Below are 57671 nucleotides of genomic sequence, written 5' to 3'. Positions count from 1 at the left end.
CTGCTCATGACCCTGTTCAGCGGCCTCCTCGTGGCAGCAGCACCTGCAGAGGCGGTGACACCTTTCTTCTCGACAAAGAAAATCGAGCCCGCGAAGCCGGTGAAGAAGAAGACCATGGGTCCCGCCTCGCATCTGCCGCTTGCTTTGCAGGCGACGCGCAAGAACCTGCTCGCCGGCAAGCGCGTCACCTACAAGCAGCTTCAGGCCCTTGCCGACGCCGGCGACGGGGTGGGCGCCTTCAAGCTAGCCGAACGCATCCAGAAGCAGGCCGATCCGACGCTCGCCACGGACGCGCTGCACTACTACGCGCTCGCCGCCTATGACGGTCGCGGCTATGCCGTGCGCCACATGCTGACCATTCTCGCCGACGACCGGCTGGTATTATCCCCGTCGCATCTGGCAAGCGCGGAGGCCGCTCTCCGCACCCAGGCGAAGAAGGGCAATGAGGTCGCGGCGGAGGGGCTGATCAAGCTCTACAGCCAGGGTCGGCCCTTCGGCGAAAAGCGCGCGGAACTGGAAGCGCTGCTCGCATCCGGCGCCGGCAAGAAAAACGGCGACATGGCCTTCCGGATGGCGGTGATGCTGCTCTCCCAACCGGGTCGAACGGCCGAACAGACCGAGCAGGCCGCACGCTATCTCGGCATTGCCCGCGACAAGGGCAGCGTCGGCATGAAGGCCGCAGCAGGCAATCTCTTGGCGCAATTGACGGAGCCGGCCACCGGCACGAACGCGGAGGTTCAACAATGACCAGAACACGCAAACACGCCTATCTCTTCGGCACGGCCTTTTCCGTGCTGAGCTTCGGCATGGCGATCGACGCCCTGGCCTCGGATAAGGACGACCCGGCGCAGGCGCAGTCCTCCTTCGGCTGCAGCGGTCTCGAGGATGTGTCCGAACTGCAGATGATCGAGGGCAAGGACGGCATGTTTTTCCGTATCCTCGCCGACCTGCGCCTGCAGCACGCCTTCACCGACCAGACCGTCGACAACCTGGCGGCCATGGCCAAGGCGCTGGAAAAGAACGGCACGACACTGATCTACGTGCCGCTTCCGACCAAGTCCCAGGTTCTGCCTGAGCTGGTCCCGGCGCGCGCCTCGCTTTATGGCTTCGATGCCAACATCGCTGCCGAGATCTATGACGACGTCGTGCGCCGTCTCGAGGCAAAGGGCGTGGCGGCGGTCGACATCGCGACGCCGATGCGCGGCAACAACCGCAACCAGTTCGGCGAATACGCCTTCTTCCAGGCCGACTTTCACTGGACCGCCCATGGCGCGGGGATCGCAGCCAAGGCGATCGCCGAGAAAATCAAGACCCTGCCTGCCTATGAAGACGTGAAGCCGGTCGGTTTTGCCATGCAGGAGGTCAAGCCAGAGCCGGAATATTCGAGCATGCGCGAACTGTTGCAGAAGCACTGCGTCACCCATGTGCCGACCGTGACAGCCCATGCCTATCAAGCCGTGCGCGAGGAAGCGGCGGCCGATGCAGGCTCGATGGACATTTTCGGCGGCGGTGAAGAGGCGACCATTGCGCTTATTGGCACCAGTTACTCGGACAAGCCGATCAGCAACTTTGCCGGCTATCTCGAACATTGGAGCGGCATTCCCGTCGACAACTATTCGATCTCGGGCGGCAACCAGTTCGGCTCGATCCTCTCTTACATCACCTCGCGGGAGTTCCAGGAGCAGCGCCCGCGCTTCATGATCTGGGAGAACCCGATCTACAACAACCTGGGACAATACGGGGGCGCTCCCTGGTCCGAAATCGTCGCAGCCTCGCTTGGTGACTGCGGAACCTCCGTCGACGTCAAGCCGGTCGACGAGAAGAGCGTGGCAGGGGACCTGTCGTCGCTGAAGCTCGGCCAAGACGATGTGCTGCTTGCCGATATCGGCAGCGATGTCAGCCGCAATGTCACTTTCACCTTCACCGGCGCGGACGGCACCGTCCGGACGCGCTCCATGGAACGCGGCGACCGCTTGCGCGCAACCGGTCGCTACTTCCTCTCGCTCGGCGGAATCCCGGCTGATGCCTTCGGCAAGGTTTCCGTCTCCTTCGACGCCCCGGTCGGCGAAACGACCGCCCTATCGGTCTGCAAGACCAAAACAGGAGAACAGTCATGAAGACACACAACACCCCGATCCTTGCCCTCGTCTCTGTTGCAGCGACTCTCGCCTTCGGGATGCAGGCGCATGCCGATGACGGCGGCCTCTACGCAAAACCGCTCGACCCCAACTCGGCTTTCGTCCGCGTCATCGCACCCGGCGCTTCCAGTGCAACGGTCAGCTCCAGTTCATTCAGCCAGTTGGCCGATGGTGTCTCGCCGTATGTTGCCGTGGCCCCAGGTGACATCGCCGTGACCGCGAGCGGTGGCCAGGGCAGCGTGAAGGCCGCCGCTGGCAAGTTCTACTCTGCCATCCTCACCGACGACGGTGTCGTCACCATCGAGGACGACATGACCAAGAACCCGTCCAAGGCGACGCTCAGCCTCTACAATCTGACCGAAAAGGCCGGCATCGATCTCTTCGTGCCACAGGCCGGCGCCGAAGCGGTGTCCGACGTGGACAGCGGCGCCTCCAAGTCGGTCGCCCTTCGGGCACCGCTGAATGTCGATCTCGTCGTGCGCGAAGGCGACAAGGAGATCGCCAAGCTCGACAAGGTCGAGTTCAAGCGGCTCGCCGGCGTCACCGTTGTCGTCACCGGCACCGGCGACAAGGTCGACGCCATCGCCGTGCCCAGCACCATTTCTCGCTAAGTCCCAAAGACAGCTTTCCGGAGGTTTATCATGACGATTGCAAGACTGGCGAAATCGCTGCTGATGGCAGGCGTGATGACGATAGCCGCCGGATCGCCTGGGAGAAGTGCGCCCATCGACGTCCGGTTCATGCCGCCGGACGTCGAACTGCCCAAAGCGCCGATCTGCAGCCCGCCCGTGCGCGACGAAGATATGATCGCGGACTGGACCGCCTGGGATCGCAAGAAACTGCCCAAGCGCGAGGTCTATACCATCTCGCGCGACATGAACCGGCTGCGTGACCTCGATGCCCGCCGCTATGAACCGATCATCAGCCGCATCCAGGAACTTATGCCAACGATCAAGGCGAACTACGGCGAAAAGGATGCCCTTTTCGACAAGGTCAAACTGATGCTGGCGATGGGCGCGAACGATCAGGTCGTGCAAGACGGCCTTGTCCAGAAACTCCTCGACATGGGTGGCCATCCGGCGGGTTCATTGAACACGCTCGCCGACTTCCTGATCGACGGCAAAGGCATTGCGGCCGACCGTAAGGCAGGTCTCAAACTCAAGGTCGAAGCCGCCTATGGCGGCAATTCCGACGCGATCCTCGACCTCGCACGGATGACGAAGGATGGCGAACAGATAGACGGCTGGCAGATCGAGCCGGAACTGGCCGTCAACATGGCCTTCGGCACCCTTGTCGGCGTGCTCGATGAAGGGATCTGCGATCGCATCGGCCGCGTGGCCCGCGAATATGATGGCGGTCAGGTGGTGGTTCAGAATCCGAACCTGAGCCTCGCCTGGTACCGTTTCGCCGCCGACCTCGGCGACACGACGGCTGCCTGGAAGGTGGCGGAATACAATCTGCTGAGCGAGAAAGTGGTCAAGGACAATGAGGTTCTCGTCAAATATCTGAAAAAGGCGGCGGACGGCGGCAACATGTCTGCGATCCTCGAAATGGGTCGCCTCTATGCCGAAGGTGCCCTTGTGCCGCAGGATCGGGAGAAGGCCTTTGCCTACTTCAAGACCGCCGAACAACAGGGCAACCAGGCGGGCCTGATCAAGCAGGCACAATTGCTCGAACAGACCAAGGATACGTCACCGCAGGATGCGGCAGCCTATGAGGAGATCCTGCACAAGCTGATCGAACGCAACGATCCGCCCGCCTGGGCCTTCACCAGGCTTGCCCGCGTGATCCAGACCCGCGACGGCCTGTGGAAGTCCGCACCGACCGTTCGCCCGCTTCTCGAGCAAGCCGTGAAGCGCGGCGACATCGAAGGTGGCATCGATCTGGCCGAACTTCTGCTGCGCACCGACCTGAAGCCGGAGACGATTGCCCGCTCGACGGACCTCCTGACCAATGCCACCCACATCAATGGTGACATCAACGCAATCGCCAAACTGCAGCGGGTCTATCTCTGCGTCGATCCGGCAGGGCCCGATTTTTCGACCGCCGACTACTGGTCGAACATCGAGGCGGGCGCCGGCAACAAGACGCTCGACCTTGCCCCCGACCAGATCGACCAGTTGCCGGCCCTCAAGGATCCGCTGGTCATCGCCGCCATCCAGACCCAGGCGCTGTACGGGCGTGCCAGCGCATTGGCGCTCTATCAGCGCTACCTGAAGGGGGCCGGCTATTCCGATCAGGTTCTGAAGTTCTGGGCAGAACGGGCCGAAGTACGCCGCGGCGCAACGGTCGAAGCCGCCTTGCTGGAATTCAAGCAGAACCTCGAAAAGGGCAACGTCAACGAGGCGAGACGCACGATCCAGCAGACCGGCGAAGGCATGACCGTCGATGCCGGGCTGAGCTTTGCACGCTTCCTGGTCAAGAACTACGCGAGTGACGGGGAAAGCATGGCCCTTGCGCGCGAGATTCTCTCGCCGCTGGCAGCAAGCGGGTCTGGCCGCGCGGTGAAACTGCTGGAGGAAATCAGCGGGCCGGCTCTCGATGCCCCCTCCTCGCCGCTCGACACCTATGCCGCCGTCATGCGCGACCGCGGCGACATGGCAGCCCAGCTGCTGCTGGCCGAGAACGCCAAGAGCGATGCCGACCGCAGGCTCTACTACGACCGCGCCGTCAGCACCCAGCGTTGCGACTACGATGACAGCATGGCGCTGGCAGAATTCGCCATGCGTCATCAACCCGACGACACCCAGCATTGGCTGGACATCGCCTCGCACATTGCCGGTGACGATGCCTGGCGCAAGGTGAAGATCGGCGACATGTACATGGCGCTGAACACACCGGAGATGCAGGACACAGCACTCAAGCTCTATGCCGAAGCCCGTGACGAAGGCGAGCCGGCCGCGTTCTATCGTCTGGTCAAGCACTATGCCGACAATACCGCGACCGCTTACGATCCGAACAAGGCGAGCGACATCTTCGTCGATCTCGTGGCCCGGTCCGAGCCGGAGACTGTGACCGACAAGCTGGTGATGTTGTCGAACATGAAGCCGGAAATTCGCCGCATCGTGTCACAGCGCATCGACATCAAGGACCTCTATCACAAGTCGGCCGAACTGGGCCAGCCGGTCGCCATGCGTGAACTCGCGAAGCTGCTGCGTGACGACCAGAAGGACAGCAAGGCCGTATTTGCGTCGTTCGACTGGCTGAAAAAAGCCGCGGAAGGCGGCGATGGTGAAGCGATGTTCCTGCTGTCTCAGGCTTACGCCTATGGCTCCGGAACCAAGCCGGCGCTGGACGCCGCACAACACTGGATGGCCAAGGCCGCAGAGGCTGGCTTCCCACAGGCAGCTTACGTGCTGAAGCTCAACAAGGCCGGAACGGAGGGTTGATCATTTGACGCATGGAAAAACACACAGGCTCACCCTGATCACGGCAACATCGCTCGTCGTCTTCGGCACCGCCCTCGGCGGCGGCGGCACCGCACAGGCGGCCGAGCAAACCTGCTTCCCGGCACCGAAACCCGTCATGAGTCTGGGTTTCGGCAGCCGTTACGAAGCAGCATCAAAGTCGCGCTCGGACATCGACGAAGACAGTGATGCAAAGGTGACGAAGGCGTTGAAACCCATCGACGAATTCATCCAGGATCTCGCCCAACAGGTCTCCAAGGCCGGCGCAGAGAAGGATGTCGCCACCCGCCGGCTTTATCAGCGCTGTGTCATCGACAACGTCTATGCCTGGGCGAAAGCCGATGCCTTGAACGACATGCGCACGCCCAATGCCAAGCTATCGGTCCCCTCGCGCGTCGGCGGCATCGCGATCGCCTATGCCGAGGCGCGAAACCAGGTCCCCGGGCTTGGCGACAAGCAGCGAACGATCGAGGCCTGGCTGCTGAAAAGGGCGCGCGAGACCGTCTATTTCTTCGACAACGAGGCGACGAAGGGCGCATCCCGCAACAACTTGCGCGCCTGGGCAAGCCTGGGGGTCGGCGAGGTGGGCATTCTCACCGAAGATCGGGCGCTCGTGGATTGGGCGATCATGAGCAACCGCACGATGATCGAGGGTGCGGCACCTGACGGCAGCCTGCCTTTGGAAATGAACCGCATGCGGTATGCCCTGCACTACCAGTTGCACGCCATGACGCCGCTGGTCGCTTCAGTGGCAAGGCTCTGCGACGCAGGTTACGGCAAAGGCGGCGCGGACTTTGGAAAGCTCGGCACCATGGCCCATTTTTCCGTCAATGCGGTAAAGGACCCCAAGATCGTCCAGAAGATCAACGGCAAGAGCCAGACCGTGAAGCCAGGATTGAAGCCAAACCTGTCATCGCTTGCATGGCTGGAGCCTTATCTGGCACTCAGCGATGATGGGGCCATGGAAAAGGAGTTCGTCTCGCTCAGGCCGCTCAACAATTCGAAGCTCGGAGGCAATCAGACGGCGCTGTATGACGGACGGCGGATCAGTTGCGCCATAACGGTGCAGAACTGAACGCGCCTCTTATTCCGACGACAGCCGGATACGGTGATTGATGAGAGGCGCTTCGGCGCGGACAGTTTCGGCTGCCGACTCTTCGGGTCGACAGTCGTCCTTCCACTCGGCAACTTCAAGCGACACCAGCGTGCGCACCGCGTCGGCCGAAAAGGCGCGTCCATGCGTTCCGGCAAGCGCATCCTTCAGGCGCCCGAGCAGCTCTTCGGTCTGGGTATTCGGGGATTGCGTGACCACGATATTCCTCCGACATCATCCTGCGCCAAAGATGGGAATTGCGAAAGCGCCATGGGAGGAGAATTGCGCCTGAAATCTTTAAAAAGTCGCAATTCTTCGTGAGCGCACCCCTCAGGTGTGCCCCGTTCTGTCAGCATGGCAAACAAAGTATGACGAACAGCACTCAGGCGAGCGCATCCCCGCGATAAGGGGAGAAGGCTGGCGGCAAGTCCGCCAGCCGCGTGTATCAGGCGGCCATGCCCCAGGACGACGGATCGTCTTCGCCGAACATGCGCTCAAGGCTGAGGAAGCAGATCATGCTCTTGTCGTGCGCAATGATGCCGTCAGAGAAGGCAGCACTCGGACCGGTCGCAGCCGGGAGCGGCTGCAGCGTGCTGCCGGCCACGGTCAGGATGTCGGAAACGCCATCGACCAGCAGGCCGACGGTCATGCCGTTCACTTCGGTCACGACAACGGCGCTGCGCTCGGTCGCCTGGGCAGCCGGCATTCCGAGCTTCACAGCCAGGTCGACGATCGGAATGACGGTGCCACGCAGGTTCATCACGCCGAGAACTTCATAAGGAGAGTGGGGAATGGGCGTGACCGGGGCCCAGCCGCGGATTTCGCGGATCGACGTGGTCTTTACGCAGAATTCCTGTTGGTGAAGGCGGAACGCGATGATCTCGAGGGCATCTGCGGCATTCGACGTCTGGTTCATCTGGGGTCCTCCCGCGGAAAGCTTCCGTCACTTTCCCTGTCAATCGATGGCTCCGGCAACGCGCTATGACCCGACCGAAGCTTGTGGTGCACAACTGGAATTACTCTACGCACCAGCACTTAATGAACTTCTAAATTTATGTACGAATTCCGCGTGTCGGTGAAAAATTCAACCGGTTAAATTGGGCGTGGCGCTTATTTCGGCCAGAATGCGATAATGTGCCATCTGGCCGGCGCCCCAGGTGGAAAACTCCGTCACAAAAGCCTCAGACACCGACTGCACCTTCCCTGCCCTAGTGATAAAAATCCCGCTTTCCGCCGCATCTGCAAGCACGTTGCCAACGTGCTGACGCGACACCTGGAAACGCTGGGCGAGTGCGTCGTAGCTAAGCGACAGCTGCCAGTCCCAGCCGTTGCGCTGAGCAAGGTGACAGCCCATGACGGCACAGAGGATCAGGTATCCGCTGTCGCGACCGGTGAAATCCACAACAGTGCCGAAGGGGCCGAAAAGCACATCCTGCTTCTGGTAGTGCATGACCGAATGGCCAACCAAGGACGCCAGCCTGTACGGATCGGCCTGAAGCTGCTCCGCCGGCGGCGGATTGGATGGCCTAAGCCGTTCCAGGGCCGCGAGAAAGGCGAGTGGAGATCGCGCCACCTCCAGAATCAGTGCGGGTGTGGCGCGCAACGCGATCATTCGGCCATCCGAGGCGCTCCGCTCTGCGACCACATAGCCGCCGGCCCGCAAGCCGGCAATCAGATCGCTTACCTGACGCGAACTGCCTGGCACCACCGCCTGGAGATCCGTCAGGCTCGGTTGCGGTCCCAGCCCCATGCGAAAGCGCACATCAAGACCGATCAGCATGTAACAGGTAAGGTAACGCATCTTCTGGGCGAAGATCTTGTTTGCCGGCCATCGAAACGCGCTGGGCTCCGCCATGCTGCGGCAATAGCTCAGCAAGGCCTCGTCAAAACCATCATGCTGCAGAAAAGCGATGGCATCCTGCCACACGTTCAGACGCAGATGCGGCTCGATGCGCGGATGGATCGGGCGGCTCCGCTTCCCTGCCGTGGCCTGTGCATCGTCCATGACACCACTCCCTGCAATCGACCCGCCTAACATGACGATTCGCAAGACGGCGTCGATTGCAAGTTCTTGCACTGGCACTGAAGTAGGCCATGCTGACGAAAGCGGAAGACGCTCCCCAGAGGCCTCAGGCCGCAGCTTCGCGCCGATAACCGGTGTCGATGACCACCGTGCCGCCGCAGACACGCGAAACACAAGCACACATCTTGGCCGCCCCGTGCCGCTCCTCGGCGGAAAAGAACACGTCGCGATGGTCGATTGCTGCGCTCGCCTCGACCACGCCGACGGCGCACAATCCACACTCGCCCCGTCGACAGTCGTAGATCATGTCCACGCCCGCCTCCATCAGGGCATCGAGCATGCTCTCGTCGGCGCGAACGCTGACGCGTCGTCCGGTGCCGGCGACCTCCACCTCGAAGGGCTGTTCGATGAAGCGACCGCTGTCGCCGAAGACTTCGAACCTCAGCCGACTCATCGGTCGCCCGCTGTCTTCCCATGCCGTGCGGGCGGCCTCCAACAGACCGTGGGGGCCGCAGATATAGACCTCGCCATCCGGCGGAAGCGCCGAGAACGCAGCCTTCAGATCCAGCATCTGGCCCTCGTCCTGCAGGAAGGCCTGCAGCTTGACGCCGGCAAGCCGTTCCAGCTCGTCGACGAACGGCATCTGCGCGCGACTGCGTGCGGCGTAGAGCAGATCCACAGACTGGCCTCTCGCGGCCAGCGCACGCGCCATGCCATAGATCGGCGTGATCCCGATACCCCCGGCAATCAGCAGATAGTGCGAGGCCCGCCACGACAGCTCGAACCGGTTTTCCGGCTCCGTCATTTCCGTTTCGTCGCCCGGCTGCAATTGCCAGACAAAGGCCGACCCGCCGCGGCTGTTGGGATGCAGCTTGACGGCGATCTTCAGCGTGCCCGGCGCGCTGGGGATGACCGTATAGGTCCGCAGCGCCGGTTCACCCCGGATGACGACCTTGATATTCGTGTGCGACCCCGGATCGAAGCCGCTCCTCAGTCCATCGACGGCAAAGGTCACCGCCCGCACATCCTCAGCCGGCGTTTCGAGGTCAGTGACCACGGCCCGACGCCATTCCAGTTTCGATCGCATAATTCCTCCTCCTATTCTCCCGAGCCGCCGTCTCCCGAACGGCGTTTCACCCCGACATCAGCGCAAGCGCCAGCACCTTTCCACGCAGGTCCGGTTGTTCCTCCAAAACAAAATCCAGGTTCTGCCGCGCCAGTCGCGCATGCTCGCGGGCGAGAGCCTCCGCCCGCGCCCCTTCCCGAAGCGTAATCGCCGACACGATCGCCTTGTGCTGCGCCTGGGCGACCAGCAGACTGCGATGGAACGTCGGCACATCCATCTCGGTGTTGACGAAGGCGTTCGGGCTGGCAAAGGGCAGACTCGTCATCCGCTCGATCTCGCGCCGCAGAACCTCGCTGCCGCAGAGATCGGCGAGCAACCCGTGAAACTCGGCGTTCAGCGCCTCGTAGCGCGCGAAATCCATCGCCTTTGGATCCGTCGTCACCACGCCATCCAGCGTTTCGACCACGGACATGATCGTTTTCAACTGCAAAGGCGCGACACCGCGTTCGGCGGCCAGCCGGGCCGCCATGCCTTCCAGCACGCCCCGCAATTCGATGGCATCGATCACGTCCTGACGGGTGAACGAGCGGACCGAATAACCGCCCGACGGGATGAGCGTGACCAGCCCCTCCTGTTCCAGCTTCTGCAGGGCAGCCCGAAGCGGTGTGCGAGACACGTTCAACCGTGCGGCCAGCGCCACTTCCGAAAGCCGTTCGCCCGGCTCGATCTCGCCTTTCAGCACCAGATCGCGAAGACCCGAAAGGGCCTTCAGCGTCTGTTGCTTCGGTGCTGCCTCGCTTGCTTGGGCCATGTTACTCCGCCGCTGCGACATGCAGGCGGGCTGCTGGCCCCTGCTCGGCATCGATCATCCGGTCGATCAGCTTGCGCGCCCACATCGAACCCGCGTCGATGTTGAGATTGTAGAACTGGTGATCCGGATTGGCCTCGATCGCCCGCTGCTGCGCCTCCAGCACTTCCTCGTCCTCACGGAACACGCCGGCGACACCTTCACGCAGTTCGTGGGTGCGTGTCTGGTTCTTCAGGTCGTAGTTGCGGGCAAAGGCCCAGAAATAGAGACAGGTCTTCTCCGTCGACGGCGTGATCGTGTTGAGCACATAACCGTTGACGCCCTTCGAGCGGTCGCCCTGCGGGGCACCGGATCCGGCTTCGGCCACGCCGACATCAATGGTGACCGTGCACGGCGCCTCGAAGCGGATAATCTGCCAGCGGTCGACACGTCCCGGCTTGCCATATTGCTTGCGCCAGAACGGCGGCGGATCGATGTCTTCCATCCAGCGGGTGATATAGGCGAAACGATCGGAATGGCTGGCTTCGAACGGCGCTTCGGCCACGGCGCGGTTGCCGATCGAAGAGCCATGCACGAAGGTCTCGTGCGTCAGATCCATCAGATTGTCGACCACGAGGCGGTAGTCGCACTTCACCTCGATCAGCTTGCCGTCTGCGGCCCAGTCCGGGTCCTGGTTCCAGTGCATGTCAGGGATCAGCGCCGGATCGGCGAGCGCAGGGTCACCCGGCCAGATCCAGACGAAGCGATGCTTTTCGGCGATCGGATAGGATTTGACGCAAGCCGACGGGTTGATGGTCTCCTGCGACGGCATGTAGACGCAGCGCCCCGTCTCGTCATATTCGAGCCCGTGATAGCCGCAGATCACGTTGTCGCCCTCGAGCCTCCCGAGCGAGAGGGGCACCAGCCGATGCCAACAGGCGTCGGCAAGCGCGACGGCGGTCCCATTTTCCTTGCGGTAAAGCACCACGGGCTTGTTGCAGATCGTGCGCGCCAGAAGCGAGCGCTTGAGCTCGACGTCATAAGCGGCCGCATACCAGGCATTCAACGGGAATGTGGGTTTGGACATATCTGGCTCCTCCTCAGATGCCCTTAGTGAGCCACGATGTATACAGAATGTCAAATACGCAGTACAAAAAGGCACTAAAATTTGTGAAATCGCCAAACTCACAGGGGTCATGTATACAGAAACCGCAGCGCACTGACCGCCCCCCTTGCACACCCAATGACAACACGACAGGCTGCCGCGCGCCATAGGGGCTTGAATATCCTATCGTTCCATTTATATTCGTATCTATGAAGATAGACGCTGAATCGATGAAATCTGGCGCCGACATGGCGAGTGAACTGCTGAAGTCGCTCTCCAACCGATATCGGCTGCTCATTCTTTGCCGGCTCTCGGACGGAGAGCATTCCGTCGGCCAACTTGCCGAATTTCTCGGCATACGGGACAGCACGGTCTCACAGCACCTGGCCTTGCTGCGTCGCGAGAAGATCATCACCGGCCGCCGGGACGGGCAGACGATCTGGTACCGCATCGAGAGCGCACCGGCCCGCGCCGTGATCAGCACCCTCTACGAAAGCTTCTGCAAGACCGAAACCTGCGCCGATTGACGTCGCCATCTCCGGCGGAGGATGATCGCCCGGATCCGGCTTCAATCGCATTGACTTCCGGCTGCTCTTTATCTACATAGTATCGTAGATACGAATTTAAGGAGACAACAATGTCAATCGATCGCGCCGTCCTCGCCTTTGCCGGCTTCATGGTCCTTGCATCCCTGCTTCTGACCCATTTCGTCCATGCAGGTTTTGTCTGGTTCACCGTCTTCATCGGCCTGAACCTGATCCAGTCCGCCTTTACCGGGTTTTGCCCGGCGGCAACGATCTTCCGCAAACTCGGCATCCGTCCGGGCGCCGCCTTCTGAGGTATTGTCGATGAACGTCCCCTCCCTCGCCCTGACCTTCGCCCTGTCCGCCGGCATATGCGCTGCGGCCGATGCGGCGGAGATCACGATCAAGCCCGTGACCATTCCGGAGATGAAGGCCGTCTACGGCCAGATCCAGCCCCGTATCAGCGTAGCAGCCCGCGCGCGGCTGAGCGGAACTGTCGCGGATTTGCGCGTGACGGAGGGCGACATCGTCAAGGCCGGGGACGTCATCGCCGAGATCAAGGACGATAAACTCGACTTCCAGATCAAGGCCATTGACGCCCAGCTGCTGGGCCTGCAGGCATCCTTGAAAGATGCCAGGGCAGAACTCGATCGTGCCGAGCGCCTCGTGCGAAGCGGTGCGACAAGCACGCAGCGCTTCGACCAGTTGCGCACGCAGACGGACGTGATCACCAACCAGATCGGAACCGCAGAAGCCCAACGGTCCGTGATCGTGCAGCAGTCGGCGGAAGGCGCCGTGATTGCCCCGTCCGACGGACGGGTGGTCTCGGTGCCTGCCACCAAGGATGCCGTGGCTATGGCCGGTGAAACCATCGCCGAGATCGCAAGCGGCGGTTTTTTCCTCAGGCTGGCCGTTCCTGAACGCCATGCGCAGGATCTGCGCCAGGGGTCGCCGATCCGCATCGATGCTGCTGGCACGCCCCTGACCGGCACCCTCGCCAAGATCTATCCCTTGATCGACGGCGGGAGGGTGACGGCGGATGTCGAAGTGGAAAACCTGGATACCCAGTTCGTCGGCGGCCGCGTCCTCGTCGAGTTGCCGGTCGGTCAACGACAGGCAATCCTGGTGCCCGCAGATGCGATCACGACCCATGCCGGCGTTGATTTCGTCACGGTCAAAGAGACTGACGGCACAGTGCAGCGTGCCGTTCTGGCCGGTGAACCGGTCGAGAGCGAAGGAAAGCCGGCAGTCGAAATCCTGTCCGGTCTGGTCGAAGGCGATATCTTGGTGACCCCATGACCGATCCCATCAAGCAGACTCCCGACGCTCCTGAAGCCGATGACGCCCCCATGACAGGCCTCGGCATCGCCGGCAATCTCACGCGCTTCTTCATTAAGTCACCGCTCACACCGCTTTTTCTCATCGCAGCGCTGGCCTTCGGTCTGGTTGCCCTGATGTCCCTGCCGCGTGAGGAAGAGCCGCAGATTTCCGTGCCCATGGTCGACATCGCCGTCCAGGCGCCCGGACTGAAGGCCGACGACGCGGAAAAGCTTGTGACCGAGCCTCTGGAAACCATCGTCAAAAGCATCAACGGCGTCGAGCACATCTATTCCCGTTCGATGGACAACCAGGTTGTCGTGACGGCCCGCTTCGTCGTCGGAACATCCCCGGATGCCGCCGTGCTCCGGGTGCACGACAAGGTCCGCGCCAACATGGATCGCATCCCGGTCGGCATCGCCGAACCGAAAGTGGTCGGCCGCGGCATCGACGACGTCGCCATCGCGACGTTGACCTTTCGGCCGAACGCGGATGCCGCAGATCGGGTCTCCGCGAACGATCTGACCCGGATTGCCCGCGAAGTGCGCAACGAAATCGCCAAGGTCGACAATGTCGGGCTGACCTATCTCGTCGGCGAGATCAGTGAAATTCTGCGCATCTCGCCACAACCGGAGCGCCTGGCGCTTTACGGGATCACGCTGCAACAGCTCGCGGCCAAGGTGAGCGGCGCCAATTCCGCCTCGCCCGCCGGGCAGGTCCGTGGAAACGGACAGCAGATCGACGTCATGGCAGGCGCCACGCTCTCCACCCCCGCCGAGATCGGCAACCTGCTTCTGACCGCGCGCGATGGCAGACCCGTCTACGTGCGCGATGTGGCAACCATTGCCTTTGCCACCGATACGAGCGACGCACTGGTCTCGAACCTCAGCAAGACCGGAGAGAAGATCGAACGTGTCCCGGCCGTCACCCTGGCCATCGCCAAGCGCGCCGGAGCCAATGCCGTCGTCGTCGCCGAAGCCGTGATGCAGCGCGTCGAAGCCCTGAAGGGCAACCTGATCCCCGAGGAAGTCGGCGTGGAGGTAACGCGCGACTATGGCGAGACCGCCAACGACAAGGCCAATGAGCTGCTTTACCACCTCGGCCTTGCCACCGTCTCGATCATTGCCCTGGTCTGGCTGGCGATCGGTCGCCGCGAGGCCTTTGTCGTTGCCATCGTCATCCCGGTCACCATCCTGCTGACGCTCTTTGCCTCCTGGCTGATGGGCTACACGCTCAACCGTGTGTCCTTGTTTGCACTGATCTTCTCGATCGGCATTCTCGTCGACGACGCCATCGTCGTCATCGAGAACATCGCGCGCCACTGGGGCATGGGTGACGGCCGCTCGCGTCGCCGCAGCGCCATCGAGGCCGTCGCCGAGGTCGGCAATCCCACCATCGTCGCAACCTTGACTGTGGTGGCAGCGCTCCTTCCGATGCTGTTCGTTTCCGGCCTGATGGGTCCCTACATGAGCCCTATTCCGGCCAATGCATCGGCCGCCATGGTCTTTTCCTTCTTCGTCGCAGTCATCGTCACGCCCTGGCTCATGCTGAAGGTCTCGGGGAATGCTCCAATCCATGGGCAGGGAGCCGATCACGAAAACGGTGGCCGATTGGGCCGGCTCTACGCGGGTGTGGCAAGGCCGATCCTCGCCAGCAAGACACACAGTTGGGTGTTTCTCGCTCTCGTGGGCCTGCTCACGCTCGGCTCGCTGTCGCTGTTCTACACCAAGCATGTGACGGTCAAACTCCTGCCTTTCGACAACAAGTCGGAACTGCAGGTCAGCATTGATCTGCCGGAAGGATCGACCATGGAGGCAACGGACGCCGTCGCGCAATCCGTCGCGCGTCTGGTGCTCGATTTGCCGGAGGTCACCTCCGTGCAAACCCATGCCGCAACGGCCGCCCCCTACAACTTCAATGGTCTGGTGCGGCAGTCCTATATGCGGTCTGCTTCCAATCAAGGCGACGTCGCCATCAACCTGACACCCAAGGACAATCGCGACCGCACCAGCCACGACATCGCACTCGACATCAGGGAGCGGATCAAGGGCATCGCCGTCCCCGAAGGCAGCAGCCTCAAAGTCGTTGAACCGCCCCCGGGACCGCCCGTCATGGCCACACTGCTGGCTGAAATTTATGGTCCGACACCTGCCATCCGCCGCGCGGTAGCAGCCAAGGTCGAAGACGCTTTCCGCTCGGTGCCCTTCATCGTCGACATCGACAACTCCTATGGTGTCGAAGCCCCGCGCAAGAGGCTGACGATTTCGACCGACGATGCGGAGTTCTACCATGTCGAGGAAAGCGACGTTTTCGATACGATCGCAATCCTCTCGAACGGCAAGACCATCGGCTACTCCCATCGCGGCGAGGGCCACCCGCCGATCCCGATCCGCCTGGAACGCCCACGCAGCGACAAGGTGATCGACGAACGCTTCTTCGCGACCCCGATGCCGGCCAATGTCCTGCCCGGCGGCAAGGGCGTGGTCGAACTCGGCGATGTCGTCCGCGTCACCGACGAGATGACCTCGCTTCCGATCTTCCGTCACAACGGCATGAATGCCGAAATGGTGACGGCGGAACTGGCCGGCAGCTTTGAGGCACCGCTCTATGGCATGCTCGCCGTCCAGCAGGCGATCGATGCCCAGGATTGGACCGGCCTGCCCAAACCCGTCATTGCCCTGCATGGCCAGCCACACAGCGAAGTTGCCCCGACCCTGCTCTGGGACGGCGAGTGGGAAGTGACCTGGGTCACCTTCCGCGACATGGGCGCCGCCTTCATGATCGCGCTTCTCGGGATCTACATCCTGGTCGTCGCCCAGTTCGGATCCTTCAAGATCCCGCTGGTGATCCTGACGCCGGTTCCGCTCACCTTCATCGGCATTCTCGGTGGGCACTGGCTGTTCGGTGCGCCCTTCTCGGCAACTTCGATGATCGGCTTCATCGCGCTTGCCGGCATCATCGTCCGCAACTCCATCCTGCTCGTCGACTTCATCCGCCATGCGGATCACGAAGGGCGAACGCTGACCGATGTGCTGATCGAGGCCGGGGCCGTGCGTTTCAAGCCGATCCTCTTGACCGCACTCGCTGCGATCATCGGAGCCGCCGTGATCCTGACCGATCCGATCTTTCAGGGGCTGGCCATCTCGCTGCTCTTCGGTCTGATCTCCTCGACCCTGCTCACGGTGCTGGTCATTCCCGCCATCTACCGAGTCTTGCGGACGTGATAGCGCACGGCGGCACCAGGGATTTTCCTGGTGCCGCCCACCTCCTGATCGGAGAAATTGCCGGATTGAGACATTTATGCATACAAAGAGGCCATGCGCCCTGATGTCTCTCTCACAACGCAAACCTATGGCTTCGTTCTCGTTGAGAACTTTGCCCTGATGTCCTTTGCATCCGCGACGGAACCGTTGCGAGCCGCAAACCTCATTGCCCAGACAGCCCTGTATGAAACAGTACCACTGTCGATGAATGGCAAGGCGGTGACTTCCTCGTCCGGTTTTGCCTTTCCCTGCCAGGACCTTGCCGCCATCGGGACCCGCTGCCACACGATCTTCGTGGTGGCAGGCGGCAATCCTGACGACTGGAGGGACACGGCCGTTCTTCATCCCATCCTCCGCCGGCTGGCACGCCAGGGTGTGCGCATCGGCGGCATTTCAAGCGGCGCTTATCTTCTGGCCGCAGCCGGACTGCTCGACGGACGCGACTTCACCATCCATTGGGAGCATGCCCCCGCCATGCGCGAGGCCTTTCCGCAACTGGCCCCACGTCAAGCTCGCTATGTGCTGGATGGCGACCGGGTCACCTGCGGCGGCGGCGTGGCCCCCCTCGACATGATGCACGCGCTGATCGCCAGCCGCATGGGCCAGGCTTTTGCGCGGCGAGTGAGCGATTGGTATCTGCACACAGCGGTTGCCGAACCGGCGGACCCGCAGCGCGGCTCCTCCAGCGAACGCTTCGGCACCCACCATCCGGGCCTGATCTCCGTCCTGGAAAAGATGGAAGCGACCATAGAGCAGCCGCTCGACCGGGCGGCCATGGCACGGCTCGCGGGCGTGAGCCCTCGCCACCTGGACCGTCTGTTTGCCGAACATCTCGGCGTCAGCTTCCAGACCACCTATCACCGCATTCGCCTCGACCACGCCCGCCGCCTGCTCGAGCAAAGTCCGCTATCGATCTCCGAACTCGCCTTCGCCACCGGCTTTTCCGGCGCCTCGCATTTCTCCAAGGCCTTCAAAGACCATTTTGGCATGACGCCGAAATCCGCTAGAGCAAACAAACGCATGAGTTAAAGTTTGGAAGGAAGAGGGACGATGGCGAAGAGCGCAAAGGCTAGCCCCGGAACGAGCATGCCGCCACTTGCCCAGGACCCTCATGCGGTCCGCGAGCCCCGCGCCAACAATCTGGAAATGGCGATCGGCCACGAGGTCCGCACCTTCCGCAAGAAGCTCGGCATCACCGTTGCCGATATGGCGGCCGCGACCGGAATGTCCGTGGGCATGCTGTCGAAGATCGAGAACGGCAACATCTCGCCCTCGCTGACCACCCTGCAGGCGCTGTCCAAGGCGCTCGGCGTGCCGATCACCTCGTTCTTCCGGGGCTTCGAGGAGCCGCGCAGCGCAAGCTTTGTAAAGGCCGGAGAAGGGGTCAACCTGGAACGGCGGGGAACGCGCGCTGGCCATCACTACAGCCTGCTCGGCCATATCGAGAACAACACGTCAGGCGTCATCGTTGAGCCCTATCTCATCACGCTCAACGCCTCATCCGACATCTTCCCGACCTTCCAGCACGAGGGCATGGAGTTCCTCTACATGCTCGAGGGCGAGGTCGTGTATCGCCATGGCGACAGGCTCTACCGGATGGAGGCCGGCGACAGCCTGTTCTTCGATGCCGATGCCCCCCATGGACCGGAAGAACTGGTGAAACTGCCCGCCCGCTACCTCTCGATCATCTCATATCCCCAACAGAAATAATTACCCCTCAGGAAAAATAGTTTCCTAAGGATTGATTGAATGAGACACCGCTGCTACTCCTTGTTCCAGCAACAAGGGAGATCGCGGCCATGTGCGGCATCGTGGGACTGTTCCTCAAGGACAAGGCGCTCGAACCCCAACTGGGAGCCCTGTTGTCGGACATGCTGATCACCATGACCGACCGCGGCCCAGACTCCGCCGGCATCGCCATCTATGGAGATGCCAGTGGCGGCAAGGCCAAGGTGACGATCCAGTCGGCCGCGCCGGATACGGATTTTGCCGGCCTCGCAGGAGACCTTGCCAAAGCGGGCCTCAAAGCCGACGTCACCGTGAAGAGCACGCACGCGGTGATCTCGATCGACAAGTCCGATCTGGCAAACATCCGCTCTGTTCTGACCGAGATCCGCCCCGGCGTCCGCATCATGGGCTCGGGCGAGAGCGTCGAGATCTTCAAGGAGGTCGGTCTGCCGAAGGATGTCGTCCAGCGCTTCGGCGTGCGCGCAATGGGCGGCACCCATGGCATTGGCCACACCCGCATGGCAACCGAGAGCGCGGTGACCACGCTCGGAGCCCATCCCTTCTCCACCGGCGCCGATCAGTGCCTCGTCCACAACGGCTCGCTGTCCAACCACAACAATCTTCGCCGCGAACTCGTCCGCGAGGGCATGTCCTTCGAGACGCAGAATGACTCGGAAGTGGCCGCTGCCTATCTCACAGCCGAGATGGCCAGAGGCAAGGATCTCGGTGAAGCGCTGACCGGCGCACTCGACGATCTCGACGGCTTTTTCACCTTCGTCGTCGGCACCAAAACCGGCTTCGGCGTCGTCCGCGACCCGATCGCCTGCAAGCCGGCCGTCATGGCCGAGACCGACCAGTATGTCGCCTTCGGCTCCGAATACCGGGCGCTGGTCAACCTTCCGGGCATTGAGACTGCCCGCGTCTGGGAACCGGAGCCGGCCACCGTCTATTTCTGGGACCACGAAAAGGCCGCCTGATCCACGCCCCCATCCGAGAAAGTTTCTTGAATGCCTGTTTTCGACCTTTCCCAAACCCCGCTCCGAGACCTGAACAGCGCGCTTCACGCCCTCGGCGCCGGCACCAATGACACCCTGTTCGAGGTCGTGAACCCACGCGGCCACCACGCCGTCGCAGTCGGTATCGATGCGCCTGTCACGGTCGAGGTGAAAGGCTCCGTCGGCTATTACTGCGCCGGCATGAACGACGGCGGCACCGTCACCATCCATGGCTCTGCCGGTCCGGGCGTTGCGGAAAACATGATGTCGGGCACCGTGGTCATCGAAGGTGACGCCAGCCAATATGCCGGCGCCACGGGGCGCGGCGGCCTGCTCGTCATCAAGGGCAATGCCGCCTCCCGCTGCGGCATCTCGATGAAGGGCATCGATATCGTTGTGCGTGGCTCCATCGGCCACATGTCGGCTTTCATGGGCCAGTCGGGCCACCTCGTCGTCTGCGGCGATGCCGGCGAAGCTTTGGGCGACAGCCTGTACGAGGCGAAGCTCTTTGTGCGCGGATCGGTGAAAAGCCTCGGGGCGGACTGCATCGAAAAGCAGATGAAGCCGAAGCATCTGGAAAAGCTCGCCGAATTGCTCGCCAAAGCCGGCATCACCGATGTGAAGCCGGAAGAGTTCAAGCGCTACGGCTCGGCTCGCAAGCTCTACAATTTCAACATCGACAACGCCGACGCGTATTGAGGCGAGGACAAGCCATGAGCTACCACAACCCCTTTACTCCGCCGCGCAAGTCCGCAACCTTTGACGATTACACGCTCGCCGAAATCCGCCGTGCGGCCGCAACCGGCATCTACGACATCAGAGGCGCCGGCACCAAGCGCAAGGTTCCCCATTTCGATGACCTGCTCTTCCTCGGCGCGTCGATCTCGCGTTATCCGCTCGAAGGCTATCGCGAGAAATGCGACACGTCTGTGACGCTCGGCACGCGCTTTGCCAAGAAGCCAATCCACCTGAAGACGCCGATCACCATCGCCGGCATGTCCTTCGGGGCACTGTCGGGCAATGCCAAGGAAGCGCTCGGCCGTGGCGCCACGCTCGCCGGCACGTCGACCACGACGGGCGACGGCGGCATGACCGACGAGGAACGCGGCCACAGCCAGACACTTGTCTACCAGTACCTTCCCTCCCGTTACGGCATGAACCCGAAGGACCTGCGTCGCGCCGATGCGATCGAGGTGGTGGTCGGGCAGGGCGCCAAGCCCGGCGGCGGCGGCATGCTGCTCGGCCAGAAGATCTCAGACCGCGTCGCCAACATGCGCAACCTGCCCAAGGGCATCGACCAGCGCTCGGCCTGCCGCCATCCCGACTGGACCGGCCCCGACGATCTGGAAATCAAGATCCTCGAACTGCGCGAGATCACCGACTGGGAGAAGCCGATTTATGTGAAGGTCGGTGGCGCCCGTCCCTATTACGACACGGCCCTCGCCGTGAAGGCTGGTGCCGATGTGGTGGTGCTCGACGGCATGCAGGGCGGCACGGCCGCGACGCAGGACGTCTTCATCGAACATGTCGGCATGCCCACCCTCGCCTGCATCAGGCCCGCCGTCCAGGCGCTGCAGGACCTCGGCATGCACCGCAAGGTGCAACTGGTAATCTCGGGCGGCATTCGCTCCGGTGCCGATGTGGCGAAGGCGCTGGCACTCGGCGCCGATGCGGTCGCAATCGGCACCGCAGCACTCGTGGCCATCGGCGACAATGACCCGAAATGGGAAGAGGAATACCAGAAGCTCGGCACCACGGCTGGTGCCTATGACGACTGGCATGAAGGCAAGGACCCCGCCGGCATCACCACGCAGGATCCGGAACTCGCTGCCCGCCTCGACCCGGTCGCGGCCGGGCGCCGGCTGGCGAACTATCTCAAGGTCATGACGCTGGAGGCGCAGACGATCGCGCGCGCCTGCGGCAAGAACAAGCTGCACAATCTCGAGCCGGAGGATCTCTGCGCACTGACGATGGAGGCCGCAGCCATGGCCCAGGTGCCTCTTGCCGGCACGGGCTGGTACCCCGGCAAGGGAGGTTTCTAGAACGCCTGATGGCCGCATCCGACTCCCACGGATGCGGCCATTTTCATTTCAACCAATGTGTCTCAATCCATAAAAACAGGGGAACGACGTGACACAGGATCTTGCAGGCTTCGCCAAGGAGCGAGGCATCAAATACTTCATGATCAGTTATACCGACCTCTTCGGCGCCCAGCGCGCCAAGCTGGTCCCCGCCCAGGCCATCGCCGACATGCAGAAGGACGGCGCGGGTTTTGCCGGTTTTGCCACATGGCTCGATCTCACTCCGGCCCATCCCGATCTCTTCGCGATCCCGGACGCCTCGTCCGTCATCCAGCTACCGTGGAAGCCCGACGTCGCCTGGGTTGCGGCCGACTGCATGATGGACGATCAGCCGGTCGCACAGGCACCGCGTGTGGTGCTGAAGAAACTGGTTGCCGAAGCATCGGCACTCGGCCTCAGGATCAAGACCGGCGTTGAACCGGAATTTTTCCTGATTTCACCGGATGGCGAGACCATCTCCGACCAGTACGACACGGCGGAAAAACCGTGCTACGACCAGCAGGCCCTCATGCGCCGCTACGACGTGATCGCGGAGATCTGCGACCACATGCTGGCACTCGGCTGGAAGCCCTACCAGAACGATCACGAGGACGCGAATGGCCAGTTCGAGATGAACTGGGAGTATGACGACGCGCTTGTCACGGCCGACAAGCACTCCTTCTTCAAGTTCATGGTGAAATCCGTGGCCGAGAAGCACGGGCTGCGCGCCACCTTCATGCCGAAACCCTTCAAGGGCCTGACCGGCAACGGCTGCCACGCGCATATTTCCGTTTGGGATACTGACGGCAAGGTCAACGCCTTCGCCGACAAGGCCATGCCCTTCGGCCTCTCGGCCAAAGGCAAGACCTTCCTCGGCGGCATCATGAAACATGCCTCGGCACTGGCCGCAATCACCAATCCGACCGTCAACTCCTACAAGCGCATCAACGCCCCGCGCACTGTCTCCGGCGCCACCTGGGCACCGAACACGGTGACCTGGACCGGCAACAACCGCACCCATATGGTCCGCGTCCCCGGTCCTGGTCGCTTTGAACTCCGCCTGCCCGATGGCGCCGTGAACCCTTACCTGCTCCAGGCCATCATCATCGCGGCAGGCTTGAGCGGCCTGAAGAACAACGCCGATCCCGGCCCGCACTACGATATCGACATGTACCGCGACGGCCATACGGTGAAGGACGCGCCGAGGCTGCCGCTGAACCTGCTCGATGCGCTGCGAGCCTATGAGAAGGACCAGGAGTTACAGACTGCGCTCGGCAAGGAGTTTTCCGACGCCTATATCAAGCTCAAGTATGGCGAGTGGAACAGCTATTGCGCGCAGTTCACCGCCTGGGAGCGTCAGACGACGCTCGACGTCTGAAGGCTCCTCAATAGGACAGAGGCCGTATCCGGGACAGCCCCGGATACTGCCCCCTTTGCTGGGAGCGACCATCCGTTCGGCAGAGAGCCTAAGGCCCAGAGGCGTCTCAAGCCACCCGACGCAGAGCCGTCGCAACCGTGTGGATGTGCTCCGCCCCGATGCCGCAGCAGCCGCCGATCATGGTGGCGCCGGCCTCGGCCCATTGGCAGGCAAAGCGCGAATAGACATCCCCCGTCAGGTCCTGGCGCGTGTCGTGCAGCCCCTCGTTGGCCGCCTTCTCGTCCGTGTCGGTTTCGAAGGCATTGGCATAGACGCCGATCTTGAGGTCGGCGCCTTTCTCGGCAAACACCGCCGCCGCCGTCTCGACTGCGCGCTTCATCACCTCCGGCTTGGCGCAGTTAAAGAGCAGTGCCGAGGCACCAGACCCAGCAGCCCATTCCGCTGCAGCCTGGACGGTCTCCCCGGAGCGCAGCCTGGCTTCTCCACCGGCCACCTGTGCCGCGTCATCGGCCAGCGTGAACGAGATCCAGAAGGGCTTTGGATCGGCCTTGATCGCCTCACGAACAGCCTCGCCCTCAGCAATCAGGCTCAGCGTTTCACCGAGCCAGACATCGACATACGGTGAGAGATTGTTGACCAGGACCTTCAGATAGTCCTGCACCCGCGACGGGTCGAAATTCTCCGGTTCATAGGAACCGAAGATCGGCGGCAGCGAACCGGCGACCAGGACCTTGCGGTCGCTTGCATCTGCGGCCTCACGGGCCAGGCGGCCCGACAGCGCGATCAGGTCTGCTCCATCCTTCCGAAAGCGCTCTTCGCCGATGTGGAAAGGCACCAGCGCGTAGGAATTGGTGGTGACGACATCGGCACCGGCGGCGATGAATTCCTCATGCACCTGCCGAACGATGTCGGGGCTGTTCATCAGCGCCAGCGCCGACCATTCCGGTTGCTTGAGTTCGGCGCCGAGACGCAGGAGTTCGCGACTCATGCCGCCGTCGAGAATGAGGGTGTCTGCCATGGAATGTCTCCGTCAAATGCGGTCAGGGGGTGAGCGCCTGGTCGAGGTCGGCGATGATATCGGCGGGGGTTTCAAGACCGATCGACAGGCGGAAGAGCCCGTCACCGGCATAGGCGCGGTAGTCAGCAAGGGCTTCGCCGGTCAGGCGATAGGTCGACGCCATCATCTCATCGGTATCCAGCAACACGACGAGGCTGCGCTGATGGCCGAGCGAGAAGGCGTAGTGGACAACCCGCAGCCGCTCGGCGAGCCGGCTGGCCGTGGCTTTCGGATCGCGTGTGCGAAAACCGATCATGCCGCCAAACACATCCATTTGGCGACCGGCCAGTTCATGTTGCGGATGGGATTGCAGACCGGGATAGAGAACGCGCTCGACCTGCGGATGGCGCTCCAGAAAATGCGCCACCGCAAGCGCCGTCTCCGACGCCATGCGAAGACGGGGATACAGCGTGTCGATGCCGCGCATGATCAGCCAGGCGGACTGGGCCGGCAGAGCTGCCCCCAGATAAACGCCAGCACGTCCACGGATCTGAGCCACGAGTTCCCGCCGTCCCATCACCGCTCCACCGAGCGCATCGCCATGACCGTTGATGAATTTGGTCAGCGAATGGATGACGAGATCGACGCCCAGCGACAATGGCCGAGTGGCAACCGGGGTGGCAAAGGTGGAATCAACAGAGACCAGTACGCCATGACGGGCAGCAATGGCCGAAAGGGCCGATAGATCGACGATCCGCAGGATCGGATTGACCGGGCTTTCACAATGAATGAGCCGGGTATTCGGCCGAATTGCCGCCTCGACCAGATCAAGCCGTGCCATGTTCACGGCCGTCACCGCGATGCCGAAATCCGGCAAAATGCGCTGGGTGAGTTCCGCCGCCCCGGCATAACAGACGTCTGAGACGATCAGGTGGTCCCCCGCCTTGAGCAGCGTCAGCATCATGCCGGCAATCGCCGCCATGCCCGTGGCACTGGCAAGCGCATCCTCGGCGCCTTCGAGCGCCGCCAGCCGTTGTTCGAGCTGACGCACCGTGGGATTGGTCCAGCGTGCATAGAGGTACGGAAGTGCGGCCAGATCCTCGACACCATCGGCGGAAAAGGCCCCGTCGCCCGGCATCAGCGCGTTGTTGACCGACATGGAAATGTTGGGAGCGATCGCGCCCGTTGCAGGATCGATGATCAGACCGGCATCGAGTGCGCGGGTCTCGGGACCGGCGCTGGGCGGCAATGGATGGGTGACGAAGGTCTTCGACATGGCTGTTCTTTCAAAGCCGCTCAGCGGCGGATCGGCACTTGCGCCTCGACGACGCCAAAGGCACGTGTGATGAGAGCGGTCAGCAGGACGTAGAAAAGGGTGACCACGAGCAGCGGCTCGTAGACGAGGAGCGTGTCCTGCCGGACCTTGTAGGCGACGGCATAGAGATCCATGACTGTCACCGTGAAGGCGAGCGGGGTCGCCTTCAGCTGCAGCACGACCTCGCCGGCAATGGTCGGAAGGGCGGTGCGGATCGCACGGGGCAGCCAGATCCGACGGACCAGCATGAAACGGCTCATGCCCAGCGCCCGGCCCGCCTCCAACTCACCTTTCGGCACGGACAGCAACGCGCCGCGCAGCACTTCCGCCTCGTAAGCCGCATAGTTCAGCGTGAAGGACAGGGCCGCAAAGAAGAAGCCCTCGCGCAAAACAGGCCAAAGGAAACTCTGACGCAGCCCTGGCACCATCGGCAGCAGGGAGCCTATGCCGTAATAGAGCAGCCAGAGCTGGATGAGCAGCGGCGTACCCCGGAATGCGGTCGAATATCCCCGCGCCAGCATGCGCGTGACAGGCCCTCCGCTCACCATGGCGAAGGCAAGCCCGATCGCCAGGATAAAACCGAGCACGACAGAGATGACGAGCAGTGCCACCGTCTGGATGGCGCCGTCGACGAGAAGCGGCCAGTATTTGGAAAGCCAGTCGAATGTCATTTGCGCCTCCTTACGCCGTCAGCCGCTGGCCGCGGCGCACACGCCGCTCAAGCCAGTGGAAGACGAGGTTGGAAAGAAGCGTAATGACGAGATAGAGAACCGCCGCCGCAAGGAAGAACAGGAAATACTGTTTGGTATTGGCACCAGCGAGCCGAGTGGTGAGAGCCAGCTCCTGATAGCCGACGACGGCAACCAGCGCGCTGTCCTTGGTCACCGACATCCACAGATTGGCCATGCCCGGCAGCGCATTGGGCAGAAGTGCCGGCAGGGTCACTCGTCGGAACCGCAGGAAGGGCGACATGCCGAAGGCGCGCGCGGCCTCGATCTGTCCCGACGGGATGGCGAGGATCGCGCCGCGCAGCACTTCCGTCATATAGGCCCCCTGGACGAAACCCAGAACCGCAACCGCCGCGACAAAACCGTTGACCTCGACCGGCGGCATGCCGAAAGCGAGAAGCAACCGGTTCAGCCCGTCGGTACCGGCATAATAGAGCCCGACGATCAGGATCAGTTCCGGCACCGCTCGGATGGTGCCGGTATAGAGCTTCAAAAGCAGGCCCACCGGCCGGTTGCCGGAGAGTTTGCCCACGGCGCCGAAGAGGCCGAAGACGAGCCCGATGGCAAAGGCGGAGGCTGAGATGGCAACGGTGGTGACGGCACCGGTCAACAGCGCGCCGCCCCAGCCCGGAGGCTCCAGCGCCAGCAATTGCCATGCCGTCATCGATCCTGTCGCCATCTCGTCCCCGAACCCTGCCGATTACTGGCCGTAGACGTCGAAGGTGAAATAGGCCTTCGAGATCTCGTCATATTTGCCAGAGGCGCGCACGGCCGCGATTGCCGCGTTCAGCTTGGCCTTCAACTCGGTGTCATCCTTGCGCAGGCCACCACCGATGCCGATGCCGAGAATGGCCGGATCATCGGCAACATCGCCCATGTCGGCGCAGCAATCCTTGCCGAAATCGGTCTTGAGGAAATCTGCGAGCGGAATGGCGTCGCCGAAGACATAGTCGATGCGGCCGGCCGCGAGATCCTGAAAGGTCTCGTCGAGCGTCTGATAGGTCTGCTCCTCGGCCTTGTCGGCGAAGTACTTCTTGAAATACTCGGACTGCACCGTCGAGACCTGGATGCCGATGGTCTTGCCGTCGACGGCTTCCGGCGAGGCACCGGGCGCCGCGTCCTTCGGCCCGATCAGCTTGCTTGGCGTGTTGTAGTACTTGTCAGTGAAATCGATGGTCTTCAGGCGCTCGTCGGTGATCGACATCGACGACCAGATGACATCGAACTTCTTTGTCTGCAGCGCCGGGATCAGGCCATCCCAGGAGACGTCGACGACCGAGCAGGTCTCTTTCATCTCGGCGCAGACCGCGTTCATCAGATCGATTTCCCACCCCTTCCAGGTGCCGGATGCATCCTTGGCGAAGAAGGGCGGATAGGCCTCGTTCATGATGCCGAAGCGCACTTCGGCCTGGGCGCTGACGGCGGTTGCGGCAAAGGCAGCCCCGGCGAGAAGGAGGGAGATGAGTTTCATGGCGGATGGTCCCCTTTGAGTGAAGATGATCGGATGGAACGGTCAAAGCCCGGCCGTGCGGCCCGAGAGACTGCGGGTAAACTCGCGGCAGCGGGCACTGGTCGGATCGCCGAACACACGCTCTGGCGGCCCTTGCTCCTCAACGCGACCGCGATCGAGGAACATGACATGGCTCGACACATCCCGGGCAAAGGCCATTTCATGCGTCACGAGCAGCATGGTGCGTCCTTCCTCGGCGAGGTCACGAATGACCTTGAGCACTTCGCCCACCAGTTCGGGATCGAGCGCCGAGGTCGGTTCGTCGAACAGCATGACGGCCGGATCGACGCAGAGCGCACGCGCAATCGCCGCCCGCTGCTGCTGGCCACCGGACAGAAACGCCGGATAGGCGTCGCGTTTATCGTAGAGCCCGACCTTGGCGAGCAGCGCTTCCGCCTTCTCGACCGCTTCGCGGCGGGGAACCTTCTGCACATGCACCGGCGCTTCGATGACGTTTTCCAGAACGGTGCGGTGGGCCCAGAGATTGAAGCTCTGGAAGACCATCCCGAGGCCGGTGCGCAAACGCTCCAGCTGTTTGCGGTCTGCGGCCTCAAGGCCACCCTTGCGCGATGGCTTCAGACGCAATTCCTCACCGCCGACGAATATGCGTCCATGATCGGGCGTTTCGAGCAGGTTGATGCAGCGCAGGAAGGTGCTTTTGCCGGAGCCGGACGAGCCGATGAGCGAGATCACGTCCCCACGTTTGGCCGTGGCCGACACGCCCTTCAGGACCTCCAGAGGGCCGAAGCTCTTGTGAAGGTCACGTACATCAAGGGCAGCACTCGCGGCGATCGTCATCGGGGTCCTGAGGTCATTGGGTGGTGCAAGACCATAGATGGCCACTGCTGCGTGTTTTCTTCGCATTTCTTGCGTTTCACGCAGAATTGCCGCAGAAAGCCGCAAACTACGCCCATGATCCGCGTCCACGGTCACAAAGTGCCGATGGACCCGGTAAGCGGCACGGCAAGCGGAGGAGAACCCGGCCATGGTCGAACAACTGGACCAATTCGATCGCAGCATTCTCGACCTTCTCCAGCGCGATTGCCAGATGAAGGCCGAAGCGATTGCCGACAGGGTCGGCCTTTCCCCATCGGCAGTCCAGCGCCGCCTGAAGCGTCTGCGGTCGGACGGCATCATCACGGCCGAAATTGCGGTCATCTCCCGCAAGGCGACCGACTATCCGATGACCTTCATCACCGGCATGGAGATCGAGCGCGACAACTACGATGCACTGGCGCGCTTTCGCAGCTGGGCCGACAAGCAGGACAATATCCAGCAGGTCTACTATGTGACCGGCCAGGTCGATCTCGTCGCCATCATTACCGCCCGCGACGTCGAGCATTACGACGACATCAGTGCCCAGTTGATGTCGGAAAACCCGCAGATCAAGCGCATGAACACCAATGTCGTTCTGCGCGACATCAAGATCGGCCTGCAGATCCCGATCAAGCCTTAAGCCTGAGCAGGGGATGGCGACGCTCAGCGCTCCCGTTCGGCCAGAAAGGGCCCCTGCCCCCAGACGATCGATTTCTCGTGACGCTCGATGACAGTCTTGAGATCCTTGAAGGACCGTACGATGTGGTCCTGGAACTTTCGACCGGCCGGATTGGGATAGGTCTTGCGCCGCGTGATGATGCCGAGCGTGCGCTCCGGCTGCGGAATGTCCACGGGCACGATCGAGATCTTGTCCTGCCCGCGGAAGGAGAACACCACCGAATGCGGAAGGATGGCAAGCGCATCGGTCGTCGCGATATAGTTCACCACCGACAGCAGGGAGCCGCCGGAATAGCGGATCGAAAGCTCGGAGATTCCGAGCGTGATCAGGATATTGTGGAGGTCGAGCACCAGCGGTGAGCCCGGCAGCGGCGCGACCCAGGGATAGGTCACGATGTCCTCGATGCTGAGCGAGCGCTTGCGCAGCAGCGGGTGGCCAACGGCGCATGTCAACACATTGCGGCCAGGCAGCAGCGGCTGAAACTCGAAATCGGCACGCAGTTCCGGGCTGCCGATCGGCGTGATCGCCATGTCGATCTGGCTCGATTCCAGCTCGTTCAACAGATCCGGCATATTGCCATAGGACTGTTCGACGAGAATGTCGCGCTCCTGCAGCTGAAACGACGCGATCATCTGCGAGATGACGGCATCCATGAAGAAGGGAACGCCGCCGACCTTGATCCGCCCGGATGTCCCCGATTGGAAACTGCGCACGATGTCGACCGCCTTGCGCGACGCGATCAGGATCGAGCGGCCCTGAATTGCCAGCTGCTGACCAAGCGGCGTCAACTGCAGCGGCCGCTTGCCGGCGATGAACAAGGGCTCGCCGACGCGACGTTCCAGCATCGAGAGCGTGCGCGAGACCGCCGGCTGCGTCATGCCCAGCATGGCCGCGCCCTCTGTCACCCCACCGGTCTCCGCGACGGCAGCGAGCTGCACCAGGTGTCTCTCGTCTATTTTCATAACAAATTGCTATACCGGGTATAAGCAATATTATCAACAGAGGGGGCAATCGCCTGTATATTCGCCCGGCATGGGGAGGATCCTGCAGGAGTGACGGGCTCGGGAGATGCTGCACTGAAGGTGCGCATGGAGGACGATCGCAGCCGGTCTTTTGTCTTCGGGATGTTTCCTGGTGTTCGTGTCTGCGGACCCCGCTTGTCCGCATGACGGCATTTGGAGGAGGAAACGCATGTCATTCATTTCGGGTTATCACCACCTCACGCTCAGCACCGACGGGGCGCAGGAGGACTATGACTTTTACACCAAGACGCTGGGTCTGCATTCGATCAAACGGACGGTGCTCTTCGACGGCGTGATCCCCGTCTATCACCTCTATTACGGCGCGAAGAATGGCGATCCCTCGACCATCGTCACCACCTTCCCCTTCCGCAAGCCCGGCATTTACGGCAAACGCGGCACGAACCAGTCGAAGATCATCCAGCTCTCGATCCCGCGCGGCTCCTCGGAGTTCTGGGTCAACCGGCTGAACGAGCGTGGCATCAAGGCCGCAATGACCAGCCGCTTCGGCATCACCCGCGTGGCGCTTGCCCATCCTTGCGGCATCGAACACGAACTGGTCGAAAGCCCGGCCGACACCCGTGACCCGATCACCAACGAAAAGCAGGGCATCGGCCCTCACCACGGCATCCGCGGCATCTATGGCGCGGCCGTCGCCGTCTTCGACCGGACATCCATGGACGATTTCCTCACGGTCGCCCTCGGCATGAAGAAGGAAGCCGACAGCGATGAGGGCCTGATGTTCTCAGTCCCCAATGCAGGCGGCCCTTCGAGCATGGTGGAGGTCATTCACCAGCCGACCGGACCGCAAGGGACCTGGACCTTGTCGGGCGGCACGATCCATCATCTTGCGCTGAACACCGGCAATGAAGAGAACCAGCTGAAACTGAAGGCCCATATCGAAGGCCTTGGCTTCACCGACGTCTCCGACCAGAAGGACCGCAACTACTTCAAGTCCTGCTACGTCCGCTCGCCCGGCGGCGCGCTTTTCGAGATCGCATGGTCTGTCGAAGGCGGATGGGCCAAGGACGAGCCGGCCGATGCCATCGGCTCGACACTCGTCTTCCCGCCGTGGTTTGAGGATCGCCGGGAGGAACTGATTGCCGGCCTCGAACCAGCCGACTTCTGAAGAGAGGTGCCGGCATGGCAATCCATGGCGAGCCGCACCGCTGCGGCGTCTCCCCGGCCGAGGCCGAGGTTCTCTGCGTCTTCGTGCACGGGCGGACCCAGTCGCCCGAAGACATGATGGAACAGGTCATCGGCCGGCTCTCGGCCGGCCGGATATCCTACTGCCTGCCGCGGGCCTTGGGAAACAGCTGGTATGCGGCCCGCGCAACCGATGCTCTTCTGGACGGCACACGGGAGCAACTCGGCCTGTCGCTCGACTACCTGCGCGGGCTGATCGAGGACATCCGCGACGTCGGTGGCCGCCACAAGCCGCTGGTGCTCGGCGGCTTCAGCCAGGGGGCCTGCCTGTCGCTGGAATATGCAATGAAATTCGGCCCCTGGAACGGCGCCATGGTCAATCTGACCGGCTGCCGCGTCGGCCAGCCCTCGGACGAGAGGCCCTTTGCCGATCTCGACGGCCTGCCGGTCTATCTCACCGGATCGGACCAGGATCCGTGGATCCCGGTCTCGGCCTTTGCCGAAGCCTCCGAAGCGCTTGGGAGGGCGCGGGCGAAGCTTCGGTGCGAACTCTTTCCCGGACGCCCGCACCAGGCATCCGGGATGGAGGTCGCAGCGCTCGACGCCATCCTGGCGGACCTTGCAACCGGCAGCCGGCCCTTTGGTCGCGTCGCCGCCTGAAAACCAGACAAGAATGGGGAGGACAGCATGATCACGCGCAGAAAACTCTTGAAGGCGACCGCAGCAGGCACGCTCGCCTACGGCTTCGGAGGCCTTTCGGCCCCCGCGATCGCGCAGGGAGCCAAGATCAAGCTCGGCTATGTCAGTCCGCAAACCGGACCGCTGGCGAGCTTCGGAGAAAGCGACGCCTATAACATCGCCTCGTTCCTCGCGACCGAAGCGGGCAAGAACTTCGAAGTCATCGTCAAGGACAGCCAGTCCAATCCGAACCGCGCCGCGGATGTCGCCAAGGAGCTGATCCTATCGGACGAGATCAACCTGATGCTGGTGGCATCGACGCCGGAAACCACCAATCCGGTGGCTACCACCTGCGAGGCGGAAGGCGTGCCCTGCATTTCCACCAAGGCACCCTGGCAGCCGTGGTTCATCGGTCAACAGGGCAATCCCGGCGACCCGCAGAGCTGGAAACCCTTCGACTTCGCCTATCATTATTTCTGGGGTCTGGAAGACGTCATTGCCGTCTTCACCAACATGTGGAACCAGCTCGACACCAACAAGAAGGTCGGCGGTCTGTTTCCCAACGATGCCGACGGCAACGCCTGGGGCGATCCGAATGTCGGCCTGAAACCGGGTCTGACACAGGCGGGCTACAGTCTTCTCGATCCCGGCCGTTACCAGAATTTGACGGACGACTTCACCGCCCAGGTCAACGCCTTCAAGGACGGCGGATGCGACATCATCACCGGCGTCGTCATCCCGCCGGACTTCACGACCTTCTGGAACCAAGCCAAGCAGCAGGGCTTCACGCCCAAGGCACTCACCGTCGCAAAGGCGATCCTCTTCCCGCAGTCGGTCGAAACCCTGGGGCCCGCCGGTCACAATCTGTCCTCCGAAGTCTGGTGGTCGGCCCAGCATCCGTTCAAGTCGTCTCTCACAGGACAGAGTGCTGCCGAGCTTGCAGCCGACTTCACGGCCAAGACCGGCCGTCCCTGGACCCAGCCGATCGGCTTTATCCATTCGCTGTTCGAGATGGCGACCGATGTCATGGGTCGCGTCAGCGATGTGACCGATGCGGAAGGCGTGGCAGCGGCCATCGCCGCCTCCAAGGTCGACACCATCGTCGGCCATGTTGAGTGGAACGGCCAGGGCGTACCCCCCTTTGCGGCGAAGAACGTCACCAAGACGCCGCTCGTCGGCGGGCAGTGGCGCCGCAAGGACGACGGAAAATTCGACCTCGTCATCGTCGACAACAAGACGGCACCGAACATTCCCACGGCCGGCACGATGGAAGCCTTGAGCTGACGAATATCCACGCACGCAAGAAAGGGTGCCGGGCATATTCCGGCACCATCTGGCCGGTCCCGCACCTGGACCGGATCCGGAAAGACGAGCAACGATTGACCCGCCCCACCCTTGCAGGCCGAGCAGTTTTCCGGCCAAGGGACCATGCCCATCGCACACGGTATGTGTGCTATGCGTCATAGTCCTTGCCCGGCGCGGCGAGACTGCCCTATATGGCCGGATGACGACTGATTCAAAGATATTCGTCGGCCTCCGGTCGACCAAGAAAAAGCCTGTAGCACAACGCGTCGAGAGCGGTCCGAAATGCCAATGGGACGGGTGCGAGAAGCATGGCGCCCACCGTGCACCGGTTGGCTGCGATGCGGACGGACTTTACCTGCTCTTCTGTCAGGAGCATGTGAAGGACTATAACAGGGGCTACAACTATCAGACCAGCCTGTCCGACCCGGTCACGGCCCGCTACCAGCGGGAAGCCGCAAGCGGCGCCCGCGCAACTGTTGGCACCGCCACCACCCAGGCGAAGGAGATACCGCTGCCGCTGAAAACGCGCTCCGGTTCCGCCAAGGCGCTGAATGCCCGCAAGGCTGCGGCCGAGCGACAGGCCGCAGCCGCCGACCTCCAGAAGCGCAAACTGAAAGTCCTGGAAGCAAAGGCCTTTGAGACGCTCGATCTTTCACCTGACGCAACGCCGGAGGAAATCCGACGCCGCTACAAGGAACGGCTGAAGATGCACCACCCCGATGCCAATCAGGGGGATCGCGATTCCGAAGACAAGCTCCGCGCCTCGATCGACGCCCACAAGATCCTGAAATTGAACGGCTTCTGCTGAAACAGCGCGTGGGAATTTCTGCCGCAGACCGCGCGACACGATCTGATCCGCGCGCTCGAAGCCGTCAGCGCGTGCTTGCTGGAGCCTCACTGCCAAGCTTGGCGGCCGATCTTGCCGCGGCCTGGCGGCGCCTGTCGCGATAGGCGACGAATTGCGTGTCGGCGATCACCCCTGCCAGGATCACGGCCCCCATCACGGCGAAGTTCAGCGAAGACGGGATGCCGAGCAGATTGACGAGGTTCTGCAATTCCTGCAGCAGGACGACGCCGAGAACCACGCCGACGATCGATCCCTCGCCGCCCCGCAGCGAAAATCCGCCGAGCACGGCCGCCGCGATACCGTAGAGCTCGTAGAAATTGCCATGCGAGGATGGCTGGACGGACTTGGTGTACATGGCGAAAAACACCGCCGAGACACCTGTCAGGAACATGCACAGCATATAGGCCTGGAGAATGACACGCCGCGTATCGATGCCGGAATAGCGCGCCGCCTCCTCGTTTTTGCCCACCGCCATCAGATGCCGCCCGAAGACGGTCCGATGGAGCAATGCCCAGGCCAGCACCGCGAAGACGGCAAATGCAATCACCGAATGGGGAATGCCGGCGGTGCGTCCGACAAACAGATATTCGAGTGTCGGCAGATCCGTGCCGAAGGTAAATCCGGCCGTTCCATCCTTCGTGTAGAAGCGCGCCACACCGCGATAGATGAGCAGACCGCAGAGCGTGACCACGAAGGGCTGCAGCTTGAGCCGGGTGATCAGCCAGCCGTGAAGGAGCCCTATCAGCAAAGACAGCAGCATGACGATGACGAGCGCCACCGGCCAGGGTACGCCGTAGGAGGCAATCAGGTCGATGAAGATCACGCCCAAGAGCGCAATCACCGAGCCGATCGACAGCTCGATCCCGGCTGTCACGATGACGAAGGCTTCCGCAATGGAGAACAACCCGAACAGCCCGATCAGGTTGGCCGTATTTGCCAGATTGATCGGCGACAGGAAGCGTGGATTGACCAGCGCGACGATCGCCCCGACGGTAACCACGAGAACGGCAAGGCCGATGTCTTTCTTGTGCATCTGGTATTCCTCTATTCGACCGCAAGCCGCAGCACGGCTTCCTCGGAGAGATCCTCACGTTCGAGCACCCCGGCAATGACACCACGACGCATCACCGCGACACGGTTGGAGACGCCGATCACTTCCTCCATGTCTGAGGAGATCATCAGGATGGCTGCCCCCTGCTCCGCCATTGCACGCATCAGGCTGTAGACTTCAGCTTTCGCACCGACGTCGATACCCCGGGTCGGCTCGTCGAGGATGATCAGCCGCGGATGAAGCCCGAGCCATTTGGCGAGCACGACCTTCTGCTGGTTCCCGCCTGAGAGTTCGCCAACCGGCCGGTCGAGCCGCCGCGCCTTGATCGACAGCTTCTGACGAAAGTCCTCGGCGATCTCCCGCTCAACTCTCCCATCGACAAATCCATGCCTTGCGATGGCCGCCAGTCTCGGCATCACGATGTTGCCGGCACTGGTGAAGTCGAGAAAGAGCCCCTCTGTCTTCCTGTCCTCCGGCACAAGACAGATACCCGCGTCGATGGCGGCCCGGACCGACCCCGGTTCAACCGGCTGTCCACCGATTTCCGCGTGTCCGGCCTGCACCGGATCGATGCCGAACAAAGCCCGTGCGAACTCGGTTCGGCCCGCCCCGACCAGTCCGGCAAGTCCGAGAATTTCACCGCTGCGGATGACAAGGTTGACCGGCGCATCGGGATAGGTCCGGGTTCGAAGCCCGACAGTGCGCAGCACGACGGCGCCGGCCTGGCGTTCAGGTGGAACGTAGAACTGCTTGACGTCCCGACCGATCATCAGGCGCACCATGGCATCCTTGGTGATCCCCTCTCGGGGAAGTTCACCGGCATTTGTCCCGTCACGCAGCCCGACCACCCGATCCGCCACCTCCTCCACCTCATTCAGGCGATGGGTTATGAACAGGACGGCGACCCCTTCGTCGCGAAGCCGCCGGATAACCGTGAGCAACCGCTGTGTTTCCGCAAGCGTCAGGCTTGAGGTAGGCTCGTCGAGGATCAAGAGGCGTACATTGATCGACAGTGCCTTGGCGATCTCCAGCAATTGCTGATCGGCCAGCGACAGCTCGGACACGGCCGTCGACGCGGTGAAACGGGTGCCGAGCATGTCGAGCAGGGGACGAACGCGGCTTTCCATCGCTTTGCGGTCGACAAAGCCGAAAGGGCCGCTGCGGATTTCGCGTCCCAGCAGCACATTGCCGGCAACGTCGAGATTGGAGAAGGGGTTCAGCTCCTGATGGACAAAAGCGATACCGTGCGAGACGGCCGCAGCGGGTGTCATCTCCGCCAGAGGCGCTCCGTCGATGACGATCTCTCCCTCGTCGGGCGCAATCGTACCGCCCAGCACCTTCATGAGCGTCGACTTGCCCGCCCCATTCTCGCCGATCAACCCGACCACTTCGCCGCCGCGAATCGACAGCGATACACCGTTCAGCGCAACGGCACTCGGATAGACCTTGGTGATCCCGACAAGATCAAGAGAGATGCGGGTATCAGCAGACATGCACAAATGCTCCTCGGCGGCAGACAGACGGTCTGCGCGGACCGGATCGGCCCGCGCAGACCTTAAGGGGTATCGGCGACACCGGATCAGCCGCCGATACGCTCCTTGAGCTGCTTTTCGAAAGCATCGACATTGGCCTTGTCGATCACCTGCGTCGGCACGATGATCAGCCCGTCGGCCGGAACCTGCGACTTGTCGCCCTTCACGTAGGCCGCCATCAGCTTCATGCCCTGATAGCCCCACTGATAGGGATCCTGCACGACAGTTCCGGCAAAGCTGCCTTCCCTGACGGCACCGAGCGTGATCGGATCCTCGTCGAAGGCGATGACGGTGATGGTGCCCAGCTTGCCCGCTGCCTGCAGAGCCTCGTAGATCTTCGGCGGATTGTAGGAATAGAAGCCGACCATGCAGTCGATGTCGGGGTTCGCCGCCAGCACGTCGTCGACATTCGAGCGGGCGCGGGCGAAGTCCACGTCGTCACCGCGCACGTCGACCAATTCGATGCCCTTGCCTTCGACGGCCTCGCGGAAGCCGGCGATGCGCTCCTTGGCGTTGTCGGCACCGAGGAAGCCGACAAAGCCCATGCACTTACCACCCTTGGGCAAAGCCTTCACGGCAATCTCCCCCGCCTGGATGCCGGCCTTGGTGTTGGACGATCCGAGATAGGCGATCCGCTTCGACTGCGGCGCATCGCTATCTGTGGTGAACAGCGGGATTTGCCCGGCGATCTTGTTGAAGGCATCGACCGAGTTCTTCGGATCGACGGATGAAATCATGATCGCATCCGTGCCGGCGGCGACCAGATCGTCCATCAGCGCGTTCTGAAGCGCTGCGGTCCCCTGTGCCGGATAGCGGAACTGCAGGTCGAAATCCGGAAGTTCGGCCTGGGCCGCCTTGACGCCGGCTTCCGCAAGTTTCCAGAAATCCGAGGCCGCGTTGACGACAAAGGCAAGCGCCGGCTTGTCGTCAGCCAGCACCGGCGTCGCCGCGATCGTGAGTGCGGCTGCAAGCGCCGTAATCGAAAGTCTCTTCATTTTTATCCTCCCGCAACCCTCTCCATCGGGCTGCCATCATGTTGAACGGCAGCACGCAGGACGGCCCCTCCCGAGCCGTCCGCATGCCGAACGAAGTCAGCCAGAGAGCAAGCCCCTCTGCCTGGTGTGTCAATTGTCCTTGCAGAAGCCGGGGTCTTCGGTGTTGCAGACATCGAGACCGGTGAACAACGGATCTTCGACCTTCTCGCCCTTGATCAGCTGGATCATCACATCGGGCGCCTTATAGCCCATCTCGAAGGGTCGCTGACCGACCTGCGCATGGCTGCGCCCTTCACGGAAGGCCTGCGTTTGCGGCGGCAGGGTGTCGCCCGCCACGATGACCAGATCCTTGGACTTGAGCTTGTCCATCACCTGATCCGTGACCTGAGTATAGGCCTGAGGGGCAAACTGCGCCCAGCCGCCGACCAGGATGAACGCGTCAAGATCGGGATGCGCCGTAAAGACATCCGACATCTGTTGGTTGGCGAGATCCGCCTGGTCGTTTGTATAGACCGGGCAGCCCTCGATTTCCGTCCAGCCGTTCTGGCCGGTCAGGCGGTCGACATCCTTGGCACCGGCGATGGTGTCGCGGAAGCCCTGCGCGCGGGCATTGATATTCGCGGCGGCGACATTGCCGAGCTGCAGGCAGACGGTTCCACCTTCGGCTTTCAGCTTCTTCGCTTCCTCCGCCATCTTGACGCCCATCAGGTAGTTGTCGGTGCCAAGATACGTCTTGCGCAGATCGCTGTCCTTTTCGAGGAAATCGGCATCGACCGTCATGACCGGAACGGTCGGCGCGATTTCGCGAATGCGGTTGGCCATGGCAGGCGCATTCGATGGCGAAATGGCGATGGCCGCCACCCCGCGGCTCAACAGGTCATCGACGATCTGCACTTCGCCGGCCTCGTCGGCCGAAGAAGCAGGCCCCGTGTAGAGGCATTCATATTCACTGTCGGGATTTTCCGAGAGCCACTTCTTGCAGCCCAGATTGATCTGCTCGAAGAACGGGTTGTCGAGTCCCTTCACGACGATCGCCAGCGTCTTCTTGCCCTCGGCGGCGCTCTCCCCGGCCAGGGCCATGAGAACAGGTATTGCAGTGAATGCCAGATAACGCATTTTCATTGCTTTTCTCCTCCTCCAAATTGCCGGCGAAAGCCCTCCTGCTCAGCCGGGATACCAGATGATGCGCGGATCATCCGCCGCGCGCCGGTAGTTCCAGGCCCGCTCCACGAGCCGATCAAGATCAATCTCGGGCCTCCACCCGAGGATTTTCCGCGCCTTGGAATTGTCGAGCCAGTTGCTATGAAACGGGGTTTCGATATCTGCCGGCTCAAGCCCCGCAACGGTCTTCACACGCTCCGAGACACGGCCGTAATCGATAGGTTCGTCCATCGCGATATTGAACAGCTGGCCGAAGGCCTGCGGATTGTCGATCGACGACAGGATCGCGCGGACGAGATCGTCGACATGGATGAAGCTGCGCTTCAGGTAGCTTCCACGGGCATCGCGCATTGCAGGAAAATATCCGCCAGCACGAATCTGCTCATGCCGCTGTGGATCGAGCAGCGTCGACCAGGGCGGCCCGCCGAACTGCTCACCACCAAACGCGAAGGCCTGGCGAAAGTCGTCCTTCTCCATGATCCACGGCGCCCGAAGGGTCGTCCAATTCAGCCCGGATTGAATGCCGACCTGTTCGATCATCACCTCTTCAAGCACCTTCGTCAGGGCATAGACACCGGGATAGGCCCTGCGCGGCGACTGCTCGGTGATGGGTTCCGGATAGTCCTGAAAGATATGCCCCACGACACAATCGCCACTCAGGAGGATGAACTGTCGTGCATCCTCGAGCTGGCAGAAGCGGTCGAGCAGCAGGTAGAGCCCCTTGAGCGCAACGTCGATCGCCTGGTCAGGGGTTTCCTTGACGGCCGCCAGATGCAGCACATGCGTCACCCCGGAGAGCGCCGCCGAAACCACATCTTGATCTGCGACCGACCCCTTCACCACCGACAGTCGATCGGCAGCGTCGATCACCCTGTTGTTGCAAAGCGCCACGACGCTCCAATCGGCAAAGCGGGGCTCGCGCAGGAAGGCGGGAAGGAAGGCCTGGCCAACCTTTCCGGTGGCGCCCGTGACAAGCAACCTCATTCAACGCCTCCCCTCACCCATTCATTCACTGGTTGCCCGAATTAATATTTAGTAATAATATTAAGTCAAGCATCATTAATATCAAAATGGCCGTTGACCGTCTCGACGCACGTCGGCATGCTGATGCTGGAGGAGCAAAAATCCGGGGGAGGACCGCGCGTGTCGCGACTTACACTGAATGGAATATCAAAGAGTTACGGCGCAATACAGGCCTTGTCATCAGTGGCGCTGTCGATCGAGCCGGGAGAGGTTCTGGGCCTGATGGGCGACAACGGTGCCGGCAAAAGCACCCTTGTGAAAATTATCGCCGGCAACTTCAGACCCACCACCGGCGAGATCCGGATTGACGGCCAGCCCGTGAGCTTTCACAACCCCCGCGACGCACAACGGGAGGGTATCGAGGTCGTGTATCAGGACCTCGCGCTCTGCGATAACCTCTCCGCAGCGTCGAATGTCTTCCTGGGACGGGAGGCGACGAAACGGCTCGGGCCATTGCGCTACATCGACTACGGGCACATGAATCGCGTCGCCGCCGGCCTCTTTCGCCAGCTGAAATCCGAAACCCGCCCGCGGGATCTCGTCCGCCGCATGTCCGGCGGTCAGCGACAGGCGGTCGCCATCGCCCGAACCCTGCTGTCGCAGCCGAAGATCGTCATGATGGACGAACCGACAGCGGCAATCTCAGTGCGCCAGGTTGCCGAAGTTCTGGATGTCATCCGGCGGCTCCGGGATCAGGGGATCAGCGTCATTCTGATCAGCCACCGCATGCCCGACGTCTTTGGGGTCTCCGACCGCATTGCCGTGCTGCGCCGTGGCGAACTGGTAGCCAACAAGAAGGCTGCCATGTCCTCACCCGAGGAAGTGACCGGTCTCATTACCGGCGCAATCGAGACCGCTTGAGGAGAGGATGAACCCATGACCACTCTGGAAGACGTCATTTCGAGAAGCGAACACAGGAACTGGCTGTCGCGGATCGCAAGCCTGCAGCTGTTCTGGGTGTTTCTTGCGGCCATCCTCGCCTGCCTTGCCCTGACATTCCTGACCGACGCATTCGCCAGCGAGCGCAATCTCTTCAATGTCGCACGCAATTTCGCCTTTGTCGGCATTATCGCGATCGGCATGACGGCGGTGATCGCCTCCGGAGGCATCGATCTCTCGGTCGGGTCCTCGGTCGTGCTCAGCGCCATGGTGATCAGCGTCACGATGGCAGCCGGGGCACCCTTTCTGCTCGCAGCCGTCATGGCCCTCGGCGCCGCCCTGCTTGTCGGCCTGCTGAACGGTCTGCTTGTCGCCTATGCCGGCATGCCGCCCTTCGTCGTGACCCTTGGAACGCTGTCGGCCGCCCGATCGCTCGCCATGGTGCTCTCCGACAACAAGATGATCTGGGATTTCGGTCCCGACCACAATGTGCTGATCTGGGTCGGCGGCGGATCGACCCTCGGCATCCCCCACCCCCTTTACGTCCTTGCCGCCCTGACGCTGATCATGTCGCTCGCCTTCAAATGGACCCGCTGGGGCCAGCATCTCTTCGCCATTGGCAGCAGCGAGAACGCAGCTTTGCTGACCGGCATACCGGTGCGGCGCATGAAGGTGAGCATCTACATGTTCTCGGCTTTCACCGCAGGCCTCGCCGGCATCCTGATGGCGGGATGGCTCGGCAGCGTCACCACCAACCTCGGTCAGGCCATGGAACTGACGGTGATTGCGGCAGCGGTCATCGGCGGCGCCAATCTGGCGGGCGGGGAAGGCAATGCGCTCGGCGCCGTCGTCGGTGCGCTGTTGATAGAAGTGATCCGCAACTCCCTGATCCTGCTTGGCATCTCGACATTCTGGCAAGGAATGTTCATAGGTACCTTCATAGTGGTTGCCGTCGCCTTCGATCGTATCAGGCTATTCAGATCCTGAAAGCCGTCTTGCGCTTCGGAAACCACGGTGTTCGTCATGGAGAATGCCTTGAAACCGACGATGATGGATGTAGCGGCACTGGCGCGTGTGTCCCAGGCAACCGTGTCGCTCATCCTGAATGGAAGTTCCGGGGCCCGCTTCAGCGAGACTACCCGCAAGCGCGTCTTCGATGCCGCCGAACAACTCGGGTATCGCCTCTCGAATAAATCAGCGACACCGGCCAACGCGGGAAGCCGGGTCATTGTCTTCGTGGTCGACGAACTCACGACGGATCCCTGGATGGCCATGGCCTTCGAGGGTGCCCGTGAAAAGGCGCTGGAACTCGGCATCATCGTCACGCTTGGCGTCTTCCGCAAGGGCGAGGACCCGGATGGCGGCATCTTCTCCGTCTGTGATGGCCAGGTGCTCGTCGGCTACATCTTCGGCACGATCCTGACCCGAAAGATTGATCCGCCCGAGCCGTTGTTCCGCGCTCCGTCGGTTCTCGTCAACTGCTACGACCAGCAGCGCCGCCTTGCCTCGATCCTTCCCGGCGACGTCGCCGGCGGCCGCGCCGCGACCGAACGACTGATCGCCGCCGGCCGTAAGCGGATCGCGCTCATCAACGGACAGGAAGGCCTCGACAATCCGCGCGACCGCCTGCGCGGCTACAAACAGGCACTGGCCAGCAACGACATCACCTATGACCCCGACCTTGTCCACTACGGCAACTGGGAACCGTCTTCCGGTTACGAGAAGACCCATGCCCTGATGAAGCTGCCGGAACCGCCGGATGGGATCTTCTGCGCCAACGATCTCATGGCGCTCGGCTGCATCGACGCGCTGAAGGAACTGGGCAAGACGGTCCCCGGCGACATCTCGGTCGTCGGCTTCGACAACCGGGACATCGCCCAATTCACCATGCCGCCGCTCACCACTTTCCACCTGCCGATGTTCGAGATGGGGGCGATGGCCGTCGAAGTGATCTCCGACATCACCGGCGGCCTGAACAGTTCCCACGACCAGTTGAAGGTCGAATGCCTGCTGGTGGAACGGGAATCCGTCTGACACGCCTCGCCGAGAGCAACTCCGGCGAAAGTGGAATCCGGTTTCGCCTCCGGAATTGCTTGATGACAAAGAGATAGATCATTTCTGTGTTTCCATGAAATACGGACATGATCTGGCGGCCGGCGCGTCACTCTCGCCCTTCCCCTCGCGTCACAGACATCTCCGCTGTTGATCAAACCCAAATTCCTGATATAGATCCGTGATCACGGGGAGGATCGATGTGAGCAGCCGATTTTTGATGATCACGCCCGAGGACGGCAAGGACGTGCTTAAGAGCCTAGCCGCACCCGCTCGACTTTCCATTCTGGAACTTCTGCATGCCCGCGGCCCCCTCAACGTCAACGAGATTGCCGAGGTTCTCGACCTGCCTCAGTCGACGACATCGACGCACCTCAACCAGATGGAAGAAGCGGGACTGATCCGCACCGAAGTGCAGAAGGCCCGCAAGGGCAGCCAGAAGATCTGCCATGCCGTGCACGACGAGATCGTGCTGACCTTCACCCGCCCCAACAAGGCCACCGACGAAGCGATCGAAGTGTCGATGCCGGTTGGTCTCTACAGCGGCTACGACGTCTACGCCCCCTGCGGCATGTGCGCAGCGGAGGCGATCATCGGCTATCTCGACAGCCCCGACACCTTCCTCTCCCCCGACCGCATGAAGGCTGGACTTCTCTGGTTTACCAGGGGTTATGTCGACTACCAGTTTCCGAACAATGCCAGGATCAAGGGCGCGCCCATCCGGGAACTGGAACTGCTCCTGGAGCTTTCCTCCGAAGTTCCCGGCACTTCCGAAAACTGGCCGTCCGACATCACCATTTCGATCAACGGCAAAGCCGTCGCGACCTGGACGTCGCCTGGCGATTTCGGCGACCGCCGCGGCAAATTCACACCCGACTGGTGGAAGCTGCGCGGCAGCCAATATGGCGTCTTGAAGAGTTTTCGCGTGACGGAAAACGGCACCTTTATCGACGGGATGCGCGTGTCCGATACACGACTTGACGACCTGGAACTGCTTGAGCACCGCTCGATCCGCGTCAGGATCGAGGTGCCGGAGACGGCCGAACATCCCGGTGGAATCAACATCTTCGGCCGCGGTTTCGGCAACTACGATCAGGACATTGTCCTGCGCATCAAGACCTGACTTCACCTGCGATTTTCCCCTCCATATTGCCGGATTGACCTCCGGTCGATCCCGTGTATCATATCCTCAATTATGATAGATATCCGAAAAACGGATATATTTGGAGGAAATACACATGCGGGCTGTCGGCACCGTTCACCGCGATTATAAAATCAGCTCGATCGATCCGCGCCTTTATGGCTCGTTCGTCGAGCATCTCGGCCGCGCGGTCTACACCGGCATCTACGAACCCGAACACCCCACTGCCGATGCAAATGGCATGCGCCAGGACGTGATCGATCTCGTCCGCGAACTGGATGTACCCGTCGTGCGCTACCCCGGCGGCAATTTCGTCTCGGCCTACAACTGGGAAGACGGCATCGGCCCGAAGGAAGATCGCCCGGTTCGGCTCGATCTCGCCTGGCACACCTCGGAATCCAACCAGGTCGGTATCCACGAATTCGCCGATTGGGCCAAGGCCGCCAACACCGAGATGATGCTGGCTGTGAACCTCGGCTCGCGTGGTCTGGATGAAGCCCGCGCCTTCCTCGAATACGTCAACCATCCGGGCGGCAGCTACTGGTCGGATCTGCGCCGCAAGAACGGCCGCGAAGAGCCGTGGAACGTCAAGCTCTGGTGCCTCGGCAATGAAATGGACGGCCCCTGGCAGATCGGACAGAAGACGGCCGAGGAATATGGCCGGGTCGCCTTCGAGACCGCCAAGGCCATGCGCGCCTTCGACAAGTCGATCGAACTGGTGGTCTGCGGCTCGTCCTCACCGAAGATGCCGACCTATCCCGCCTGGGAGGCGACCGTTCTCGACTACACTTATGACAGCGTCGATTACATCAGCCTGCATATGTATTTCGAGAACCATGCCGGCGACACCGCCGCCTATCTTGCGCAGAACGCCCGCCTCGATGACTATATCGAGACAATCGCCTCCGTCATCCGGGTCACCAAGGCCAAGAAGCGCTCGAAGAAGGACGTCTATATCAGCTTTGACGAGTGGAATGTCTGGTACCATTCCAACGAAGCCGACCGGAAGGTTCTGGAAGGCCGTGATGGCTGGCCGCATGCGCCGGAACTCTTGGAAGACATCTACAATTTCGAGGACGTGCTGCAGGTCGGCTGCATTCTCAACACCTTCATCCGCCGCGCCGATGTCGTGAAGGTCGGCTGCCTCGCACAGCTCGTCAACGTCATCGCCCCGATCATGACCGTGCCCGGCGGCCCGGCCTGGCGCCAGACGACCTATTACCCTTATCTCTTTGCCTCGCGTTACGGCCGCGGCACGTCCTACCAGCTGTCGATCGACTGCCCGAGCTACAAGACCGACTTCGCCGAAGCCGTACCCTATCTCGATGTCTCCGCCGTCGAGAGCGACACCGACGGCGCGCTCACCCTCTTCATCGTCAACCGCCACGAGACCGACGCGATCACTCTTGATGTCGCGCTCGAAGGCTTCGGCGATCGCAAGGTGATCATGGACAAGCTCATCGCAGGCCATGCGCTGAAGGCAGTCAACGGCCCCGACAAGCAGACCGTCGAACCGGTCGATGGAAGCGGCGTGTCTGTCGGGGAGGGACGCCTCAAGGCGGAGATCGCTCCGCTCAGCTACCGGATGATCCGGCTCGGCCAGTAAACCAATCGACGACGGGGAGGAGAAACCATGTCGGCTTCGATTGAAATTGACAATGTCACCAAGCGCTACGGCGCACTGACCGTCCTTGAGGACATTTCACTGTCCATCGAGGCGGGCGAATTCGTGGTCTTCCTGGGCCCTTCGGGCTGCGGGAAGTCCACGTTGCTGCGCATGATCGCGGGCCTCGAAGACGTGACGGGAGGCACCATCTCGGTGGCCGGCCAGCGCGTCGACACGCTTCCGCCGGGCAAACGCGGTGTGGCGATGGTTTTCCAGTCCTATGCGCTTTACCCGCATATGACGGTGAAGCAGAACATGTCCTTCGGGCTTGAGAACATCGGGATGGCCAAGGGCGAGATCGAGAGCCGCGTGCTGGCCGCCGCCGAAACGCTGGAAATCGGCCATCTGCTCGATCGCAAACCGCAGAAGCTTTCAGGCGGCCAGCGCCAGCGCGTCGCGATCGGCCGCGCCATCGTCAAGGAGCCGAAGGCCTTCCTGTTCGACGAGCCGCTGTCCAACCTCGATGCGGCACTCAGAGGCCGCACGCGTCTGGAACTCGCCCAGCTCCACCACCGCCTCGGCTCGACGATGATCTTCGTCACCCACGACCAGGTGGAGGCCATGACGCTTGCCGACCGGATCGTGATCATGAATGCGCGCAAGATCGAGCAGATCGGCACGCCGATGGATGTCTACCAGCGGCCAGCGACAAAATTCGTCGCAAGCTTCATCGGCTCGCCGGCCATGAACTTCCTGCCCGTGACGGGTTGGAGCCAGGTAGGCACCGGCCTCGCGGTCACGACTGCCGGCCTCGGAACGGTCGAAACGGGCTTTGCCGTCCCGGGTGCAGTCAATGCGCAGGGTGCCACCGTCGGAGTTCGTGCCGAAGATATCACCGTCCTGACTGACGGGCGTCCCGGTGTCCCGTTGACCGCCGAAGTGGTCGAACGTCTCGGCGATCGTTCGCTGGTCTACGGCGTGCTCGATGATGGCAGCAAATTCGTCGTCGAAGCGGACGGCCGTTCCCTGATCAAGGCTGGAGACCGGCTGATGATCTCGCTCGACCCCAAGGCTTTTCATCTCTTCGGCGCCGATGGTCGGGCCTTCTCAAGGGAGGCGGACTGACATGGCCGAAAGCTATCGCCGCAGCCAATGGAGCAATGGGCTTTTCATCCTGCCCTACCTCCTGGTCTTCATCGCCCTGCTCGTCTTCCCGCTCTTCTGGGGCATGTGGCTGAGCCTGCACAAGGTCGACCTTTTCGGCCCCGGCCGCTTCGTCGGCCTGACCAACTATATCCGCGTCGCCGGCGATGCCGTCTTCCTGCAGGCGTTGCGCAACACCATCCTGTTTGTTGTGGTGAGCGTCCCCACGCTGGTTGCCCTTGGGCTGTTTCTGGCGCTCGCGCTCAACCGCACGACGCGCACCACCAGCTTCTTCCGCGGCCTGTTTTTCTCGTCCTCGGTGCTCTCGGTGACCATCGTCACGCTGATCTGGCGTTTCGTCTTCATCCCCGGCGACGGCCTTCTCTCGGTTCTCTTCACCCAGGCCGGAATTGACCAGATCAACTTCATCTCGACCAAGGGTTGGTCGCTGTTCGCCGTCGGCGTCGCCACCGTCTGGTGGTGCGTGGGCCTGCCGATGATGCTGTTCCTCGCCGCCCTGCAGCAGGTGCCGCAGGATCTCTACGAGGCAGCGGCGCTGGACAATGCAAGCCCCTGGCGGGTGCTTACCCGCATCACCCTGCCCTCGATTGCCCGCACCATCATGCTGGTCACCATCATCCAGATCGTCTTCCAGTTCCAGCTCTTCGGTCAGGCGCAGCTGATGACCAATGGCGGCCCGAATGGATCTTCGCGTCCGCTCGTCATGTACATCTACGAAGTCGGCTTTGTCCGCTGGGATGTCGGCCGTGCGGCAGCGGCCTCGCAGTACCTCTTCCTCATCATCCTCGTCGCGGCCATGGCGCAATACGTCGTGTCCTCGCGCAAGACGGAGGACGGCGCATGAGCAACTCGAACGGTACCTACAAGCCGGACGTTCTGACGGCCAACCGGTCGCTCCTATGGGGAGCAGCCTTCCTGTCCGTCGTGATGATGGCGCCGGTCGCCTGGCTGGTCGGCCTCTCGATCAAGAGCAACCAAGACCTGATGATTGGCACGGACTCGGTCTTCCGGGCGCCTTATACGATCGCCAACTATCTGAACATCCTGCATTCGTCGCAGGTCTTCGGCTGGTTCTTCAACAGCCTCGTCGTTGCCACCGGCGAAACACTGATGGTGCTGATCCTCTCCTCGCTGGCCGGTTATGGCTTCGCGCGTCTCGAGTTCCCCTTCCGGCGCACGCTGTTCGTCATCGTGCTCTTCGGCCTCGCGGTACCGGAGCAGGCGGTGATCATCGCCCGCCACCAGATGTTCAACTGGTTCGGCCTGCACAACACCTATCTCGGCCTGATGCTGCCGGGCCTGTCCGGCGCCTTCGGGGTCTTCCTGATGACGCAGTTCTTCCGGGCCATCCCCAAGGAAATCGACGAAGCGGCCCTGCTCGACAATGCATCGCAGTGGAGGATCTTCTGGAAAATCATGCTGCCGCAGACCCTGCCAGCCCAGGCCACCCTCGGCATCTTCACCTTCCTGCATGGCTGGAACGACTATTGGTGGCCGCTGATCTCTGCGACCAAGAAGGAAATGTACACGCTGACGGTCGGGCTTGCCTCGTCGCAGTCGAACTTCGCGCAGAGCGAGGGGCTTGGCTTCCTCGCAGCCCAGGCCGTGTTTGCAAGCGTCCCGGCACTCATCGTCTACATCATCTTCCAGAAACACATCGTCACAGCCGTCTCCGGCGGCGCTGTGAAGTGAAGCCTGCCCGGCCGGGGAGGAGCTGGCCGGTTTCTTTTCAACAGGGCAATCAGCCCGATTTAAGGGAGTGAGACATTATGAAACGCATTCTTCTGACTACCGTCGCGATGATCGCGCTGGGCTATGGCGCCTCCGCCCAGGCACAGACCAAGATCGAGCTGCAGCGCTTTTTTGGTGCCTGCGAAGCGGACTATGGCAAGGTGACCGACGTGTCCGCCGCCGTCGGCGAGTGCGGCATCATCACCGCATTGGTCAACAAGTTCGAAGCTGACAACCCGGATATCGACGTCAATGTCACGACGGTCGAGTGGCCGGGCTACGACCAGCTCAACGCACAGATGGCATCTGGTGCAGCACCCGATGTGGTCTCGATGCACTACTCCGCGATTTCCGATTATCAGAGCCGCGGCCTGATCGAGCCGATCGACGAAGTCCTGGCGGCACAGGGTGTTACGCCGGACAGCTTCACAGATGCCGGCCGCAACGGCGTCACCAAGGAAGGCAAGCTGTACGGTCTGCCCTTCGACAACTGGACCATGCTTTTTCACGTCAACCTGAATCTGATGAAGGAAGCCGGCCTCGTCAACGCTGACGGTACGCCGATCCTGCCGAAGTCGGCTGAAGAACTGATTGCTCAGGGCAAGCAGTTCAAGGAAAAGACCGGCAAGCCTTATCTCATCCAGATCATGGCCAACGAAACGGCCTCCTATACCCGTATCCTCTACACCCTGTTGCAGCAGCAAAACTCGGACTTCTTCTCCGACCCGACCGCCATCAAGCTCAACACGCCGGAAGCCAAGGCCGCCGTCGAGCTGATGAAGGCGACCAAGGATGAAGGCATCTCCACGACCGGCCTCGACTATGCCGCCGCTGTCTCCGGTTTTGCCAACGGTGAGGGCGGGATTGCGGTCAACGGCACCTGGTTGATCGGCGATTATGTCGCCCAGTCGGAAAAGGACGGCACCGCCCTCTCCAAGGGCTATACCGTCTATCCCGTCCCGCAGCTCTTCCCCGGCCAGGACAGCACCTATGCCGATGGTCACAGCTGGGTGATGCCGAAGAAGGACCGCACGCCGGAACAGATCGCGGCCGTCGGCAAGCTCTTCAAGTTCCTCGCCGACAACGACTTCCAGTGGGCCCGCACCGGTCACCTGCCGGCCGCCAAGGCCGTCTTCGACATGCCGGAATTCAAGGCGCTGCCGCATCGCGACAACATTGCGAAGATCGCTCAGATCGGCCGTCCGCTGCCGGCGGAAGTCCAGCGCCAATTCCCGATCCAGGACATCATCGGCGATGAAGTCGGCGCCGCCGTCAACGGTGACAAGTCTGTCGACGAAGCGCTTGCGTCTGCCGAAAGCCGCGTCAACGAACTGCTCGGCGACCTCTAAGACGACAAGCGGCACGGCGCCACGCGCCGTGCCGCCCCATGCCTCAGGGGGGCAGCAACCGGAAATCCGCGCCTTCCGGCAACAACTGCCCGCCATCCACCACGATCGTCGTCCCGGTCACGTAGCTTGCATCATCGGAGGCAAGAAACAGGAAGGCATTGGCGACATCACGCGGCGAGCCCAATCGTCCGAGCGGAATGGCAACCTCCATGTTCTTGATAAAGGCCGCGCCGCGATGCAGCTGGATGGCCTCGGTCAAAATATTGCCCGGCTCGACACCGTTGACATTGATCCCATAGGACGAGAATTCCAGCGCCGCCGACCGGATGAAGCCGTTGATGCCCGCCTTGCTCGCCGCATAATGCCCATGTCCGGGGCTTGTGACATAGGGGCCCGTGATGGATGACGTGAAAAGAATGCGGCCTGACCCTTGCGCCTTCATCGGCACCAGCGCTGCGCGCGCCGCATTGAAGCAACCGCGCAGATTGACTGCCATCACCCGGTCCCAGTCGTCAGGCTCGGTATTCTCGATCAGCTGCCACGGATAGATGCCGGCATTCTGGACGATGATGTCGAGCCGACCGTGCCGTTCAACGGTGAACGAGACCGCAGCGACCGCATCATCCATTTTCGAAATGTCGGTGACGACGAAATCCGCACCGATGTCATCGGCCGCCGCCTGCCCTTCCTCCGCCTCGTGATCGGCGATGACGACCTTCGCCCCCTCCTCCTTGAAGCGCAGTGCAACGGCCTTGCCGATACCTCTGGAGGCACCGACGACCAGGGCCACCTTGTCTTTCAATCTGTCTGTCATGCGAGCCTCTGGCGGAGCCTTTGTTTGAAGGTATCGAGAAGCACGGCGGCGAGCACCAGGAAGCCGTGAATGACCTGGGTGTAATTCGCCGGGAGCCCCATCAGGTTGATGGCCGTGTTGATTGACGAGAGCAGCAGCACGCCGGCATAGACGCCTGGAAGGGCGCCGACACCACCCTTGAGGCTGACGCCGCCGATCACGACGGCTGCAAAGGCGTTGAACAGCAGCCCGACGCCGAGATTGGCAGTGGCTCCGGATGTGCGGATGGCAAGCAGCCAGCCAGCGAGCCCGGCGATCGCTCCCGCCATGACGAAGGCGATGATCAGATTGCGGGTGACGCGGATGCCCGCCCTGAAGGTCGCGGTTTCATTGCCGCCGATCATGATCAGATGCCGGCCGAACGGCGTCTTCGCCATCATTACCGAGAAGATCAGGAAGCAGCCGATCGCGATCCAGGCTGACAAGGGAATGCCGGCGAAACGTTCGATGGCAAACCAGCGGATGGCCGGATCGAGATCCTGCGCAGAGCGTCCACCCGAGACGGCAAGCACGATGCCACGCACCCAGATGAACGAGGCAAGCGTGATGATGAAGGCGCTCATCTTCAGCTTCACGACCAGAAAACCGTTGACGAGGCCGATCAGCGCGCCGATGGCGCAGGCCAGCAAGAGCGACACGGGCACCATCAGCCATTCGGGATTGAGCTTGATCCCGAGCCCAATGCCAGCCGAGCAGAAGAGGATTCCGACCGCCATGGCCGAGAGAGCCGCCACGGATTCGACGGACAGGTCCATATGACCGGTGATGATCACCAGCGCCAGACCGATCGACATGACCCCGAGGACGCTGGAGGCTTCGATGATGTTGGTGAAAATGCCGATCTGGAAATAGTTCGGGATCAGCGCCGAAAACAGCGCGAGAACCACAATGAGCATGAACCAGACGAGATTGTCGAGGATGAATTCGAGAATGGTGCGACTACGAGGGTGCATGCGGCCAATCCATATTGAAGGAAGGGAGGTCCCGGGGCCCTCGGACCCCGGGTGGAAAAGCCGTCTTACTTGACGGATTCGACCGTCCCGGCCGGCGGCTTCATATTGCCCCAAAAGGCCGGGTTATCGACATTCTCCTTGGTGATCGCAGCGCCGGGGATCTTGATGTTCGGCCCCCAGGCTTCGATCGTCACCACGCCCTTCAGGCCCAGCACGTCGTATTCGCCGGCCTTGATTTCCTGCTTGCCGACGATCTTGTCCATGAACATGGCAACGGCTGCGGCCTGTGCATAAAGTGGCTGTTCCACCTCGGTATTGAGCCAGCCCTTGCGGATGAGGTCGAGACCGACGGGCGCGCCGTTCGAGCTCATCATCATGACATCACCCGGCTTCTTGCCGGCAGCTTCGAGCGAGGCGACCGCCGCGACTGAAAGATGGGCTGCATGCAGGAAGATCAGGTCGATATCGGGATTGGCGAGCATCTGGTCGGACACGATCGTCCCGGCATTGCTGGCTTCCCACTGCAGCGCAGGCACGGAAATGATGGTGACGCCAGGAAACGCCTTCATCTTCTCCTCGAAGCCCTTCTGGATATCGAGCGTGTAGGGATCGCCCGGATCGCCGAGCACCTGAAGGATCTTGCCTGAAACGTCACCCTTCTTGGCTTTCAGCATGGCTTCAGCCTGGTCTGCAGCGACGTGACCGATCTCGATCGTACCGGCAACCGAGGTGAAATCGGACATGGTCGAGGTGATCTGCCGGTCAAATTCGACCACCGGAATACCGGCCGCACGGGCAGCTTCGATGGACGGCTTCAGCGCATTGAAATCGACCGCAGCAAGAATGATCGCGCTGGGCTTCAGGGCGATGACGTCATTCATCTGCGATTGCTGCATATCGGTCTTGTTGTCGGCATTGAGCGTTTTCATCTCGTAGCCGGTCTGCTTCAGGAACATCTCGAGCGCCCCGACCGAACCGGTCTGGAACTCGTCGAGCAAGGTCGGCACGAGATAGTAGACGACGCCTTTCGATTGGGCGGCGGCGGTCGTGAGCATGGATAGGCCGAGCACGAGAACGCTCAGCAATGCAAGCATCATTCGCTTTATCATTGTTCTCTCCAGTTTTGAGCCGGACCCCTTTTCATTCTCTGCCCACCGGTCCGGCTCCGGCGAGTGCTTGCCCTGTGATCATTTCGATCACTGCATCCGGGCTTGTCTTGGCTCTCTCGACATCGCCGGCGACGACGCCGTGGCGGATGACGACGATGCGGTCAGCGACCTGGAAGGCCTGCTGCATGATGTGGGTGATGATGACGACGCCGATGCCCTGGTTCGCAACGTGGCGGATCATATCGAGTCCGCGCCGTGTCTGTTCGACGCCGAGTGCGGCAAACGGTTCGTCCAGCAGCACCAGCTTGCCACCCCAATGAACGAAGCGGTTGAGCTCAATGGCCTGGCGTTGGCCGCCGGACAGATGTTCCACCTTTGTGCGCATGGACGGAATGCGCGTGCCCGCGCTGGCCAGCGCCTTGGACGTGACCTCTTCCATGGCCTTCTCGTCGAGGAACGGGATGCCTGCAATCTTCCGCGTGATTTCGCGGCCCATGAAGAAATTGCCGACGACGTCGACATTGGTGCACAGCGACAGGTCCTGATAGACGGTCTCGATACCGACGGCCTTCGCCTCGGCCGGCGTCTTTGCCTGATAGTCGTGCCCTTCGAACAGCATGCGCCCTGACGTTGCCTGCAAACCGCCGGAGATGATCTTGACCAGGGTCGATTTGCCGGCCCCGTTGTCACCCAGGAGAGCGACGACTTCACCCTTGCCAATCGAGAAACTGATGCCCTTGAGCGCCTCGATCGCCCCGAAATTCATGCGGATGTTATCCAGGACGAGCAGTTTCTCGGTCATCAGGCAGTCCCCTTTTCTGGTGTTTCGAACATTTGCCCGTATCGCGGCGACATCACGCCGAAGACCGCAAGAGCCGCAGCCCCTCGCAAGGCCGAATGCTGGCAATCGCTCGCCATCACCACACGCGGCATCGGCCGATTGGCCCGGGCGGAAATCGAATTGTCGAGCCCGTCGACAAGGGTGGCGAGCTGGCTGATGAAGGCATGCGGCGCGAGCGCGCCGAGAACGATCGTCTCTGGATCGAAAAGGTTCTCGATCGTCCGGACTGCGCTGCGAAAGAACGGCGCGACCTCCGCGACCCATTCGTTCGCCGGCAAGCCGCGGCGCTCATAGGCATCGAGCGAAAGGTAACGCTCCAGGCAACCGCGATTGCCGCACGGACATGGCTCCCCATCGGGCACGGCCGGAATATGGCCGATTTCACCGGCATTGCCCCAAGCTCCCCGGAACACCGCCCCCTCATGCATCATGGCACCGCCGAGACCGACGCTGAAGAAGAGATAATAATAGTCGGACAGCTGCTGGCCGAGACCGTAGAGCTGCTCGCCCAGGGCAGCGGCCGCCATATCGTTCTCGATGAAGGCCGGCAGTCCCGTCGCGTCAGCCAGGTGCTGGCGAATGTCCACGTTTTTCCATCCGGTCATCGTGGTCGAGCCGACAAAGCTCATGGATTCCACGTCGAATGGTCCGGGAAGTGCCAGACCTGCGCCGAGCAGGCGACCGCAACGCGGGCTTGCCTTCAGCTGCTGCACCAGCTCGGAAATGATGGAGAATGCGTCTTCCGGCGTCGCATTGAGCACGTCGCGACGCAGGCTCTCCAACACATCGCCGCGAAGGTTCACCAGAGCTGCTTCAATGCCGAGCGGCGTGACATGGATTCCAAGCGCATGGCCGCCGTCGGGATTGATGGTCAAGGTGGAGGGGGGAATCCCCCGCCCCTCGGGCGCCTTCTGCGCGGAGAGGATCAAACCCTCGTCTTCGAGCTCCCTGACGATCGTCGAGACGGTCTGAACGGTGAGACCGACGCTGCGTGCGATATCACCGCGCGTTATGGGTCCCCGAAGGCGGATCGCTTCCAGCACAATCCTGCGATTGTACGGTCGTCCCGTCTCCTGGTTTGTCCCCCGCAACGCCATGGAAAACCTCCGCTGATGTCAGAAGAGTGACAGCGGAAATTTATTTAGTCAAATCATTTTCAAAAAAGACTCTAACCTCGCGAAAACGCACGGACCCCGCCGGGTTGGCGCTGAGGCGCATCTTGGAAACAAGGAGGCGCATTTCACCGTGTACCGCCCATGGACGGCACGATGGATCGCGGATTAGCCGATGGCCTGTTGGTTGAGGTGGCGCAAGGCAAGAACGGATCGATCGAGGGCTGATAGGTCGACGTTGGCAGCACCGACCTGCAGCGCGTCGATGGTCCCAGATACCCGCGCAATCATGGCACTCAATAGCTCGCGAAGCACCACATCAGGTTCCGGTTCGTAAGGCGACGCTGACGAACCCGAAAGCAGCCCGACCTTGAGCGCCGCCTCCAGGAGAACCTCGATCGCTTGGGCGATATGCTCCGCATCCGGACCAAGTGTCAGGACATGATCTCCCGGCAAATGCAAATCCGAACCGATCTCCACCTGATCAAGCGCGGTTGCCGGCAAGGCAGCGATGCCCCTCCCCGACCGTTCGTCGACGACAGACAGGATTGTCCAGTCCTGATGCGAGGCCGGAACGATGTCCGTCGGCACTGCCAGGCTGAGGCCGATCCCGTCGGCATTGGTCCTGGCATCGGCGATGCCGAAGCCGACATGGGCCAGACACTCGCCGAGCAGGACACGATTGTAGAGGCCGCGCCTCTGCTCGTCGGTGCCGGATGACCGGACCAACTCCAGCGCCACGAAGTGAGACAGCGCGCGGCGCGCCACCTCTTCAGACCGGCGTGCAAGCGCCTCGACCAGTTCCGCGATCAGTTCGTTGGGGAGGTCGGCTCCGCCGAAATCGCTCGGCACAGAGATCGCCAGCAGCCCTTCTTTCGCCGCAGCATTCAGCAGTTCACCGTCCGTGCCTAAGGCCGAAAGGTCTTCGATGGCCCCCCGCGCCTGTTCGTCGGACACCAACGGATTGGGAACCGTTCGAAGCTTGTCGTTCAACTGCGTGATGGAACCCATCTCTTCCGCTTCCCTTCCCGCACCGATCCGAAACTATTCCGCCCCGCGCATACCATGCCTTATCGGCCGTTCCGGTCCAAGGCGGATCATTCGAGAATATGATAGCCGCCATCGACATAGGCCAGCGACACGGCATCTCCCGGCCGAATGGCCAGCACACGCCCGATGATCAGGACGTGACTGTGTCGCTCGATCGCCTCTTCCAGCTCGCAATCGATCGCAGCCACGGCATCCGCCAGAATGGGGGAGCCGGAGATCAGACGGGTCCAGACAGCTCCGCTGTAGCGCTCGGCTCCTTTCAGCCCGCCCACGCCGGCGAATTGGTTGGCCAGCGCCTGGTGCCGCGCACCGGCGACATTGACAGCAAAGCTTCCGTATTTCTGCAGAACGGGCCAGGTCGATGAGGTCTTGTTCAGCGATACAAGCATCCTGGGCGGATGAACGGACAGCGCCGTCGCCGAAGTCACGGTGGCTCCGGTACGATCGAGGTCACCGCCCGTGGTGATGATCGAGACGCCTCCCGCCAATTGGCGAAGTGCCAGCTTGAGCGCCTGCGGATCGACGTCCTGAACCGGCTCGATGGCGGGTTCTGCTCTCAGGTTCAATTTATGTGCAGTCTGGATGGTCATGGCAACACTCTCGAAGCCCAGAAAAAGATGGTGCATTTGGCAGTCGGGACGGAAGCGAGGCGCCGTCACGTGAAGGACGGACGGGACCCGTCCTGCTGCTTGGGTGGACGGCCTCAAAGACCGAGGATCACGACCGCAAGGAAGACAAAGGAGACACAAGCCGCTAGGCGGCCAGTCCATAAACTCAGGTCGCGGCGTCCCATGACAGTATGCCGTGAAATTCTCGACCGACGATCAATATTACCGAGATAGGCCATCAGAACACCTCAAGGGACAGGGAAATAGCCGAAACCCCAAAAGAGCTTGTCTGAGGTTTCATTCCGCAGACGGCGCTCCTCTTCATCGTCGGATAACGTCGTCTGATGCGAATGGTTGCGCGCATCACCGTCGTCATCAGCCTCCTGGCTCCGGCGCCGAAATGCCTCGTACAGGTCGAATGAGAACAGGTTGAAACCAATGGGCATATTGAGTTCCTTCTTCGTCATCAGCACACCCGAAGTGTCGCCCTCGACCACGATGAAGTCAATGTATTCTACAAAATTAGTATTCTATTTTCGAGGTGATCCAAGCAAACCGGTTCGCTCCTGGACGCGTTTTTGAGTTGGCCAGGACCCGCGCGCATCTGGACGCAGAAGGAGCCCGTGATGACACGGGCCTAATCACAACAAAGCCCGCTTCGCGTTGGCGAAGCGGGCTTTGCACAAGTCGGCGGGAGGATCAGCGCGGCTTGTAGATCTGGTCGAAAATACCGCCATCGCCGAAGTGCTCGGGCTGCGCCTTCTTCCAGCCACCGAAGAGCGGATCATCGATCGAGACCAGCTTGATGTCAGGCAACTGCTTGAGAAGTTCGGGCTTGACGAGCTCAGGCTTGGCCGGGCGATAGAAGTGCTTGGCAGCGAGGTTCTGACCTTCCTCCGAATAGAGGTAGGCGAGATAGGCTTCCGCCTGCTTGCGCGAACCCTTGGCATCGACATTCCCATCGACGACCGTCACCGGCGGCTCAGCCAGGATCGAGATCGGTGGAACGACGATATCGAAGGAATCGGCACCGAATTCCTGGCCAGCCAGATAGGCTTCGTTTTCCCAGGCGAGCAGAACGTCGCCGATCTGGCGCTGCGCAAAGGTCGTCAGCGCACCGCGGGCACCGGTATCAAGCACCGGCGCACGCTTGTACAGCTCGCCAATGTAAGCCTTGATCTTCTCCTGGTCGCCGCCGAATTCCTCGTTGGCCCAGGCCCAGGCCGCCAGATAGTTCCAGCGCGCGCCACCCGAGGTCTTCGGGTTCGGCGTAACGATCTGGACGTCGCCCTTCACCAGGTCACCCCAGTTCTGGATCCCCTTGGGATTGCCCTTGCGCACCAGGAAGACGATGGTGGACGTGTAGGGCGAGGAGTTGTTCTCCAGGCGACCGCGCCAGTCTTCCTTGATCTTGCCCGTCTGCTTGGCGATCTCGTTGATGTCGCCTTCAAGCGCGAGCGTGACCACATCGGCGTCAAGACCGTCGATGACCGCACGGGCTTGTTTGCCGGAACCGCCATGCGACTGCTGGATGCTG

The 57671-nt window shown here is 61.8% G+C and carries 56 protein-coding genes (2 of these 56 cut by a window edge); 29 read left to right on the top strand and 27 right to left on the bottom strand.

The genetic code is table 11. The features are described from left to right. The 5 genes in view from DMY87_RS15295 to DMY87_RS15275 are tightly spaced (at most 30 nt apart) and all read left to right on the top strand, a layout consistent with a single transcriptional unit that may run on beyond the window. On the top strand, positions 1–747 hold the 3' portion of the coding sequence (locus DMY87_RS15295) for a hypothetical protein (protein WP_110792486.1). It extends 39 nt beyond the left edge of the window; the window shows 747 of its 786 coding nt (coding positions 40–786); its start codon lies off the left edge, out of view; the stop codon is at positions 745–747. Beyond that, the gene (locus DMY87_RS15290) at positions 744–2117 is read left to right on the top strand and encodes an alginate O-acetyltransferase AlgX-related protein (RefSeq protein WP_110792485.1); all 1374 of its coding nucleotides are present in this window, start codon (positions 744–746) and stop codon (positions 2115–2117) included. Before DMY87_RS15295 ends, DMY87_RS15290 begins: the two co-directional genes overlap by 4 nt. Further along, a complete protein-coding gene (locus DMY87_RS15285; RefSeq protein ID WP_110792484.1) occupies positions 2114–2749 on the top strand; it encodes an alginate O-acetyltransferase AlgF in 636 nt (211 codons plus the stop codon). The genes DMY87_RS15290 and DMY87_RS15285 overlap by 4 nt, the downstream gene beginning before the upstream one ends. A 30-nt stretch (positions 2750–2779) precedes the next feature. Beyond that, on the top strand, positions 2780–5527 hold the full coding sequence (locus tag DMY87_RS15280) for a tetratricopeptide repeat protein (RefSeq protein ID WP_110792483.1): 2748 nt from the start codon (positions 2780–2782) through the stop codon (positions 5525–5527). Between the two features lie 4 nt (positions 5528–5531). Then, positions 5532–6620, top strand: a complete 1089-nt coding sequence (locus DMY87_RS15275; RefSeq protein WP_245408931.1) for an alginate lyase family protein — start codon at positions 5532–5534, stop codon at positions 6618–6620. A gap of 9 nt (positions 6621–6629) precedes the next feature. Here the strand turns inward: DMY87_RS15275 and DMY87_RS15270 are convergent, their stop codons facing one another. From DMY87_RS15270 to DMY87_RS15245, 6 genes are all read right to left on the bottom strand, one after another. Next, positions 6630–6857 (bottom strand): hypothetical protein, encoded by a 228-nt coding sequence (locus DMY87_RS15270; protein ID WP_110792482.1) that lies wholly within the window; start codon positions 6855–6857, stop codon positions 6630–6632. A gap of 226 nt (positions 6858–7083) precedes the next feature. Further along, entirely contained in the window at positions 7084–7554 is a 471-nt protein-coding gene (locus DMY87_RS15265) for a chemotaxis protein CheW (protein ID WP_110792481.1), read from the bottom strand. A 168-nt stretch (positions 7555–7722) separates the two neighbouring features. Beyond that, positions 7723–8643 carry a MarR family transcriptional regulator gene (locus DMY87_RS15260; RefSeq protein WP_110792480.1) on the bottom strand — a complete coding sequence of 307 codons (921 nt, stop codon included), beginning with the start codon at positions 8641–8643 and terminating at the stop codon, positions 7723–7725. Between the two features lie 124 nt (positions 8644–8767). Next, the gene (locus DMY87_RS15255; RefSeq protein ID WP_110792479.1) at positions 8768–9748 is read right to left on the bottom strand and encodes a PDR/VanB family oxidoreductase; all 981 of its coding nucleotides are present in this window, start codon (positions 9746–9748) and stop codon (positions 8768–8770) included. A gap of 46 nt (positions 9749–9794) precedes the next feature. Next, positions 9795–10538 carry a GntR family transcriptional regulator gene (locus DMY87_RS15250; RefSeq protein ID WP_245408930.1) on the bottom strand — a complete coding sequence of 248 codons (744 nt, stop codon included), beginning with the start codon at positions 10536–10538 and terminating at the stop codon, positions 9795–9797. A gap of 1 nt (position 10539) precedes the next feature. Further along, the gene (locus tag DMY87_RS15245; protein ID WP_110792477.1) at positions 10540–11601 is read right to left on the bottom strand and encodes an aromatic ring-hydroxylating dioxygenase subunit alpha; all 1062 of its coding nucleotides are present in this window, start codon (positions 11599–11601) and stop codon (positions 10540–10542) included. 248 nt (positions 11602–11849) lie between these two features. On the opposite strand from DMY87_RS15245, the gene DMY87_RS15240 reads away from it, so the two are divergent. The 10 genes from DMY87_RS15240 (at position 11850) to glnT (ending at position 22884) form a co-directional block, all read left to right on the top strand. Further along, on the top strand, positions 11850–12146 hold the full coding sequence (locus DMY87_RS15240; protein WP_425353506.1) for an ArsR/SmtB family transcription factor: 297 nt from the start codon (positions 11850–11852) through the stop codon (positions 12144–12146). Between the two features lie 110 nt (positions 12147–12256). After that, positions 12257–12457: a YgaP family membrane protein gene (locus tag DMY87_RS15235; RefSeq protein WP_110792475.1), complete on the top strand. Its 201-nt coding sequence runs from the start codon at positions 12257–12259 to the stop codon at positions 12455–12457. A 10-nt stretch (positions 12458–12467) separates the two neighbouring features. Continuing rightward, positions 12468–13442 carry an efflux RND transporter periplasmic adaptor subunit gene (locus DMY87_RS15230; protein ID WP_110792474.1) on the top strand — a complete coding sequence of 325 codons (975 nt, stop codon included), beginning with the start codon at positions 12468–12470 and terminating at the stop codon, positions 13440–13442. Between the two features lie 50 nt (positions 13443–13492). After that, positions 13493–16684, top strand: coding sequence for an efflux RND transporter permease subunit (locus tag DMY87_RS15225; protein WP_110792613.1), 3192 nt, complete (start codon positions 13493–13495; stop codon positions 16682–16684). A 93-nt stretch (positions 16685–16777) separates the two neighbouring features. Continuing rightward, on the top strand, positions 16778–17752 hold the full coding sequence (locus DMY87_RS15220; RefSeq protein WP_110792473.1) for a GlxA family transcriptional regulator: 975 nt from the start codon (positions 16778–16780) through the stop codon (positions 17750–17752). 21 nt (positions 17753–17773) lie between these two features. Continuing rightward, positions 17774–18433, top strand: coding sequence for a helix-turn-helix domain-containing protein (locus DMY87_RS15215; protein WP_110792472.1), 660 nt, complete (start codon positions 17774–17776; stop codon positions 18431–18433). Between the two features lie 89 nt (positions 18434–18522). Further along, positions 18523–19428 (top strand): class II glutamine amidotransferase, encoded by a 906-nt coding sequence (locus tag DMY87_RS15210; RefSeq protein WP_110792471.1) that lies wholly within the window; start codon positions 18523–18525, stop codon positions 19426–19428. 30 nt (positions 19429–19458) lie between these two features. After that, entirely contained in the window at positions 19459–20145 is a 687-nt protein-coding gene (locus DMY87_RS15205; RefSeq protein ID WP_110792470.1) for a GltB/FmdC/FwdC-like GXGXG domain-containing protein, read from the top strand. Between the two features lie 14 nt (positions 20146–20159). Beyond that, positions 20160–21488 carry an FMN-binding glutamate synthase family protein gene (locus DMY87_RS15200; protein WP_110792469.1) on the top strand — a complete coding sequence of 443 codons (1329 nt, stop codon included), beginning with the start codon at positions 20160–20162 and terminating at the stop codon, positions 21486–21488. An 88-nt stretch (positions 21489–21576) separates the two neighbouring features. Next, positions 21577–22884: a type III glutamate--ammonia ligase gene (glnT, locus tag DMY87_RS15195; RefSeq protein WP_110792468.1), complete on the top strand. Its 1308-nt coding sequence runs from the start codon at positions 21577–21579 to the stop codon at positions 22882–22884. Positions 22885–22990: 106 nt separating this feature from the next. On the opposite strand, the gene DMY87_RS15190 is transcribed toward glnT, so the two are convergent. Genes DMY87_RS15190 through DMY87_RS15165 form a run of 6 tightly spaced genes read right to left on the bottom strand, consistent with a single transcriptional unit; the run spans position 22991 to position 28232 of the window. Beyond that, on the bottom strand, positions 22991–23902 hold the full coding sequence (locus tag DMY87_RS15190; RefSeq protein WP_110792467.1) for a homocysteine S-methyltransferase family protein: 912 nt from the start codon (positions 23900–23902) through the stop codon (positions 22991–22993). Positions 23903–23924: 22 nt separating this feature from the next. Continuing rightward, positions 23925–25157, bottom strand: coding sequence for a trans-sulfuration enzyme family protein (locus tag DMY87_RS15185; protein WP_110792466.1), 1233 nt, complete (start codon positions 25155–25157; stop codon positions 23925–23927). A gap of 20 nt (positions 25158–25177) precedes the next feature. Further along, positions 25178–25867, bottom strand: coding sequence for an ABC transporter permease (locus tag DMY87_RS15180; RefSeq protein WP_110792465.1), 690 nt, complete (start codon positions 25865–25867; stop codon positions 25178–25180). A 10-nt stretch (positions 25868–25877) separates the two neighbouring features. Then, entirely contained in the window at positions 25878–26603 is a 726-nt protein-coding gene (locus tag DMY87_RS15175) for an ABC transporter permease (RefSeq protein ID WP_165826252.1), read from the bottom strand. 21 nt (positions 26604–26624) lie between these two features. Next, positions 26625–27395, bottom strand: a complete 771-nt coding sequence (locus tag DMY87_RS15170) for a transporter substrate-binding domain-containing protein (RefSeq protein ID WP_110792463.1) — start codon at positions 27393–27395, stop codon at positions 26625–26627. A 42-nt stretch (positions 27396–27437) separates the two neighbouring features. Then, positions 27438–28232 carry an ABC transporter ATP-binding protein gene (locus DMY87_RS15165; protein WP_110792612.1) on the bottom strand — a complete coding sequence of 265 codons (795 nt, stop codon included), beginning with the start codon at positions 28230–28232 and terminating at the stop codon, positions 27438–27440. A 187-nt stretch (positions 28233–28419) separates the two neighbouring features. On the opposite strand from DMY87_RS15165, the gene DMY87_RS15160 reads away from it, so the two are divergent. After that, positions 28420–28890, top strand: coding sequence for an Lrp/AsnC family transcriptional regulator (locus DMY87_RS15160; protein ID WP_110792462.1), 471 nt, complete (start codon positions 28420–28422; stop codon positions 28888–28890). A 23-nt stretch (positions 28891–28913) separates the two neighbouring features. On the opposite strand, the gene DMY87_RS15155 is transcribed toward DMY87_RS15160, so the two are convergent. Next, positions 28914–29891: a LysR family transcriptional regulator gene (locus DMY87_RS15155; protein WP_110792461.1), complete on the bottom strand. Its 978-nt coding sequence runs from the start codon at positions 29889–29891 to the stop codon at positions 28914–28916. A gap of 229 nt (positions 29892–30120) precedes the next feature. Between DMY87_RS15155 and DMY87_RS15150 the strand changes: the two genes are divergently transcribed. The 4 genes from DMY87_RS15150 (at position 30121) to DMY87_RS15135 (ending at position 33885) form a co-directional block, all read left to right on the top strand. Then, the gene (locus DMY87_RS15150; RefSeq protein ID WP_110792460.1) at positions 30121–31077 is read left to right on the top strand and encodes a VOC family protein; all 957 of its coding nucleotides are present in this window, start codon (positions 30121–30123) and stop codon (positions 31075–31077) included. Between the two features lie 14 nt (positions 31078–31091). Further along, positions 31092–31754 carry an alpha/beta hydrolase gene (locus tag DMY87_RS15145; RefSeq protein ID WP_245408929.1) on the top strand — a complete coding sequence of 221 codons (663 nt, stop codon included), beginning with the start codon at positions 31092–31094 and terminating at the stop codon, positions 31752–31754. 27 nt (positions 31755–31781) lie between these two features. After that, positions 31782–33056, top strand: a complete 1275-nt coding sequence (locus DMY87_RS15140; RefSeq protein WP_110792459.1) for an ABC transporter substrate-binding protein — start codon at positions 31782–31784, stop codon at positions 33054–33056. A 220-nt stretch (positions 33057–33276) separates the two neighbouring features. Beyond that, the gene (locus DMY87_RS15135; protein WP_110792458.1) at positions 33277–33885 is read left to right on the top strand and encodes a J domain-containing protein; all 609 of its coding nucleotides are present in this window, start codon (positions 33277–33279) and stop codon (positions 33883–33885) included. A 64-nt stretch (positions 33886–33949) separates the two neighbouring features. Here the strand turns inward: DMY87_RS15135 and DMY87_RS15130 are convergent, their stop codons facing one another. The 5 genes from DMY87_RS15130 to DMY87_RS15110 form a co-directional block, all read right to left on the bottom strand. Further along, entirely contained in the window at positions 33950–34957 is a 1008-nt protein-coding gene (locus DMY87_RS15130; protein WP_110792457.1) for an ABC transporter permease, read from the bottom strand. An 11-nt stretch (positions 34958–34968) separates the two neighbouring features. Continuing rightward, positions 34969–36468: a sugar ABC transporter ATP-binding protein gene (locus tag DMY87_RS15125; protein ID WP_110792456.1), complete on the bottom strand. Its 1500-nt coding sequence runs from the start codon at positions 36466–36468 to the stop codon at positions 34969–34971. An 86-nt stretch (positions 36469–36554) separates the two neighbouring features. Next, the gene (locus tag DMY87_RS15120; protein ID WP_110792455.1) at positions 36555–37502 is read right to left on the bottom strand and encodes a sugar-binding protein; all 948 of its coding nucleotides are present in this window, start codon (positions 37500–37502) and stop codon (positions 36555–36557) included. A 129-nt stretch (positions 37503–37631) separates the two neighbouring features. After that, on the bottom strand, positions 37632–38618 hold the full coding sequence (locus tag DMY87_RS15115) for a sugar-binding protein (RefSeq protein WP_165826261.1): 987 nt from the start codon (positions 38616–38618) through the stop codon (positions 37632–37634). A gap of 48 nt (positions 38619–38666) precedes the next feature. Continuing rightward, a complete protein-coding gene (locus tag DMY87_RS15110) occupies positions 38667–39647 on the bottom strand; it encodes an NAD-dependent epimerase/dehydratase family protein (protein ID WP_110792453.1) in 981 nt (326 codons plus the stop codon). 159 nt (positions 39648–39806) lie between these two features. Between DMY87_RS15110 and DMY87_RS15105 the strand changes: the two genes are divergently transcribed. From DMY87_RS15105 to DMY87_RS15065, 9 genes are all read left to right on the top strand, one after another. Next, positions 39807–40547 (top strand): ATP-binding cassette domain-containing protein, encoded by a 741-nt coding sequence (locus DMY87_RS15105; protein WP_110792610.1) that lies wholly within the window; start codon positions 39807–39809, stop codon positions 40545–40547. A gap of 15 nt (positions 40548–40562) precedes the next feature. Then, complete coding sequence (locus DMY87_RS15100) at positions 40563–41552, top strand: ABC transporter permease (protein WP_110792452.1); 990 nt, start codon at positions 40563–40565, stop codon at positions 41550–41552. 48 nt (positions 41553–41600) lie between these two features. Next, on the top strand, positions 41601–42599 hold the full coding sequence (locus tag DMY87_RS15095) for a LacI family DNA-binding transcriptional regulator (RefSeq protein WP_245408928.1): 999 nt from the start codon (positions 41601–41603) through the stop codon (positions 42597–42599). 220 nt (positions 42600–42819) lie between these two features. Then, complete coding sequence (locus tag DMY87_RS15090) at positions 42820–43740, top strand: ArsR/SmtB family transcription factor (protein WP_110792451.1); 921 nt, start codon at positions 42820–42822, stop codon at positions 43738–43740. Between the two features lie 115 nt (positions 43741–43855). Then, positions 43856–45364, top strand: coding sequence for an arabinosylfuranosidase ArfA (gene arfA / locus DMY87_RS15085; protein WP_110792450.1), 1509 nt, complete (start codon positions 43856–43858; stop codon positions 45362–45364). Between the two features lie 27 nt (positions 45365–45391). Next, positions 45392–46489: an ABC transporter ATP-binding protein gene (locus tag DMY87_RS15080; RefSeq protein WP_110792449.1), complete on the top strand. Its 1098-nt coding sequence runs from the start codon at positions 45392–45394 to the stop codon at positions 46487–46489. A gap of 1 nt (position 46490) precedes the next feature. Then, positions 46491–47372 (top strand): carbohydrate ABC transporter permease, encoded by an 882-nt coding sequence (locus DMY87_RS15075; RefSeq protein WP_110792448.1) that lies wholly within the window; start codon positions 46491–46493, stop codon positions 47370–47372. Next, positions 47369–48220, top strand: coding sequence for a carbohydrate ABC transporter permease (locus DMY87_RS15070; protein WP_110792447.1), 852 nt, complete (start codon positions 47369–47371; stop codon positions 48218–48220). The genes DMY87_RS15075 and DMY87_RS15070 overlap by 4 nt, the downstream gene beginning before the upstream one ends. Before the next feature lie 77 nt (positions 48221–48297). Then, on the top strand, positions 48298–49608 hold the full coding sequence (locus DMY87_RS15065) for an extracellular solute-binding protein (protein WP_110792446.1): 1311 nt from the start codon (positions 48298–48300) through the stop codon (positions 49606–49608). A gap of 43 nt (positions 49609–49651) precedes the next feature. Here DMY87_RS15065 and DMY87_RS15060 read toward each other — a convergent pair whose 3' ends face one another. The 9 genes from DMY87_RS15060 to DMY87_RS15020 form a co-directional block, all read right to left on the bottom strand. Next, positions 49652–50422: an SDR family NAD(P)-dependent oxidoreductase gene (locus DMY87_RS15060; RefSeq protein ID WP_110792445.1), complete on the bottom strand. Its 771-nt coding sequence runs from the start codon at positions 50420–50422 to the stop codon at positions 49652–49654. Next, the gene (locus DMY87_RS15055) at positions 50419–51414 is read right to left on the bottom strand and encodes an ABC transporter permease (RefSeq protein WP_110792444.1); all 996 of its coding nucleotides are present in this window, start codon (positions 51412–51414) and stop codon (positions 50419–50421) included. The genes DMY87_RS15060 and DMY87_RS15055 overlap by 4 nt, the downstream gene beginning before the upstream one ends. Before the next feature lie 65 nt (positions 51415–51479). Next, on the bottom strand, positions 51480–52511 hold the full coding sequence (locus DMY87_RS15050) for a sugar ABC transporter substrate-binding protein (protein ID WP_425353505.1): 1032 nt from the start codon (positions 52509–52511) through the stop codon (positions 51480–51482). Positions 52512–52554: 43 nt separating this feature from the next. Beyond that, entirely contained in the window at positions 52555–53325 is a 771-nt protein-coding gene (locus DMY87_RS15045; protein ID WP_110792443.1) for an ATP-binding cassette domain-containing protein, read from the bottom strand. Continuing rightward, positions 53325–54461: an ROK family transcriptional regulator gene (locus DMY87_RS15040; RefSeq protein ID WP_110792442.1), complete on the bottom strand. Its 1137-nt coding sequence runs from the start codon at positions 54459–54461 to the stop codon at positions 53325–53327. Before DMY87_RS15040 ends, DMY87_RS15045 begins: the two co-directional genes overlap by 1 nt. 183 nt (positions 54462–54644) lie before the next feature. Continuing rightward, positions 54645–55487, bottom strand: coding sequence for an acyl-CoA dehydrogenase family protein (locus DMY87_RS15035; RefSeq protein WP_110792441.1), 843 nt, complete (start codon positions 55485–55487; stop codon positions 54645–54647). An 86-nt stretch (positions 55488–55573) separates the two neighbouring features. Then, entirely contained in the window at positions 55574–56116 is a 543-nt protein-coding gene (locus DMY87_RS15030) for a flavin reductase family protein (protein ID WP_110792607.1), read from the bottom strand. Between the two features lie 266 nt (positions 56117–56382). Further along, on the bottom strand, positions 56383–56601 hold the full coding sequence (locus tag DMY87_RS15025) for a hypothetical protein (RefSeq protein WP_110792440.1): 219 nt from the start codon (positions 56599–56601) through the stop codon (positions 56383–56385). A 232-nt stretch (positions 56602–56833) separates the two neighbouring features. Next, a protein-coding gene (locus DMY87_RS15020; protein WP_110792439.1) for a sulfate ABC transporter substrate-binding protein crosses the window boundary here: on the bottom strand, positions 56834–57671 show its 3' portion. The gene runs 182 nt beyond the window's last position; the window shows 838 of its 1020 coding nt (coding positions 183–1020); its start codon lies beyond the right edge, outside the window — the gene reads right to left on this strand; its stop codon occupies positions 56834–56836.

Source organism: Peteryoungia wuzhouensis, assembly GCF_003205195.1.
Lineage (GTDB): Bacteria > Pseudomonadota > Alphaproteobacteria > Rhizobiales > Rhizobiaceae > Allorhizobium > Allorhizobium wuzhouense.
This window is presented reverse-complemented; position numbering and strand designations above follow the sequence as displayed.

Coding starts and splice junctions, on each gene's coding strand:
- DMY87_RS15280 (WP_110792483.1), top strand. CDS start 2,780: ATGACGATTGCAAGACTGGCGAAATCGCTGCTGATGGCAGGCGTGATG.
- DMY87_RS15070 (WP_110792447.1), top strand. CDS start 47,369: ATGAGCAACTCGAACGGTACCTACAAGCCGGACGTTCTGACGGCCAAC.
- DMY87_RS15245 (WP_110792477.1), bottom strand. CDS start 11,601: ATGTCCAAACCCACATTCCCGTTGAATGCCTGGTATGCGGCCGCTTAT.
- DMY87_RS15115 (WP_165826261.1), bottom strand. CDS start 38,618: ATGCGTTATCTGGCATTCACTGCAATACCTGTTCTCATGGCCCTGGCC.
- DMY87_RS15045 (WP_110792443.1), bottom strand. CDS start 53,325: ATGACCGAGAAACTGCTCGTCCTGGATAACATCCGCATGAATTTCGGG.
- DMY87_RS15210 (WP_110792471.1), top strand. CDS start 18,523: ATGTGCGGCATCGTGGGACTGTTCCTCAAGGACAAGGCGCTCGAACCC.
- DMY87_RS15065 (WP_110792446.1), top strand. CDS start 48,298: ATGAAACGCATTCTTCTGACTACCGTCGCGATGATCGCGCTGGGCTAT.
- DMY87_RS15240 (WP_425353506.1), top strand. CDS start 11,850: ATGAAATCTGGCGCCGACATGGCGAGTGAACTGCTGAAGTCGCTCTCC.
- DMY87_RS15025 (WP_110792440.1), bottom strand. CDS start 56,601: ATGACGAAGAAGGAACTCAATATGCCCATTGGTTTCAACCTGTTCTCA.
- DMY87_RS15250 (WP_245408930.1), bottom strand. CDS start 10,538: ATGGCCCAAGCAAGCGAGGCAGCACCGAAGCAACAGACGCTGAAGGCC.
- DMY87_RS15145 (WP_245408929.1), top strand. CDS start 31,092: ATGGCAATCCATGGCGAGCCGCACCGCTGCGGCGTCTCCCCGGCCGAG.
- DMY87_RS15110 (WP_110792453.1), bottom strand. CDS start 39,647: ATGAGGTTGCTTGTCACGGGCGCCACCGGAAAGGTTGGCCAGGCCTTC.
- DMY87_RS15175 (WP_165826252.1), bottom strand. CDS start 26,603: ATGGCGACAGGATCGATGACGGCATGGCAATTGCTGGCGCTGGAGCCT.
- DMY87_RS15040 (WP_110792442.1), bottom strand. CDS start 54,461: ATGGCGTTGCGGGGGACAAACCAGGAGACGGGACGACCGTACAATCGC.
- DMY87_RS15135 (WP_110792458.1), top strand. CDS start 33,277: ATGACGACTGATTCAAAGATATTCGTCGGCCTCCGGTCGACCAAGAAA.
- DMY87_RS15260 (WP_110792480.1), bottom strand. CDS start 8,643: ATGGACGATGCACAGGCCACGGCAGGGAAGCGGAGCCGCCCGATCCAT.
- DMY87_RS15060 (WP_110792445.1), bottom strand. CDS start 50,422: ATGACAGACAGATTGAAAGACAAGGTGGCCCTGGTCGTCGGTGCCTCC.
- DMY87_RS15075 (WP_110792448.1), top strand. CDS start 46,491: ATGGCCGAAAGCTATCGCCGCAGCCAATGGAGCAATGGGCTTTTCATC.
- DMY87_RS15265 (WP_110792481.1), bottom strand. CDS start 7,554: ATGAACCAGACGTCGAATGCCGCAGATGCCCTCGAGATCATCGCGTTC.
- DMY87_RS15190 (WP_110792467.1), bottom strand. CDS start 23,902: ATGGCAGACACCCTCATTCTCGACGGCGGCATGAGTCGCGAACTCCTG.
- DMY87_RS15035 (WP_110792441.1), bottom strand. CDS start 55,487: ATGGGTTCCATCACGCAGTTGAACGACAAGCTTCGAACGGTTCCCAAT.
- DMY87_RS15130 (WP_110792457.1), bottom strand. CDS start 34,957: ATGCACAAGAAAGACATCGGCCTTGCCGTTCTCGTGGTTACCGTCGGG.
- DMY87_RS15080 (WP_110792449.1), top strand. CDS start 45,392: ATGTCGGCTTCGATTGAAATTGACAATGTCACCAAGCGCTACGGCGCA.
- DMY87_RS15155 (WP_110792461.1), bottom strand. CDS start 29,891: ATGAAAATAGACGAGAGACACCTGGTGCAGCTCGCTGCCGTCGCGGAG.
- arfA (WP_110792450.1), top strand. CDS start 43,856: ATGCGGGCTGTCGGCACCGTTCACCGCGATTATAAAATCAGCTCGATC.
- DMY87_RS15235 (WP_110792475.1), top strand. CDS start 12,257: ATGTCAATCGATCGCGCCGTCCTCGCCTTTGCCGGCTTCATGGTCCTT.
- DMY87_RS15030 (WP_110792607.1), bottom strand. CDS start 56,116: ATGACCATCCAGACTGCACATAAATTGAACCTGAGAGCAGAACCCGCC.
- DMY87_RS15160 (WP_110792462.1), top strand. CDS start 28,420: ATGGTCGAACAACTGGACCAATTCGATCGCAGCATTCTCGACCTTCTC.
- DMY87_RS15200 (WP_110792469.1), top strand. CDS start 20,160: ATGAGCTACCACAACCCCTTTACTCCGCCGCGCAAGTCCGCAACCTTT.
- DMY87_RS15220 (WP_110792473.1), top strand. CDS start 16,778: ATGCGCCCTGATGTCTCTCTCACAACGCAAACCTATGGCTTCGTTCTC.
- DMY87_RS15285 (WP_110792484.1), top strand. CDS start 2,114: ATGAAGACACACAACACCCCGATCCTTGCCCTCGTCTCTGTTGCAGCG.
- DMY87_RS15255 (WP_110792479.1), bottom strand. CDS start 9,748: ATGCGATCGAAACTGGAATGGCGTCGGGCCGTGGTCACTGACCTCGAA.
- DMY87_RS15180 (WP_110792465.1), bottom strand. CDS start 25,867: ATGACATTCGACTGGCTTTCCAAATACTGGCCGCTTCTCGTCGACGGC.
- DMY87_RS15215 (WP_110792472.1), top strand. CDS start 17,774: ATGGCGAAGAGCGCAAAGGCTAGCCCCGGAACGAGCATGCCGCCACTT.
- DMY87_RS15165 (WP_110792612.1), bottom strand. CDS start 28,232: ATGACGATCGCCGCGAGTGCTGCCCTTGATGTACGTGACCTTCACAAG.
- DMY87_RS15150 (WP_110792460.1), top strand. CDS start 30,121: ATGTCATTCATTTCGGGTTATCACCACCTCACGCTCAGCACCGACGGG.
- DMY87_RS15140 (WP_110792459.1), top strand. CDS start 31,782: ATGATCACGCGCAGAAAACTCTTGAAGGCGACCGCAGCAGGCACGCTC.
- DMY87_RS15230 (WP_110792474.1), top strand. CDS start 12,468: ATGAACGTCCCCTCCCTCGCCCTGACCTTCGCCCTGTCCGCCGGCATA.
- DMY87_RS15125 (WP_110792456.1), bottom strand. CDS start 36,468: ATGTCTGCTGATACCCGCATCTCTCTTGATCTTGTCGGGATCACCAAG.
- DMY87_RS15120 (WP_110792455.1), bottom strand. CDS start 37,502: ATGAAGAGACTTTCGATTACGGCGCTTGCAGCCGCACTCACGATCGCG.
- DMY87_RS15185 (WP_110792466.1), bottom strand. CDS start 25,157: ATGTCGAAGACCTTCGTCACCCATCCATTGCCGCCCAGCGCCGGTCCC.
- DMY87_RS15050 (WP_425353505.1), bottom strand. CDS start 52,511: ATGATGCTTGCATTGCTGAGCGTTCTCGTGCTCGGCCTATCCATGCTC.
- DMY87_RS15055 (WP_110792444.1), bottom strand. CDS start 51,414: ATGCACCCTCGTAGTCGCACCATTCTCGAATTCATCCTCGACAATCTC.
- DMY87_RS15100 (WP_110792452.1), top strand. CDS start 40,563: ATGACCACTCTGGAAGACGTCATTTCGAGAAGCGAACACAGGAACTGG.
- DMY87_RS15170 (WP_110792463.1), bottom strand. CDS start 27,395: ATGAAACTCATCTCCCTCCTTCTCGCCGGGGCTGCCTTTGCCGCAACC.
- DMY87_RS15205 (WP_110792470.1), top strand. CDS start 19,459: ATGCCTGTTTTCGACCTTTCCCAAACCCCGCTCCGAGACCTGAACAGC.
- DMY87_RS15290 (WP_110792485.1), top strand. CDS start 744: ATGACCAGAACACGCAAACACGCCTATCTCTTCGGCACGGCCTTTTCC.
- DMY87_RS15225 (WP_110792613.1), top strand. CDS start 13,493: ATGACAGGCCTCGGCATCGCCGGCAATCTCACGCGCTTCTTCATTAAG.